Here is a 57212-nt window from a genome sequence, read left to right as displayed (position 1 = left end):
GGCGACAGCCCAGGATCAGGTGGTGGTACGCCTTGAAAGCCCGGGTGGCGTAGTGCATGGGTATGGACTGGCGGCTTCGCAGTTACAACGTCTGCGGGATAAACAGATCCCGCTCACCGTGGCGGTAGATAAGGTCGCGGCGAGTGGCGGCTATATGATGGCGTGCGTGGCGGATAAAATCGTCGCGGCACCGTTCTCCATTATCGGCTCGATTGGGGTAGTCGCGCAGATCCCTAACTTCAATCGTTTCCTGAAAAACAAAGAGATCGACATTGAACTGCATACGGCGGGCCAGTACAAACGTACGCTGACGCTGCTCGGCGAAAATACCGAAGAGGGACGGCAGAAGTTCCGGGAAGATCTGAACGAAACCCACCATCTGTTCAAAGATTTTGTGCACCGCATGCGCCCAACGCTGGACATTGAGCAGGTGGCTACGGGCGAACACTGGTACGGCACGCAGGCGCAGGAGAAAGGGCTGGTGGATGAAGTGGGTACCAGCGACGACCTCCTGCTCAACCTGATGGACGGCCGTGAGCTGGTGGGGGTGCGCTTCACCCGACGTAAGCGCCTGCTCGACCGTTTTACCAATAGCGCGGCAGAAAGCGCGGATCGCCTGCTGCTACGCTGGTTGCAGCGCGGACAAAAGCCGCTGCTGTAAAGAAAAACGCGAGGCAGATGCCTCGCGTTTTTAGTTTTAATCGACCAGGTGGTACTTCTCTGAGAGGGTATGCGCCAGGTATTTAAACATGTTAAATACGGCGGTGCTTTTTGGGGTGGGTAATCCTTGTTCATCAAGGAAGTATTCACCGCTGAACACCAGCACGCCATTACGTTGTTCCACGCCAGTCGCTTCAATCCCCGCCAGGGTGTCTTCATGGTCGCGAATGAGTTTGTTTGCTTCGATAAGCAGTGAAGCTCGGTCAATGGGTTGGGTCGTATTCTGCATATTCCACTCCTTAAACAGTGACAATAGTCTACGCCTGGGTCGCTTCGGGGGCAAATTTTCCCTGTTATCCGAGGGGATAAGGAACAGGGGCTGGCTGGCGGGATTTGCTTTTGCATGCTAATAAAGTTGCGTAACGAATTTTATCAGGTACAGTGTGCGCTTTCGTCATTCTGGCAACAGAATTGCTTGACATTCGACCGGGAATTCGTCACGAATGAACTTTGATGTGAGAAAAATACCCGAAAACTCAATGACCTGGATGTCGCCATTCTGACGTTCGGTAACACATAGGGGTTGATATCCCCTGACGACGTCGCAATATCAATGGCTCGTCGTCAGCGGAAGGGAAATCAACGTGCGGCGTATTCCTGGAAGAATTAAATTAGGTAAAGGTGAATATGGGTAAAGCTCTCGTCATCGTTGAGTCCCCGGCAAAAGCCAAAACGATCAATAAATATCTGGGCAATGACTACGTGGTTAAGTCCAGCGTTGGTCACATTCGCGACTTGCCGACCAGTGGCTCAGCCAGCAAAAAGAGCGCAGACTCTACCTCCACCAAAGGGGCTAAAAAGCCTAAAAAGGATGAACGTAGCGCGCTTGTCAACCGCATGGGTGTTAACCCATGGCACAACTGGGATGCACATTACGAAGTGCTGCCAGGCAAAGAAAAAGTCGTTAACGAGCTGAAACAGCTTGCTGAAAAAGCAGACCACATTTATCTCGCAACCGACCTTGACCGCGAAGGGGAGGCCATCGCATGGCACCTGCGGGAAGTGATCGGGGGTGATGACAAACGCTACAGCCGTGTAGTGTTCAACGAAATTACAAAGAATGCGATTCGTCAGGCGTTTGAAAAGCCGGGTGAACTGAATATCGACCGTGTTAACGCTCAGCAGGCGCGTCGCTTTATGGACCGCGTTGTAGGCTACATGGTCTCGCCGTTGCTGTGGAAAAAGGTCGCTCGCGGCCTGTCTGCGGGGCGTGTGCAGTCTGTTGCTGTTCGTCTTGTTGTTGAGCGTGAACGCGAGATCAAAGCGTTCGTCCCGGAAGAGTTCTGGGAAGTGGATGCGAATGTCACCACGCCGGGCGGCGATGCGCTGCCGTTGCAGGTGAGCCACCACAACGACAAACCGTTCCGTCCTGAAAATCGCGATCAGACCATGGCCGCCGTGGCGCTGCTGGAAAAAGCGCGTTATCAGGTTCTGGATCGTGAAGACAAACCGACCAGCAGCAAGCCTGGCGCACCGTTTATCACGTCAACGCTTCAGCAGGCGGCGAGTACGCGTCTGGGTTACGGCGTGAAGAAAACCATGATGATGGCCCAGCGTTTGTATGAAGCGGGTTACATCACCTACATGCGTACTGACTCCACCAACCTGAGCCAGGATGCTGTCAACATGGTGCGCGGCTATATCGAGGACAACTTCGGTAAGAAATACCTGCCGGACAGTCCTAATCAGTACGCCAGCAAAGAGAATTCTCAGGAAGCGCACGAAGCGATTCGACCTTCTGACGTTTCCGTTCTGGCAGAATCGCTGAAAGATATGGAAGCGGACGCCCAGAAGCTGTATCAGCTGATCTGGCGCCAGTTCGTAGCCTGCCAGATGACGCCAGCGAAATACGACTCCACCACGCTGACCGTCGGCGCGGGTGATTTCCGCCTGAAAGCGCGCGGCCGTATTCTGCGCTTCGACGGCTGGACAAAAGTGATGCCTGCGCTGCGTAAAGGTGATGAAGACAGAACGCTGCCTTCAGTCAACAAAGGTGACGAGCTGTCGCTGGTTGATCTGGTCCCGGCTCAGCACTTCACCAAGCCACCTGCGCGCTTTAGCGAAGCATCGCTGGTGAAAGAGCTGGAAAAACGCGGCATCGGTCGCCCGTCCACCTATGCGTCAATCATTTCGACCATTCAGGATCGTGGATACGTTCGCGTTGAGAACCGTCGTTTCTATGCTGAAAAAATGGGGGAGATTGTCACCGACCGTCTGGAAGCGAACTTCCGCGAGTTGATGAACTATGACTTCACCGCGCAGATGGAAGACAGCCTCGATGAGGTTGCCAGCCATAAGGCAGAGTGGAAGAAAGTTCTCGACAGCTTCTTCAGCGATTTTACCAATCAGCTTGAGAAAGCCGAGAAAGATCCTGAAGAAGGCGGCATGCTGCCTAACCAGATGGTACTGACGAGCATCGACTGCCCAACCTGTGGCCGTAAAATGGGGATCCGTACCGCGACCACGGGCGTGTTCCTCGGTTGCTCTGGTTATGCGCTGTCACCGAAAGAGCGTTGCAAAACCACCATCAACCTCGTGCCGGAGAACGAAGTTCTCAACGTGCTGGAAGGGGACGATGCGGAGACTAACGCACTGCGCGCCAAACGCCGCTGTAAGAAATGCGGCACAGCGATGGACAGCTACCTGATCGATCCAAAACGCAAACTGCACGTTTGTGGCAATAACCCGACCTGCGATGGTTATGAGATCGAAGAAGGTGAGTTCCGTATTAAGGGCTATGACGGTCCGATCGTTGAGTGTGAGAAATGTGGTTCCGAAATGCACCTTAAAATGGGACGCTTCGGTAAGTACATGGCATGCACCAACGACGACTGTAAAAACACGCGTAAGATCCTGCGTAACGGTGAAGTTGCGCCGCCGAAGGAAGATCCGGTTCCGCTTCCTGAGCTGCCGTGTGAGAAGTCAGACGCGTATTTCGTGCTACGTGACGGCGCTGCCGGGGTATTCCTGGCGGCCAACACCTTCCCGAAATCGCGCGAAACCCGTGCGCCGCTGGTAGAAGAGTTGTACCGCTTCCGTGACCGTCTGCCGGAAAAACTGCGTTACCTGGCCGATGCGCCACAGCAGGATCCGGAAGGCAACAAAACCGTGGTGCGCTTCAGCCGTAAAACGAAGCAGCAGTACGTGGCGGCAGAGAAAGAGGGCAAAGCGACCGGATGGTCAGCCTTCTTTGTCGACGGGAAATGGGTTGAAGGCAAGAAATAATCTTTCCTTACCGTAACTTACCTGTGAAAGGGCCGGACTTCCGGCCCTTTTTTATTACGTAGTTATTATTTTTTGTTCCGTACTATACAGCCTGGCTATAAATGATATAGTGGTTATAGTTAACCCGTTTCTTATTATCAAATCGTCTTAAGCGATTGACGCATGCGCTAAATCGGATGGTCTGGCATGAAATTACAGCAGCTTCGCTATATCGTTGAGGTCGTCAATCATAACCTCAATGTCTCTTCCACCGCAGAAGGTCTTTATACCTCTCAGCCCGGCATCAGCAAGCAGGTGCGTATGCTGGAGGATGAGTTAGGTATTCAGATATTTGCCCGCAGCGGTAAGCACCTGACGCAGGTCACGCCGGCTGGACAGGAAATCATACGCATCGCACGGGAAGTGCTCTCCAAAGTCGACGCCATTAAATCCGTCGCCGGGGAACATACCTGGCCCGATAAAGGTTCTCTGTATATTGCCACCACGCATACACAGGCGCGTTATGCGCTTCCCGGGGTGATCAAAGGTTTTATCGAACGCTATCCCCGCGTTTCCCTGCATATGCATCAGGGCTCACCGACGCAAATCGCAGAGGCCGTGTCTAAAGGCAATGCAGACTTCGCTATCGCGACGGAAGCGCTCCATCTGTACGATGATCTGGTCATGCTCCCGTGCTACCACTGGAACCGCTCTATTGTTGTGACCCCGGATCACCCGCTGGCGGGGAAGGGTGAAGTGACAATCGAAGAACTGGCGCAATACCCGCTGGTGACCTATACGTTCGGCTTTACGGGCCGGTCTGAACTGGACACCGCGTTTAACCGCGCCGGATTAACGCCACGGATTGTCTTTACGGCGACGGATGCGGACGTCATAAAAACGTATGTGCGTCTGGGCCTGGGCGTTGGGGTTATTGCCAGCATGGCGGTGGATCCTGTCTCAGACCCGGATCTGGTGCGTCTGGATGCGCATGATATTTTCAGCCACAGCACCACCAAGATAGGTTTTCGTCGCAGCACGTTCCTGCGCAGCTATATGTATGATTTTATTCAACGCTTCGCGCCACATTTAACGCGCGACGTGGTGGATACAGCTGTAGCGTTACGCTCCAATGAAGACATCGAAGAGATGTTTAAAGACATTAAACTTCCCGCCAAATAATCACACCCGGTATCTTTCTGGTACGGAAAGATACCGTCATTACCCTTTAAACCTTAATTAGAATTATCATCATCTACGTCCACTGTCATATATCGTCATAACCCATTAAATGACTATGGTTTTACTGTCGCAAATTTGCGACAAAAGTAGAAACTAATTTACAGGTGTGCAAATTATTCTTTTCAATTATTTATTTCGGGTCAAAAGATTGAATTTTCCCAGGCCCAGATACGTAAATTCACTGGCTTTTCGGCTAAAGTTTCTTTAGGATTTATCTCATCAGATGATTACTTGTGCCAATTGTTTGGTCTCTAAATGATAAGCGATGTCGATTGTATGAGGTTAGCAATGCCGTCAGGAAGTGAAGAACCGCAAAGGGATCCCGCGCTTAAGCGTAAAGCCTGGCTGGCGGTCTTTCTTGGCTCTGCCCTGTTCTGGGTGGTGGTTGCTCTTCTTGTCTGGAATTACTGGGGTTGATTATGGTCATGACGGTGCGTACAGAAGCGAGAAAAGAGATGTGTCAGCTTCGTGACAATGTTCACAAAGCCCGTAAGGCGCCAGCAACCAGCGTACCAGCTTCCTGGAAACTGACGCCACAACAGCAGGCCTTTATTGATGTGTTCGCGGAAGACGAACCCAAAAAACAATAATTTTGATTTTTGCGTAATGATGCAAATAGTCTGAATAAAGACTGTGCACTTTTGTACTCCTTAATAAATACACATCAGCAATATAGAACGAGGGCAGACCTCGCAACCTTAAATAATTAAAGTCTGGTGTCCCTATGATGAATAACATGACAACCGTAAAATACTGGTCATGGCTCGGCGTATTCTCAGCGTCGATCCTCTTCTGGTGTCAGCTCCTCTGGCTGGCCTTGCACTAAATCGTAAAACCTCGCCACGGCGGGGTTTTTTGTTTTATCCCTCGCGTTGGACCATTCCTAAATTTATCAATTTGGGTTGTTATCAAAACGTTACGACATCTTTGTGTTATCTTTAATTACAGCCCTGATGATTGTCAGGACATCCCTGTTTTTAAGGAGGAGCTTATGTCGTTAACCCTACGCGAAGCCAGTAAGGACACATTACAGGCGGAAAATAAAACCTGGCGCTACTACAGCTTACCGCTGGCTGCCAGAACGCTTGGGGACATTTCGCGGTTACCCAAGTCGTTGAAAGTCTTACTGGAAAACCTCTTGCGCTGGCAGGATGGCGACTCGGTTACCGAGGAGGACATCCAGGCTCTGGCAGGGTGGCTGAAAAATGCTCATGCAGACAGAGAAATTGCCTATCGCCCGGCCAGGGTGCTGATGCAGGATTTCACCGGCGTACCAGCGGTTGTGGATTTGGCTGCCATGCGTGAAGCCGTTAAGCGTCTCGGGGGCGATACTGCTAAGGTTAACCCCCTGTCCCCGGTAGACCTCGTCATTGACCACTCCGTCACCGTCGATCACTTTGGTGACGACGATGCTTTCGGCGAAAACGTCCGTCTGGAGATGGAACGTAACCATGAACGCTACGTATTTCTGAAATGGGGTCAGCAGGCGTTCAGCCGCTTCAGCGTTGTTCCACCGGGCACCGGCATTTGTCACCAGGTCAACCTGGAATATCTCGGCAAAGCCGTCTGGAGTGAATTGCAGGATAAAGAGTGGGTGGCTTACCCGGATACGCTGGTGGGCACCGATTCACACACAACCATGATTAACGGCCTTGGCGTTCTGGGTTGGGGCGTCGGTGGTATTGAAGCGGAAGCGGCCATGCTCGGCCAGCCGGTATCAATGCTCATTCCCGATGTGGTGGGCTTTAAGCTGACCGGTAAATTGTCCGAAGGCATCACCGCCACGGATCTGGTTCTGACGGTCACCCAGATGCTGCGTAAGCATGGTGTGGTGGGTAAATTCGTTGAATTTTATGGCGATGGTCTGGATTCCTTGCCGCTGGCGGACCGGGCCACCATCGCCAACATGGCGCCGGAATATGGCGCGACCTGCGGCTTTTTCCCGATTGATAGCGTTACGCTGGAGTATATGCGCCTCAGTGGTCGCAGCGAGGAGCAGGTGGCTCTCGTTGAGGCCTACACCAAAGCGCAGGGCATGTGGCGTAACCCGGGTGACGAGCCGGTATTTACCAGTACGCTGGAACTGGATATGGGCACCGTTGAGGCAAGCCTCGCAGGGCCAAAACGTCCGCAGGACCGCGTCGCCCTGAGCAACGTTCCCAAAGCCTTTGCCGCCAGCAATGAGCTGGAGGTTAACGCCGCGCAAAAAGATCACCGTCCGGTGGACTATGTTCTGAACGGGCATCAGTATCAGCTTCCTGACGGCGCCGTGGTGATCGCCGCTATCACTTCCTGTACCAACACGTCCAACCCGAGTGTGTTAATGGCTGCCGGGCTGTTGGCAAAAAAAGCGGTAGAACTGGGGCTCAAGCCACAGCCGTGGGTTAAAGCCTCTCTGGCGCCTGGTTCGAAAGTGGTTTCCGATTATCTGGCGCAGGCCAGACTCACGCCTTACCTCGACGAGCTGGGCTTCAACCTGGTGGGCTACGGCTGTACGACCTGTATCGGTAACTCTGGTCCACTGCCTGAGCCTATTGAAGTGGCGATCAGGCAGGGTGATTTGACCGTTGGCGCGGTACTTTCTGGTAACCGAAACTTTGAAGGGCGTATTCATCCGCTGGTGAAAACCAACTGGCTGGCCTCGCCGCCGCTGGTTGTAGCCTATGCGCTGGCCGGAAACATGAACATTAACCTGGCGACCGATCCGATTGGTCACGATCGCAAAAATGAACCGGTCTATCTGAAAGACATCTGGCCATCATCGCGTGAAATTGCGCGCGCGGTAGAGAAAGTTTCCACTGAGATGTTCCGCAAAGAGTATGCGGAAGTGTTCGAAGGCACAGCGGAATGGAAAGCGATCGACGTGGTGGGTTCCGATACCTATGACTGGCAGGATGATTCCACCTATATTCGCCTGTCGCCATTCTTCGACGAAATGCTGGCGGAGCCTGCACCGCTGAAAGATATTCACGGCGCGCGGATCCTGGCGATGCTGGGCGATTCCGTCACCACCGACCATATCTCTCCGGCGGGGAGCATCAAGGCGGACAGTCCGGCAGGTCGGTATCTGCAAAGCCGTGGCGTGGAACGTCGCGATTTCAACTCCTACGGTTCGCGCCGTGGTAACCACGAAGTGATGATGCGCGGGACCTTTGCCAACATCCGCATTCGCAATGAAATGGTTCCGGGCGTGGAAGGGGGCATGACGCGCCACCTGCCGGATACAGAGGTCATTTCAATTTATGACGCAGCCATGAAGTATCAGCAGGAGGGGACGCCGCTGGCCGTTATTGCCGGTAAAGAGTACGGCTCCGGTTCCAGTCGCGACTGGGCGGCAAAAGGTCCGCGTCTGCTCGGGGTTCGCGTGGTGATTGCCGAATCCTTTGAACGTATCCACCGCTCAAACCTGATCGGCATGGGGATCTTGCCGCTGGAGTTCCCGCAGGGCGTGACGCGTAAAACGCTGGGTCTGACCGGGGAAGAGCAGATTGATATCCGCGGTCTGCAAAATCTGCAACCGGGTAAAACCGTTCCGGTGAAATTAACGCGCGCAGATGGTACGACAGAAGTGCTGGATTGCCGGTGTCGTATTGATACGGCAACAGAGCTGACCTATTACCAGAACGACGGCATTTTACATTATGTAATTCGTAAGATGCTGGACTGATTAAATCGCCCGGCACATGTGCCGGGCGTTTTGCGTTTACTCGCTCAGCAGATGCCCCATTTTGGCGGCTTTAGTATCGAGGTAGTGCGCGTTTTTCGGGTTGCGGCCGACAATCAGCGGCACGCGTTCCACGATATTGATGCCCGCTTCAGTGAGGATTTCCACTTTCTTCGGGTTATTGGTCAACAGACGCACTTCGTCCACACCCAGCAGCTTGAACATATCTGCGCACAGGGTGAAATCGCGCTCGTCAGCAGCAAAGCCGAGCTGATGGTTCGCTTCGACGGTATCGTAGCCCTGATCCTGCAACGCGTAGGCGCGGATTTTATTCAGCAGGCCAATATTGCGTCCTTCCTGACGGTGATACAGCAGAACGCCACGTCCTTCCTCTGCGATATGAGAAAGGGCGGCTTCAAGCTGGAAACCGCAGTCGCACCGCAGGCTGAACAGCGCGTCACCGGTCAGACACTCTGAATGAACGCGGGACAGCACCGGCGTTTGCCCCGAAATGTCGCCGAATACCAGGGCGACGTGATCTTGCCCGGTTGCCAGTTCTTCAAAACCCACCATCAGGAAATCGCCCCATGGGGTTGGCAGTTTGGCTTCTGCCACACGTTTAAGCTGCATGTGATTCTCCAGACCAGGCTGACACGTTTCGTGCCTTTGCCCCATTATGCTTTCTGTATTGGACTATTTTGCCACAAGCCCGGCAACTTCACCTAATCACCACCACGCTTTACAAACGTTAAACGCACAATCCGACATATCCACCTGAATGAAGAAATTCAGTTATGATTGTGGTGCTTAGTGAAAAAGGAGAGGACATGCTTTCGATTGCCAGACGAACGGCCGCAGGTGCCGCCGTATTGCTCGTTATACCCCTGGTCGTTTGGTTCTCCGGCTGGATGTGGCAGCCCGGACAAAACGAGACGTGGCTGAAAGCCCTATACTGGATAACCGAGACGGTCACCCAGCCGTGGGGGATTATTACGCACGTGCTGCTCTGTGGCTGGTTCCTGTGGTGCCTGCGCTTTCGCCTTCGCGCGGCGCTGGTACTGTTTGCCATTCTCGGCGGGGCCATACTCATCGGGCAGGGGGTGAAGTCGTGGGTGAAAGATCGCGTGCAGGAACCCCGTCCTTTCGTCGTCTGGCTGGAAAAAACGCACCATGTTCCGGTGGATGAGTTCTACAATTTAAAGCGTAAAGATCGCGGTGCGCTGGTAAAGGAGCAACTTGCGGAACAGCAGGATATCCCGACCTTTTTACGCAAACACTGGCAAAAAGAGACCGGCTTTGCGTTTCCTTCCGGGCATACGATGTTTGCTGCCAGCTGGGCGCTACTTGGCGTAGGACTGCTGTGGCCGCGTCGGCGTACCCTCACGATTGCGATTTTGCTGGTCTGGGCGACAGGCGTAATGGGCAGCCGGATGCTGCTGGGGATGCACTGGCCGCGTGATTTGGTGGTGGCAACGCTGATCTCGTGGGTACTGGTGACGCTGGCGACCTGGCTTGCACAACGTTTTTGTGGACCCCTGACGCCGCCGCCGGAAGAGAAGGAAGAAATAGCCGAAAGGGAGTCTGGCGGAACCTGAAGGTTGATATTCCGCATTTTGACCATAAATCCATGTAGGGCGCATTACTTTTTCCATTTCGCGCCCGCCACTAAAATGGTAGCTTATAAGGCTGATTGCAGTGAGTTGAACACGCTTTATACGCTCGAACCACATAACGGGAAGTCATGTGAAATATTTACTCATTTTCTTACTGGTGTTGGCGATTTTTGTCATTTCAGTCACATTGGGCGCGCAAAACGATCAACAGGTAAGTTTCAACTATCTGCTGGCGCAGGGCGAGTACCGGGTGTCGAGCCTGCTGGCTGTGTTATTCGCGGCGGGGTTTGTCATCGGCTGGCTTGTATGCGGCCTGTTCTGGCTTAAGGTTCGTGTTTCTCTTGTTCGCGCTGAACGTAAAATTAAACGACTTGAACATCAACTTACGCCTGCGTCTGACATTCCGGCGAGCTCTGGTGTGCCGGTAGTCAAGGAATAATCGAATATGCTGGAGTTGTTGTTTCTGCTTTTGCCTGTCGCCGCAGCCTATGGCTGGTATATGGGCCGCAGAAGCGCGCAACAAACAAAACAGGATGAAGCAAACCGACTCTCCCGTGACTACGTAGCGGGGGTGAACTTCCTGCTGAGCAATCAGCAGGATAAAGCGGTGGATCTGTTCCTCGATATGCTTAAAGAGGATACCGGCACCGTTGAGGCGCATCTCACCCTGGGAAACCTGTTCCGCTCGCGCGGAGAGGTTGACCGTGCCATTCGTATCCACCAGACCTTGATGGAAAGCGCTTCGTTGACCTATGAGCAACGGTTGCTGGCCGTGCAGCAGCTTGGGCGGGATTACATGGCCGCGGGGCTTTACGATCGCGCCGAGGATATGTTCTCTCAGCTGGTGGATGAGACGGACTTCCGTATCGGTGCGCTTCAGCAGCTTCTGCAAATCTATCAGGCCACCAGCGACTGGCAAAAAGCGATTGATACCGCTGAACGGCTGGTCAAACTCGGCAAAGACAAACAGCGCGTCGAAATTGCTCACTTCTATTGCGAGCTGGCTCTCCAGCAGATGGGTAGCGATGACATGGATAAAGCCATGGCACTGTTAAAGAAAGGCGCAGCGGCCGATCGCAACAGCGCGCGCATCTCGATCATGATGGGGCGGGTCTTTATGGCTAACGGTGATTACGCCAAAGCCGTGGAGAGCCTGCTTCGCGTTATCGATCAGGACAAAGAGCTGGTCAGCGAAACGTTGGAAATGCTGCAAACCTGCTATCAGCAGCTCGGTAAGCAGGACGAGTGGGTTGCGTTTCTGCGTCGCTGTGTTGAAGAGAATACAGGTGCCACAGCCGAGCTGATGCTGTCAGATGTCGTCGAAGAGCATGAAGGGAGCGATACCGCCCAGGTATACATTACCCGTCAGTTGCAGCGTCATCCTACCATGCGTGTCTTCCATAAGCTGATGGATTACCACCTTAATGACGCAGAAGAAGGGCGCGCTAAAGAGAGCCTGATGGTGCTGCGAGACATGGTGGGTGAACAGGTGCGCAGCAAACCGCGCTATCGCTGCCAGAAATGCGGCTTCACCGCCTATTCGCTCTACTGGCATTGCCCTTCCTGCCGGGCGTGGTCCACCATTAAGCCAATCCGAGGTCTGGACGGGCAGTAATTTTTTAAAACGCTGCACTTTAGTTACAACATACTAGTGGTTACAGTAATTCCATCAGCACCGTGCGGTCTGGGGTTCAGCAGGAAAAGCATTCGATTCTGTTCATTTACCCCGAGGGCAGGTAGAATGCACGCCGTTTATCTGTTCCGCGCCGCTGCGCGCCCATAGACGAAAAGGGCTGGTCATGACGTCTGTTACATCCTCCACTTCCCGCGTAGTTACCGATTCTCCCGTAGTTGTTGCTCTGGATTACAATAACCGTGACGCCGCACTGGCCTTTGTTGATGGCATTGATCCCCGCGATTGCCGTCTGAAAGTAGGCAAAGAGATGTTTACGCTGTTCGGCCCACAAATCGTCCGCGATCTGCATCAACGTGGTTTCGACGTTTTCCTCGACCTGAAATTCCACGACATTCCAAATACCACTGCGCACGCCGTTGCTGCGGCAGCTGAACTCGGCGTGTGGATGGTTAACGTACATGCATCGGGCGGGGCACGCATGATGACGGCTGCGCGCGAAGCGCTGGTGCCGTTTGGTAATGACGCTCCGCTTCTGATCGCCGTCACCGTGCTGACCAGTATGGATGAATCCGACCTGCGCGACCTGGGTGTGACGTTGTCACCTGCCGAACATGCAGAGCGTCTGGCGCGCCTCACGCAACAGTGTGGTCTCGATGGCGTGGTCTGTTCGGCTCAGGAGGCGGTTCGCTTCAAATCTGAGTTGGGCCGCGATTTTAAACTGGTGACGCCAGGTATTCGTCCAGCAGGCAGCGAGTCAGGGGATCAGCGACGTATCATGACGCCTGAGCAGGCGCTGAGCGCGGGTGTAGACTATATGGTGATTGGTCGCCCGGTGACGCAATCCGCTCATCCGGCAGAGACCCTGAAAGCGATTAATGCATCACTGAAAAAGGGGGCATAATGCGTGACGCCAACAGTCGTCTGGTCTATTCAACGGATACCGGGCGCATTGAAGAGCCAAAAGAGAAAGCTGAACGTCCAAAAGGCGATGGTATCGTGCGAATTCAGCGCCAGACCAGCGGCAGAAAAGGGAAAGGCGTTTGCCTTGTCACCGGCATTGACCTGGATGATGCAGACCTGGTAAAGCTCGCCGCTGAGCTTAAAAAGAAGTGCGGATGCGGTGGGGCAGTAAAAGACGGCATTATTGAGATTCAGGGCGATAAACGAGATTTAATTAAAACGCTGCTGGAAGCCAAAGGAATGAAAGTCAAACTGGCGGGCGGCTAAAATAAATGAGCCACGGACATTGCCGTGGCTCTTTTTTTTACGTGCGTAAGTCAGACCTGAAAATACTTAATATATTATTATGCCGGTGAGAGCCGTTATGGTGATTATTTGCCCACCTGGTGACCGATAATACCACCTACGGCAGCACCACCTAATGTACCCAGCGTACTACCATCCGTTAAGACTGCACCACCAAGCGCACCAGCACCGGCACCAATCGCGGTGTTACGGTCACGTTTAGACCAGTTAGAGCAAGCGCTCAGGGACATTGCTACAGTGATTGCCAGAACAGCGGCGGCTAATTTTTTGCTGGTAAAGGTCATAATACTTTCTCCTGAATTATCGATTCACGGAAAGGAATGCACTTTAAGTATAGACAATATCCATACTTAAATTCTGTTCCCGTGAAAGCTGGTCGCGCAGGCGTTTCATCATCACGCAGGTGATAGTCACTTCCTGTTATATCGCTAATACTAATTTTACGTGTTTAGAACGGTTTCAACAGGTAAAAACTCTTAAAGGAAGGGTCGGAATACTCTCAGAGAAAGGTTTAAGTGCGCCCATTATTTGGGCGCAGCAGGATAATCAGGCCGTTTTTTTTACAATATCGACAGTCAGACCGTCTTGTTCTAATTGCTGGCGATATTCATCACGCAAACGCTCATCCGTGATTACACGGCTGAAGCGCGAGGCCGGCCCCATCGTATAAGGGTGTACGGCGCCAAACTTAGAGCTGTCGGTCAGCACAATCGCTTCACACTCTTTGGCGAGTACGGCGTTAACCACGTCTGAACGCATCATGTCGCGGCCGGTAAAGCCGGTGTCGGGCTGCCAGCCATCAATACCTATGAATGCCTTACTGAAGTGAACCTGCTGAACATATTGGCGCGTTAATGGCCCCACCATGCTTTCGCTTTTCTTCTGGTAAATGCCGCCCAGCAGAATCACCTCGCAGCGAGTTTCCTTCAACAGATGGGCAATATAGCTGCTTACGGTGATGATGGTAACGTCTTTTTGATCGGCAAGCGTGCGCGCCAGAAGGGCGTTACTGCTGCCATTTTCAATAAAGACGGTCTCACCGTTATTCACCAGGGATGCAGCAAACTCCGCCAGCTCCCGCTTGAGCGCATAATTGTTCATCATGCGGGTTTCAACGTCGTCGCTGTCCAGTGGAACGGCATATCCGTGCGCACGCCGCAGGTAGCTCTGTTTTTCCAGAAGATTCAGATCCTGACGAATGGTGACTTCAGAAACGCCGGTGGCTTTAGCGAGATCGACCACGCTTACGCGTCCCTGATCGATCACCATCTGCAAAATGATTTGTTGTCGGGAGTTCATAGCATCCATTTAAAAGGCAAGGTCGGAAACGACGTTGTTACACTTCCCACGGGGCTTTAGGTTGAGTGGATTCTGGAGCGTTATCAGCGCCGTTCTCAGCCAGCAGTTCAGACTTGAGGATCTCAAGATTACGGATAGCAGAGTGATAATCGCCTGCGACAAGAATATCCAGCACAGTATCAATACGCTGCGCCACGGCTGTTGCATCAATGTTAGACATAAGCTCACCCTGAAGCGAAAAGTTAATATTATCAATGATGCAGAAAATTGATTCAAAAGAGAAGGTAAAAAATGCAATAACCAAAGTCCATAAATGAAAGTGATAAATTTAACCCCCGTCTGCTGCGGGTTGTAGGGGTGGATTAGTCTAAAACTGCGCGCAACGCGCTTTTTTATAAGAGGAATTCGACTATGACAGTTATCAACCAGACAACCTGCACATTGTTTACTGATGCTGAACGATTCACTCAACTGGCGGCTTATTATGAGGCCGAACGGCGTACGGTGTGGATGATGTTACGCGCCACGCCACGGCCTTGCTTCAACCATGCGCTGATCGAGGAGATCATGAATCTCTCCTGGCTGGTTCGACAGTCCGGATTTGTCGTTGATTTTTGGGTCACCGGATCGCTGGTCCCCGACATCTACAATACCGGCGGTGATTTACAGTTCTTCGTTGAGTGCATCAAAAACAACCGACGCGAAGCGTTACGCGCCTATGCCCGGGCCTGTGTGGACTGCGTTCATGCCGCCTCGCGAGGGTTTGATACCGGCGCTGTCACGCTGGCTATGGTGGAAGGAAGCGCTTTAGGGGGCGGGTTTGAAGCCGCGCTGGCGCATCATTTCATTCTGGCCCAGCGCGATGCCCGATTAGGCTTTCCGGAAATCGCGTTCAATCTGTTCCCGGGCATGGGCGGCTATTCACTGGTGGCGCGTCGTGCCGGCATGAAAATGGCGGAGGCGCTGATCTACAAAGGTGAGACGCATACGGCGGAATGGTATGAGCAGCATGGTCTTGTGGATCTCTTATTTGAGCCGTTACAGAGCTATGTTTCGGTGCGGACGTTTATCGACACGCTACAGCCGAAGCTGAACGGCGTAAGGGCCATGCTGCGTGCACGTACGCGCGTGCTGCCACTTCCGCGAAGCGAGTTGATGGACATTACTGAGGATTGGGTTGATGCCGCCTTCTGCCTTGAACCGAAGGATATCGCCTACATGGAGCGGCTGGTTATGCTGCAAAATCGCCATCAGGCGACGGGCTTACGCAAAGCCAGCTAACGGACATTCCTGGCCTGATAACGTTTTAGCCATCGCTCGAATGCGGCAGCGGGCATGGGCTTAGCAAAAAGATAACCCTGCCGTTCGTTGACGCCATTCTTCGTCAGAAAGGCGTCTTCTTTTGCACTTTCCACCCCTTCAGCAATGACCTGCAAATTTAACGCCTGGGCCACGGCGACTATCGCACGCACCAGCGACTGTGAAATGGACTGCTTATGGATATCCCGCACGAAAGACTGGTCAAGCTTAATGGCATCGATAGGGAAGCGCGCCAGTTGCGACAGGGAAGAGTACCCCGTACCAAAGTCATCCAGATGAATTTGCGCTCCCAGGCGGCTAAATTGCTGGATCACTGACAGGGCCAGTTCTTCATTTTCAATGAGACAGCTTTCGGTTAATTCCACGTCAATCGGGCAGTATTCAAAATTCAGGTCTTTCAGCGCCTGCTTCAGGTCACTGAAGATGGTCTGGTCCGCCAGCTGACGGGCGGAGACGTTGACCGCGACGCGCATGTTGATCCCCTTGTCGCGCCATTTTGCTACCTGGCGCACCACATCAAGCATAACCCAGCGGCCCAGAGGCACAATCAGCCCTGATTCCTCTGCATAGGAGATAAACTCCATCGGCGGGATCAGGCCACGCTCTGGCGACTGCCAGCGCACCAGCGCCTCCAGACTTCTGACTTCGCCGCGCCAGGTCATTTTGGGCTGGTAGTGGATTAACAGCTGATCGTTATCCAGCGCTTTACGCAGGTTGGTATCCAGCCACAGGTATTCAAATACGCGCTGGTTCATCTCTGGCGAGAAGACGCAGAATTTGCCCCGGCCATTTTCTTTGGCGGTGTACATGGCGGTGTCGGCATTGCGAATGACGCTTTCGCGATCGTTACCGTGCTGGGGCGCAAGCGCGATGCCCAGCGAGCAGCCGGTGTAAACCTCAATCAGCCCGATGCGGAAAGGTTGACGCAGTCGGGTCAGTATTCGCGACGCCATCGCTTCCAGCGCGCCCTGCGAGGTATCGGTGGCCATCACGATAAACTCATCCCCACCCAGGCGCGCCAGGGTTTGTCCTTCGTCCAGGCAGCTCAGGATCGCCAGCGCAACGGCCTGTAGCAGCTGGTCGCCAAACATATGCCCATAGGCATCGTTCACTTTTTTAAAATTATCCAGATCGAGGTAAACTACGCCAACCTGCGTGTCACCCCGAGCGGTGATGGCATCAGAGATCAGCTCATGGATGGCATTTCGGTTAGGCAAACCGGTAATCGTATCCGTATTGGCGAGAACGCGCAGGCGCTCCTGGGCCCGACGCTCCTCGGTTATGTCGGTACCTGAACAGATGAGGAAAATTTCATTTTTTCCGCTGCCGCTGTGAACAAATTTATTTCTGAAGAGAAACAGGCGCTGCCCCTTGCGGGTCTTGATCCAGCGTTCAACTTCGTAGGAGCTGCCGTTACGAAAAAAACCGGTGATGTTGCGTTTGGAGGCCGCGGCTTCGCTGCGGCTCATAAACAGTTTGAACACGTTTTGCCCGATAACTTCCTGTTCCTTCAGGCCCGTATATTCTTCACTTAAACGGTTGAAGCGCTGAATATTCCCGTTCTGGTCGAGGATCACAATCACGGAGTTAGCCTCGGAAACTACCTGTTCGGCGAAGGAGAGCCCCTGCGCCAGGTCGCGCGCAACGGAAGGGGTATCGTTCCAGGCTGATGCCGTTCCTGCCCACTCATTTTTGTTAATTTTACGGCCGACAAGATGAACGGGAACGTCCACACCGTACAAAGGCAGGGTCATGGCAATGCTGGAGGTGATTACGGTGAGCTGGCGGATCAGCGCGGCCTGTTCATCATCCAGCGCAACCACCTGAATGATGTCAGCGCTTTCACTGGCAGCAAGATGCAGAGCATTGCTGTCTGCTGTCAGTCGCCACCAGGGGCTATGCGTACCCATGTAACGAAACAGCAAATTCTGCTCCAGATCGTCCATCACGTTTTCTCCCGCGGCTGCTGAGTAGCGCACAAATTATTCATTTGCAGTCGACAATGACGGCTCTCTTTTACTGTAGATAATTCTGGAGAAATGTGGCGTTGGGAAACAGAAAAGTGTGAGAAAAAACGATGATTTTGCGGGAGATAATTCAGGAGAGAACTCCCGGCCACCCCTTAACGGAACGGCCGGAAGTTTACGCGGTTATCAGGCGACAGGGCGCACGATAATACTGCGGGTTTCCATGCGCACTTCAGCGATGGTGACATCAATCACGTCAGTGACCTTGTAAACCGTTTCGCCTTTAATTTGCACGGTCCCGTTTTCCTGGCTACAAACCAGTTCGTCGCGGACGGCATGCAGGAACGGGGCAGGAATAAAGGCAACGGCGCCATTATCCACCAGGCGAACGCGCATACCGCCGCGGCTGATGTCAATGATTTCAGCCGGGAAACGGGTATCAGTCCCTGCCTTATCATTCAGGAAGCGCGCGTACAACCAGTCGCCGACATCACGCTCCGCCATACGGTTGAGACGGCGACGTTCTGCCATCTGCAATGTCGTACCATCCTGTGGGCGGGCAACAGATTCCCCTTTGATGATCGCTTTCAGCAGACGATGGTTAACCATGTCGCCGTACTTACGGATCGGGGAGGTCCAGGTCGCGTAAGCCTCAAGGCCAAGGCCGAAGTGCGGGCCAGGCTCGGTGCTGATTTCCGCAAAGGACTGGAAGCGGCGAATACGGCTGTCGAGGAACCCTGACGGCTGTGCGTCCAGCTCGCGGCGCAGTTTGCAGAAACCTTGCAGGGTCAGCACTTCCTCAGGATCGACGTGTACGTCATGGGTTTTCAGCAGGGCAGCCAGCGCTTCGGTGTTCGCCGGATCAAACCCGGTGTGCACGTTGTAAATGCCAAAGCCTAATTTGTCGCGCAGCACGCGTGCAGCACAAATGTTGGCGGAAATCATCGCTTCTTCAACGATGCGGTTGGCAATACGGCGCGGCTCAGCGACGATATTCAGCACTTCACCTTTTTCACCCAGCACAAAACGGTAGTCCGGACGATCTTTGAAGACCAGCGCGTGAGTTTGACGCCATTCGCTGCGGCTCAGGCAGACGCGGTGCAACAGACGAATTTGTGCGGCAATGTTGTCCGACTCGGGTTTCCAGTTGCCCGTGTTCTCCAGCCAGTCGGACACGTCGTCATAGGCCAGCTTGGCTTTGGATTCGATGGTGGCGGCGAAGAATTCAATATCTTCTTCAATGGTACCGTCAGCCGCAATGGTCATCCGACATGCCAGCACCGGACGTACTTCATGCGCACGCAGCGAACAAAGATCGTCGGAAAGTTCACGCGGCAACATCGGAATGTTAAAGCCCGGCAGGTAGTTGGTGAACGAGCGCACTTTGGCCATCTCGTCCAGCTTGCTGCCTTCGACAATCCATGCGGTAGGGTCGGCGATGGCGACGGTCAGATGCAGTTTGCCATCGACTGTCTCTTCGGCATACAGCGCATCGTCCATATCCTCGGTGCTGGCGCTGTCAATGGTGACAAAGTCCAGCGCCGTCAGATCGCGACGTTCCAGACCTTCGTCCTGCATTTCAGTCGCCACGCCATCAGGCGCTTCTTTTTCGAGATTGTGGCGCGCCAGCGTCACCCACCATGGGACGAAATGGTCGTCGCCGAAGGTAATGTATTGGGTAAGCTCGGCGTAGAAACCGCGATCGCCTTTTAAAGGATGACGGCGCATCTCTGCAACCGCCCAGTCACCCTCAACAAAATCATGCTCAACGCCACGCGCGGCGCGGCACGGAATAGCATCTTTCAGGAGAGGATGGTCCGGCACGACGGAAAGACGATCGTCTTTTTTATGCACTTTCCCGACAAAGCGGGTCAGGAAAGGTTCGATCAGTGCTTCCGGCTCGGCAGACTCTCGTTCCTTTTCGGTATGAATAACGGCCGAAATGCGGTCGCCATGCATCACTCTCTTCATCTGAGGAGGCGGAATGAAGTAGCTCTTCTGCCCGTCAACTTCAAGAAAGCCAAAGCCCTTTTCCGTGGCTTTTACGACCCCTTCTGCACGCGGCGTCTGGGAATGCAGTTGCTGTTTAAGCTGCGCTAGCAGCGGGTTGTCCTGAAACATAATGTTCTATTTTCGTAGCCATTGAGCGGCTGACAGTTTTACGCGAATCTCACTGCTACAGCAAGCGCTCTTTAGGTAAAGAGTATGGTTATTCCTCTTTGCCGAGCGCCACGCGCAGACGGTTCAGCCAGCCATAAAATGCATCTCGGGTTAGCAGATTGATGGCCTTCTCTGGCGAGAGACCCGACCCGGTCAGGGGCGTTAACTGAGCGGCGCTAAAGCGATCCGGAGAGGCGACGAGCAGCGCACGAGCGGCTGAGATCATCGAAGACGCGGGACCTTCACTTAGCGGATGGTTAAGCAGAATTTCGCCCGTCAGATTAAGCAGCATCGGCTCATGACACAGCACAGGGGTGAGCGCTTCAAGCGCCGGTTCCGCCTGCCAGCGTGAGAGTGCCTCAAGCTGAAGCGCACTGGCATATTTTAGCTCTACCGCGGGTAGCGTGGCGGTCCATCTGCTGAAGCTGACCGGCAGCGTATGGGGCTGAATGTGGTGCCCGGGCAACCAGCGTACCGGATGGCCAAGCAATGCCTGAAATACCGCGACCACTCGCGCCTGAAAACCGACAAAGCCGATGATCTGGTTGATAAGCACAATGTCATACGTTGTGAGTCCAACCTCATCAAGCTGGTTTTGGGCTTTGTCATCGATCACATCGGGTGAGCTGGCTAACTGGCGGGCATACTGGGTAATTTCTGCAAGGCGTCGATTGCTTTCCCGGGAGGAGTCCGGCCCCGGAAGAGGGGCGAGCAGGGCAGCGTAGTGGTTACAGAGCCGCTGAACACCACACGCCTGGGCAACCGTTAATGCCGTGCTCAGCCTGTCGTAGGCGCTGAGCGTATGCAGACGGCTCACGGGAGTATCAAGCGGGAACAAAAGATGACACAGGGTTCGGGCAGGCGCAAGCCAACCAGCACAGCTTGCGAGAATGTCATCGGGCAGGGCTAAATCGAGCAAAAAACGGTCGTCGACGTTAGCGGCTTCGGGCACCAGCGGCAGAACGTCCGTCTGCGAATGATTCGACTGGGTTTCATGATACCAGTGGCCTTTGCCGGAAAAACGGCGTTGTTCCATGGGCGTTCCTTGATCTCAAAATGGCGATCAATATCCTGGCGTAAGGCGGATGAGGGGAAAAATATTGTTAGGTGATAACAAATAGCAGAACGGAATAACGAGGAGCGGGGCGGGGAGAAACTCTCTTCCCTGGCGGGAAGAGAGTGACAAGCTTATTTGATTTCCAGCTCGTTCATTGCAGCGATGTTGAAGCCGCCGTCAACGTGAACCACTTCGCCGGAGATACCTGCGGAAAGGTCAGAGCACAGGAATGCCGCAGAGTTACCCACATCTTCGATGGTAACGGTACGACGAATCGGGGTAACCGCTTCGCAGTGTGCCAGCATTTTACGGAAATCTTTGATACCGGAAGCGGCCAGGGTACGGATTGGACCCGCAGAAATAGCGTTAACACGCACGCCTTCAGGACCCATTGCGTTCGCCATGTAGCGCACGTTGGCTTCCAGAGACGCTTTCGCCAGACCCATAACGTTGTAGTTAGGGATAGCACGTTCTGCGCCGAGGTAGGACAGGGTCAGCAGGGCTGCGCCCGGGTTCAGCATCGCGCGGCAGGATTTTGCCATTGCAACGAAGCTGTAGGAGCTGATGTCGTGGGCGATTTTGAAGCCATCACGGGTAACCGCGTTCACGTAGTCGCCGTCCAGCTGGTCGCCAGGAGCGAAGCCGATGGAGTGAACAAAACCGTCGAATTTCGGCCATGCTTTTGCCAGTTCAGCAAACATGCCATCAATGCTTTCGTCTTGTGCAACGTCACATTCCAGAACAATGCTGGAACCCAGCTGCGCGGCAAATTCTTCAACACGGCCTTTCAGCTTGTCGTTCTGGTAGGTGAACGCCAGCTCAGCGCCTTCGCGATGCATTGCCTGTGCGATGCCGTATGCGATGGACAGTTTGCTGGCAACGCCAGTCACCAGAATGCGCTTACCGGAAAGAAAACCCATAGCTTTAATCCTTATATTCATTGCTTATTTTGCCTTGTAATTCATAGCGTTACAGGCAGTATTTCAAAATCATTCGAAATTAGCTCGAAATTATAGCCCACTCACAGCCCCATGTGTCACGATATTTCTCGCTCCTGCGCCGTGAATGGGCTCACGGAAGAGGTTGAACTGACTCTTCATCAGGCCGTTTCGTGTGTATCCCAGCAGTATATCACCGCACGCGGGGTTCGCCTCATCCAACCAGCGGGCACCGTGACGCCGCCCTCATGCTGATGTGTCCAGCGCCTTTTGCGCAAAATGATCCGTTTAGCCCTTTAAACGCTTTAAAATTGCGCGAGGGTCGATAACGGCTATGCCATTTTGAGTCTTTATCTGTGTGCGGTAAGAAGGAAGATGAAAAATATAACGTTGGCCGAAAAACTGATCATGCTGTCAGGTGCGGCGCTTTTTGCGCTTATGATCGCGGTGAACTCCTTTTGCGTGAATGATAATCCTGGTTTCAGGGTGCCTATGACCACCTATTTGATCGTCATGATTGCGCTGTTCTTTCTGGATACCATTATCTTTATTTTTATCCAGATGCTGTATGCCTCCGACCGATCGCGTTTTTCCTTATTCATCCTGAGCCTGGCATTTCTTAGTGGGCTGGTTTATTTCATTGAGACGATCATTGTCATTCAGCTTCCGGAGCATGCTGGTTTTACCCAGGCGGCAAAAACCAACGATACGGCGGTATTCTATTTTTTTCGGCAGCTGAGCTTTATCGTATTACTGGCGCTGGCGGTCCGTGTGGAAAAAATCACGATACGATCCACGCTCAGATTCCGAAATAAGATCAGCATGACGTTAGCATTAATGATGACACTGGTTATGTTTCCGATGCTGGCCCATTATCTCAGCAGCTACCATCCGGCCTGGACATTAACGATTGCAGCATACGAAGATGAACATCATTATCCTGTCTGGGATATCAGGTACGTAAACGTTCTGATCCTGCTCTGGTCGGCTTTACTTTGTTATATGATCTCTGTGACACGCCTGGCGTCCGGGATCTGGAACAGTATTATTGTGGTTTGCCTTTCCGCCATCGTTTACAATTTTTTCCTCTTACTGCTTGATACCTACAATCTGTCGCTCTGGTATATCAGCCGGGCAGTAGAGGTCCTCAGCAAATTATTTGTGATTTGTACCTTAATGTTCCATGTCTTTAACCTGTTGAAAATTTTCGGCGATCGGGTTGATCGCGATCCGCTTACTCAGATCTACAACCGTAAATATTTTTATGAGGCACTTCCGCGGGTCCGCTCCCTCAGGACAGAAAAGGGGACCAGCATTATGATGCTGGACATCGACAACTTTAAGTCGATTAACGATAACTGGGGGCATCTTGTGGGGGATCGCGTGATTCTGGCGGTCGTGGATATTATCAAAGACAGCATTCGCGATAACGACATCTTTGCCCGACTGGGAGGCGAGGAATTTGGTCTGCTGCTGCCGGATACCGACGGTAAGCAGGCTATGGCCGTCGCGGAGCGTATTCGCCAGAACGTTCAACAGCGCACCGGGCCGGGCTATCATTATGCTCTCCCTGTAAAGGTCACATTAAGTATCGGCGTGTGCTCAGCCATTCAGAATAACGTCAACGGCAATGATATTATGCGTGACGTGGACGAGGCGTTGTATGAGGCTAAGCACAACGGTAAAAACAGAATTGTTACCAGACAGGCTGAATGAAGCTGAGGTTACAGGATGGGGATGAAAACATCAAAATCGACACACTCATCGCTGTACCCATTAATTTTCATCAGGTAAATACCGTCGCGCAACGTCAGGCGTTGATTTACCATCGCCTTAACGAAGGCAATCTTGTTAAACGCGCTGTAGATTTCCCAGCTACCGCTAAAGGGCATTCTTGCGTATCTCCCACGCACAATGCAGGATTTTTTATTTGTCACCGTGTCGCTTTGTAACGCGTACGATATTAATACCTCGACCAGATACGATCGGCTTTTGCCTAACTCGGGGCGGCGGGGCATCAGAATAATTTTATCGATATCATGGCGGTTTTCTGTCAGGAGCTTTTTGATTTTTTTAGTAATATTATGCACTGAGGTATCAAAAAGATGATCGTGTTCGATAATTTCATGCGTATAGATAAACGTTTCATCCAGATAGCAGACCTCGAGCTCAGGCGTTTCATGTTCGCTTAATAAAAAAGAGGGCTGTAAGATGTCAAAATTCCACCCTCTGGCACATCTGTACTCAGAGGGTGTCAGCCCCATCATTTTTTTAAAGGCTCTGGAAAATCCTTGACTGCTCTGGTAATGGAATAAATACGCAATATCCGTCACCGGAATCGACGTCATTCTCAGCATAATGGCTGCACGGCTTAACCTCCGTCGGAGAATATATTCACCTAAAGAGAGCCGATACTTCTCTTTAAACCATGTTTCGATGGTTCTTCTGCTGTATCCAATATCTGCAACCAAATCACCAATGTGTAAAATAGTAAAGTTATTTTCTTCTACCCAGGAGAGAATATAGTTGCTGATGCTGTCTTTCATTTGTGCGTCAGTGATAGCTTAACGGTAAATCAGTTTGCTGCCAGATGTTAATTCGCGGGCGTAGGGATCCTGGCGATAACCTTAATTTCGAAATCAAAACCCGCAAGCCAGTTAACGCCTATTGCTGTCCAGTTTGGGTAAGGGGGGTGCGGAAACGCCAGTTTTTTTGCCTCCATGATGGCGGGGAACTGGTTTTCAGGATCGGTATGAAATGTCGTGACATCAATCAGATCGTCAAAAGTACACCCTGCGGCTGCCAGAGTCGCCCGTAAATTATCGAACGCCAGCTGCACCTGAGCGGGGAAGTCGGGTTCAGGTGTGCCATCGCTGCGGCTGCCAACCTGACCGGAAACAAATAACAGATCGCCAGAGCGGATTGCTGCTGAATAGCCATGCTCTTCATAGAGGGCATGTCGATTAGCCGGAAAGACGGGGTCACGTGGATGCATGGCTTTTCCTTTTCTGTCAGAGGTATTGTTGTGCTTACGCAGTAGAAGTAACATACGCGATGTATGTCAAAAATGTAATCCACATACGCCGCGTATGTCAAATTATAATTACCGCTTAATGAAGGAAGTCCCATGGCTACAAAACGTCGTGCTGAAACGGCCCAGGAAAATCGCGAGAAAATGATTCAGGCGGCGCGGAAGGCATTTGCTGAAAAAGGCTATGCCGCAGCGTCAATGGATGAACTCACGGCAAGCGTGGGGTTAACACGCGGCGCGCTATATCATAATTTCAACGACAAGAAGGGATTACTGGCGGCGGTGGTCGCGCAGATAGACAGCGAAATGGCAGCAAACGCGAAAGCGATTGCCGCCGCCGCCGATGATGACTGGGAGCGACTGCTGGCGGAGGGCATCGCCTATATCAAAATGGCGCTCGTTCCGGAAGTTCAGCGTATCGTCCTTCTTGACGGCCCGGCTGTTCTGGGTGACCCGGCGCAATGGCCCAGCCAGAACAACTGCCTTGAGTCGACCCGTCAGACCATCGAAAAAATGATGGAGTGCAACGTAATCAAAAAGATGGATGCCAGAGTCGCAGCCCATCTGCTGAACGGCGCTGCGCTGAATGCGGCTCTGCTGATTGCCGCGAGTGATGAACCGCAGAAGACCCTTCCGCATGCTATAGAGGTGTTTACTCTGCTGGCAAGCGGGTTACGCAACGGCTAACGATCTTTACGCCACGCGTCCGCCGTCAATGCTTCACCAAAGTGTCCGGCAATCAGGCGTTTTGTCAGGTCATGGAGCGGGGAGGCCAGTACGTCAGCGGTACTGCCGCGCTCGACCACTTCTCCCTGGTGCATCACCAGCACCTGGTCGCTGATGTGTTTCATCATGCCCAGGTGCTGAGTCACGTAAATATACGAGATCCCCTGCTTTTCCTGTAACTCCAGCATCAGGTTAATGAGCTGCGAACGCATCGACATATCCAGCGACGCCAGCGCTTCGTCGGCGATAATAACTTTCGGGCGCAGGATCAGCGCGCGGGCCAGACCGAGACGCTGTTTTTGGCCCGGGGCCAGCATGTGCGGGTAATAACTGACATGGTCGGGCAGGAGGCCTACCAGACGCAGGGTTTCGACAATCCGTTTGCGACGCGCTTCCGGCTCCAGGTCGGTATTCAACCGCAGCGGGAAATCCAGGATCTGGGAAATACGCTGGCGCGGGTTCAGGGACGTCGACGGATCCTGAAAAATCATCCGGATGCGCTGACTGCGAAAAGAGTAGTCCCCAAATTCCAGAGGATGATCGTCAATCAGTATTTCACCGCCGCTTGGCTCGACCATGCCCGCGAGCATTTTTGCCAGGGTCGATTTGCCCGAGCCGTTTTCACCGATAATCGCCAGCGTCTGCTTTTCGCGCAGCGTAAAGCTCAGCGGTTTAACCGCCTCGACGGTCTGACGGTGAAACAGGCCGGTGCGATAGCGAAAGGTCTTACTCAGGTTACGTACTTCCAGTAAGGTTTCGACCATTTCACTCTCTCTCCATGTTCAGCGGGAAATGACAGGCAAACAGATGGTTTTTCGGCCCTGTCAGGCGCGGTGTTTCAATGCATTTACGCTGAGCATACGGGCAACGTGGTCCCAGACGGCAGCCAATGGGCAGCGATTCCAGCAGCGGTATCGCGCCAGGCAGCGTATTCAGACGGCTTTTGTGCGGCATCGCGCTGCCAAAGTCCGGGATCGCCCTGATCAGCGCCTGCGTGTAGGGATGATGTGGCGTCGTCACCAGGTCTTCACTTGGCGCGGTTTCTACCGTCTGGCCGCAATACATTACATCAATTTTATCCGCCCACTTGCTCAGCATTTGCAGGTCGTGACTGATCAGCAAAATGGTGGTGTTGTTATTCTGGTTCAGACGCGTGAGCAGGCGGAAAATCTGGGCCTGGGTGGTTGGCTCCATCGCGTTCGTTGGTTCGTCCGCAATCAGCAGACGCGGCTGATTCGCCAGGGCGATGGCAATCATCACTTTCTGGCATTCACCGTCGGTCAGTTCGTAGGGGAAACTGCGCATCGCGTCTTTATGGTCTTTGATCCCGACACGGTGCAACAGCTCAATGGCACGGCGTTTGCGCCAGCCGAAACGCTGCCACCAGCGGCCTTTATAGGTCCAGCCGGGGATGTTCTGCATCAGCTGTTTCCCGACGCGCTCGGACGGATCGAGACAGGATTGCGGCTCCTGGAAAATCATCGAGACGTTATGGCCCACCAGTTTACGGCGTTCGCGCGGGGAGAGACGCAACAGATCGATGTCGTCGAAGCGCATACGATCGGCGGTCACCCGCCAGTTGTCTTTCGCCACGCCGCAAATGGCCTTGGCGATCAGACTTTTCCCCGAACCCGATTCGCCCACCAGCCCGCGGATTTCGCCCTCTGCGAGCGTAATGCTGATGCGATCCACGGCCTTGACCCAGCCTTCGCCCGTTTTAATTTCTATCGTGAGGTTGCGGATATCGAGTAACGGCATTATTGCACCCCCGCATTGATTGCGCGGCGGATCCCGTCGCCCAGCAGGTTAACGAGCAGCACGCTCACCATGATGGCCGCGCCCGGCAGCATGACCGTCCACGGCGCAACGTAAATCAGCTCCAGCGCATCGCCGAGCATGGCGCCCCATTCCGGGGAGGGAAGCTGCGCGCCAAGGTCCAGGAAGCCCAGCGCTGCGATATCCAGAATCGCCATCGAAAGGGCGCGGGTGATCTCCGTCACCAGCCCGGCGGCAATGTTAGGCAGCACGGCAAACCACAAAATATTAAACGTGGTGGCGCCATCCAGACGGGCGGCGACGACATACTCTTTTTCCAGCTCGTCGTGAACCAGGCTGTAAACCGAACGCACCATGCGCGGCAGAATGGCCAGCCAGACGGCGAACATCGCATGGGTGAGGTGCGGCCCCGCGAAGGCCACGACGATAATCGCCAGCAGTAGCGAAGGAATAGAGAGCAGGGTATCAAGAATATGGTTAAGCACGGCCGACCGCAGCCCGTGGGTTGAGCCGGCAAAAATGCCCAGCGCCAGGCCGCAGATCGCGGCAGCCAGGGTGACCACGAACGCGCCGCCTACCGTAGGTGCGGCGCCGCTCAGTAAACGACTTAGCACGTCGCGTCCGAGATCGTCAGTCCCCAGGAAGAACGAAACCTCCCCGTAACGCGACCACGACGGCGGTAAAAGCTGATAACCAAGGAACTGCTGATCGATGCCATACGGTGCAAACCACGAACCCAAAACGCACAGCAACACGAGGCCAATGCAGCCGTAAAAGCCGATCATCGCCGTGGTGTCGCCGTAAAAATTACGCCACACGGTACGTAGCGCACCGGGCGTGCGCTTTTCGCTGTAGACGTTATCGTAAGGCATACCATTCCTTATGCTTCAATGGGTTGGCCATGGCACCCAAAATATCGGAAACAACGTTAACAATAATGACCAGGGAGCCAATCACCATCACGCCGGCAGAGATCGCCGCGTAATCCTGCTGGCGAATGGCGTTGATCATCCAGCGTCCAAGGCCCGGCCAGCTGAAAACCATCTCGGTGATCATCGCCAGCGTCAGCATGGTTGAAAATTGCAGCCCAAGACGTGGGATTACGGGTGGCAGCGCATTGTGCAGCACATGGCGACGGAGAATCGTCAGGCGAGACAGTCCGCGCGTGGCGGCGGCCTTCACATAGTTTTGATCGAAGACGTCGATAGTGCTGATACGCATCAGGCGAATTACTTCGGTCGTCGGCGCGACGGCCAGCGTGAGCACCGGCAGCACCATGTGGCGCAGCGCGCTCACGATCATTTCGTCGCGCCAGACTGAATCAGAAAGCCAGGCGTCAACGATGGCGAAGCCGCTCACCGTTTGCACGTTATACAGCAGATCAAAACGGCCAGATACCGGCAGCCAGCCTAACGTCAGTGAGAAGAAGAGGGTAAGCAGCAGCGCCAGCCAGAAAACAGGGATGGAAAAGCCAATTAAGGCAAGCGCGCTGATGAATTTATCCTGCCACTTATTACGATAAATGCCCGCCAGCATCCCCACCGGGATCCCCACCATGAGGGCAAAGCCAAAGGCGAGTACACACAGCTCCATGGTGGCCGGGAAAACCACTTTCAGCTGCTCGGAGATGAGCTGTCCGTTAATGCTGGACACGCCAAAATCCCAGTGTAGCAGGCCATTAAACCAGAACAGCCAGGCGTCCCAGAGGGATGAGCCCTGAAGCGGGGCGTGCGGCGTAAAGTAGCTCAGGCTAAAGCCGACAAAGGTCAGGAAGAACAGGGTGACCAGCAGTAACAGCAGCCGACGCAAGGTAAATATAATCATGGTTTCTTCACCTCTTGTTCTTTCTCACGGGTGACGCCCGCGAAGGAGGCGTTACCAAACGGGCTGAGTACCAGCCCTTTAATATCGTAACGGTAGGCCTGGAGGCGCAGGGAAGAGGCAAGCGGCAACACGGGAAGTTCTCTGGCCAGAATATTTTGCGCTTCATCATAGGCCTCAATGCGTGAGGCAAGCTGTTGAGACGCCAACGCTTTTTGCAGCACGGCATCAAATTCCCGGTTACACCAGTGGGCGTAGTTGGTCTGGGAGTTGATTGCCGCACAGCTCAGCAGAGGACGGAAGAAGCTGTCCGGGTCGTTACTGTCGGTGGACCAGCCAGCCAGCGTTAAGTCGTGATTCATGTCCATCAGACGCGCCTCCTGGAAACGGCCTTCGACAGGCACGATGATCACCTTAACGCCCACCTGCGCCATATCAGCCTGCAACAGCTCAGCCGTTTTCAGCGGGCTGGGGTTCCACGCCTGAGAGCTGGTGGGCACCCACAGCTGTAGCGTCAGGTTTTCTGCCCCCAGCGCTTTAAGCTGTTCGCGCGCTTTCGCCGGATTATATTCGGTAATCTTCGCCTCGCCGTCATAGGCCCAGGAGGCGCGCGGAAGAATAGAGGCGGCGGTTTCCGCGGTCCCGTAGTAAATCGACTGCATCAGACGCTGATTGTTGATCGCTAACGCCAGCGCATGGCGCACGGCCGGATTATTCAGCGGCGGCTTATCGGTGTTAAACGCCAGATAAGCGATGTTCATTCCCGGGCGCAGGGTCAGGCGCAGGCGTGGGTCGTCGCGCAAAATGGTCAACTGGCTGGCCGCAGGCCAGGCAAGCACGTCGCACTCGCCGGTCAGCAGTTTGGAGAGTCGGCCTGTTCCACCTGAACCCAGATCGACAATTACCTGCGGCATCAGCGGTTTGCCGCGCCAGAAACGATCGTGGCGTTGCAGGCGAATGTATTGTCCGGCGCGGTACTCTGCTAACTGGAACGGACCTGTGCCCACAGGCTCACGATCGAGACGTTCCTGACGATCCTTTTTCGTCAGCTGATCCGCGTATTCGGCTGACATGACCGAGGCGTAGTGCGTCGCCAGATGCCAGAGGAAGGAGGCATCCGGGCGCGTCAGGCGAAACTCAACCGTGCGGTTATCCAGTTTGCGAACGCTTTTGACCGAGTCCGCGAATTGCAGACTGTCGAAATAGGGGAAGTTCCCGCCATTAACGTTATGCCACGGATGATTGCGGTTGAATATGCGCTGGAAGGTGAAAACCACGTCATCCGCGTTGAGTTTACGGGTTGGCGTAAACCACGGAGTGTGCTGAAAGGCGACATCATCGCGTAGACGAAAGCGGTATGTGGCGCCGTTATCAAGCACTTCCCAACTTTCAGCAAGCTCCGGAACCAGCCGATAGGTATAAGGATCGACGTCGAGCAGGCGATCGTAGAGCTGTGCGGCCAGCGTATCAACAATCAGGCCGCTCCCCGCTTTTTGTGGGTTAAAGGTATCAACTTGCCCGCTGACGCAATAGACGAAACCACTCTCTCGGATATCAGGGGGCACAGCGCGATCGGGCGCAGCAAAGGCCAGATTGCTGAACAGACCGAGTGCAAACAGGGACGATAAAACCAGGCGCATAGTTTTTAAGGTTTTTAGATTCGATCTGCAAAGTGTATCGCACTTACGCCTGCTTCGTAAAATGTCTGGGGGTAAGTGCTGATAATGTCAGCGCATTTGATGTTTTTTGAGCAATGCCCTTAACTGATGGTAGGTCAGGCCCAGCAGTTCAGCCGCCCGTTTCTGATTATATTTCGCCTCTTTCAGGCTCTGCTCGAGCAAGTTTTTTTCCTGCTGATGCTGGAACTGGCGTAAATCGAGCGGCAACGCCGGATCCTGCTGGCGCGTCGCCGGAGCCGGGGGCTGTTTATCCTCGCGACGAAACGGATCGAGAATAATGTTGTCCAGTTCGGTCTCGCTGCTGCCATGCCGGTAAACGGACCGTTCCACCACGTTTTTCAGTTCACGAATATTGCCCGGCCAGTGGTAACCGAGCATGGTCCCGGTGGCCCGTTCGCTGAAGCCCGGAAAGAGCGGCAGACCCAGTTCCCGGCACATCTGAATGGCAAATTGATCGGCTAGCAGCATGATATCGCTGCGCCGCTCCCGCAGCGGCGGCAGCTGAACGACATCGAAAGCCAGCCTGTCCAGCAGGTCGGCGCGGAATTTGTCTTCTGCCACCATCGCGGGCAGGTCGGCGTTAGTAGCGCACACTAGGCGAACGTTAACCTGGAGCGGCTGACTGCCGCCAACGCGTTCCAGTTCGCCATACTCAATGACGCGCAGCAGCTTTTCCTGCACCAGCATCGGCGCGGTCGCCAGCTCGTCGAGAAAGAGCGTTCCGCCATCGGCGCGCTCAAAGCGTCCGGGATGGCGTTTTTGTGCGCCGGTAAAGGCGCCAGCTTCATGACCAAACAGCTCGGTGTCGAGCAGATTTTCATTCAACGCCGCGCAGTTAAGGGAAATAAAAGGGCCGTCCCAGCGGCCAGACAGAAAGTGCAGGCGGTTAGCGATAAGTTCTTTACCCGTTCCGCGCTCACCGATAATCAGCACCGGTTTATTCAGCGGCGCGAGGCGCGAAACCTGTTCAAGCACTTCCAGGAAGCTGTTGGCTTCGCCAAGCAAATTATCTTTATATTCAGCCATGATGAAATTAACCACTCCTTAGTGATATTCACCAGGTGAGAATAGCCGCTGGATGGATAAATATCAATCACATTGAGTAAAATCAATAAGATAAAAAGTTGGCATGGGATTTGTATTATCTGTTCAGCAGGGCATCGCCCGATAACAGAACTATGAGGATTGAATTATGGGTATTTTTTCTCGTTTTGCCGACATCGTGAACGCCAACATCAACTCGCTGCTGGAGAAAGCGGAAGATCCGCAGAAGCTGGTGCGCCTGATGATTCAGGAGATGGAAGACACGCTGGTTGAAGTACGCTCCACCTCCGCCCGCGCGCTGGCAGAGAAAAAGCAGTTAACACGTCGTATCGAGCAGGCGACTGCCCAGCTTAACGAGTGGCAGGAAAAAGCGGAACTGGCGCTGCGTAAAGATAAAGAAGATCTGGCCCGCGCTGCGCTGATTGAGAAGCAGAAGCTGACCGACATGGTTGCCACGCTGGAACATGAAGTGACGCTGGTGGATGATACTCTGACGCGTATGAAGAAAGAGATTGGTGAGCTTGAAAACAAACTCAGCGAAACCCGTGCACGTCAACAGGCGCTGGCGCTGCGCCACCAGGCTGCAAGCTCGTCCCGCGACGTGCGTCGCCAGCTGGACAGCGGCAAACTGGATGAAGCAATGGCGCGTTTCGAATCGTTTGAACGTCGTATCGACCACATGGAAGCGGAAGCCGAAAGCCACAGCATCGGTAAGCAGAAAACCCTGGATCAGCAGTTTGCTGACCTGAAGGCCGATGATGAAATTAGCGAGCAACTGGCTGCGCTGAAAGCCAAAATGAAACAAGACAACCAATAATAATTCCTGCGGCACCTGAGCGTGCCGCATCGTTAGACAAGGAGTACACATGAGCGCGCTTTTTCTGGCTATACCCCTGACCATTTTCGTGCTGTTTGTTCTGCCCATATGGTTATGGCTGCACTACAGCAACCGCTCTTCACGCGGTGAGCTGTCGCAGAGTGAACAACAGCGGCTGGCGCAGCTCTCTGCCGAGGCAAATAAAATGCGCGAACGTATTCAGGCGCTGGAAGCCATCCTGGACGCGGAACACCCAAACTGGAGGGAACGGTAATGGCTGGACTGAATCTGAATAAAAAACTGTGGCGGATCCCACAGCAGGGCATGGTTCGGGGCGTTTGCGCCGGGCTGGCGCACTATCTGGATGTCCCGGTAAAACTGGTGCGTGTGGTCACCGTATTGTCGATTTTCTTCGGTCTGGCCTTTATTACACTGGTGGCATACATCATTCTGTCGTTTGTACTCGATCCTATGCCGGAAGGTGAGCTGAATGCTGAGAACACGCCAACCAGCAGCGATATCCTGAACGCGGTGGATGAACAGCTGAGCGCAGGGGAGAAGCGATTGCGCGAGATGGAACGTTATGTCACCTCCGATACCTTTACGCTGAGAAGTCGTTTTCGTCAGCTTTAAGAGAGAACTTACATGAAACAAAACTGGCAACAGGCCGGTCAGAAGGTAAAACCCGGCCTGAAAATCGCAGGTAAACTGGTTCTGATGACGGCGTTACGTTATGGCCCGGCCGGTGTGGCGGGTTGGGCGATCAAGTCTGTTGCCCGCAAGCCGGTCAGAATGATGCTGGCGGTCGCTCTGGAGCCGCTGTTACAGAAACTGGCAAAACGCGTTTCCCGGCGCTACTTGTCACGCTAGATCCTCCCGCATAAGCCCTTTCTCCCCCAGAGAAGGGGCATGACTTTCCTTTCTGCGTTTCTTCTGCTTTTCTGCTTTCTTTGCGGCAGCTCACAATAATGCGTTGCGCTGCGCTGAGAATGCTGCTTTCTGCCCCCGGGTCCGTTGACAGTTATTTTTCATGGGAGTAGATTGCCACTCCGTGGGACCGCTACCATGGAAAATAATGTGAACACAAAAATTAAAAAACTCATCAATCATATCTACGGTGAATCATTTTCAGATGCACACCTTAACGTGTTATTAACTAAGCTTGAAAAAGCGGCGACTAATATTACGGAAAAGCGTAAGTCAGGCTGGGATGAAAAAGACGTTGTGCTGATTACCTATGCCGATCAGTTCTCCACAAAAGGGGAGCAAGCGTTGCCGGTATTTACCCGGTTCTATAATGAATGGCTTTCTCGTACGTTTTCCCATGTCCATCTGTTACCTTTTTATCCGTGGTCTTCGGATGATGGATTTTCCGTTATTGATTATCACGAGGTTGCTCCTGAAACAGGAACCTGGCGAGATGTCGCGGAATTAAAACATTCAGCCAGCTTAATGTTTGACTTCGTTTGCAATCATATGTCAGCGAAAAGCGAATGGTTTGCTAATTATCTTACGCAGAAGCCGGGCTACGAAGATTTCTTTATTTCTGTCGACCCCGAAACCGATTTATCCGCGGTGACGCGTCCACGCGCATTACCGCTGCTGACGCCGTTCACGCTTCATGATGGCAGCGTTCGTCATCTGTGGACCACATTCAGCGATGACCAGATCGATCTCAATTTCGCCTCGCCGCAGGTGCTGATTGCCATGGTTGACGTTCTGCTCCATTACCTCATGGAAGGGGCGCGTTATATCCGTCTGGATGCGGTCGGGTTTATGTGGAAGATCCCGGGAACCACCTGTATCCATCTGGAACAAACCCATTGCCTTATCCAGCTGTTCCGCGCCATTACGGACGCTGTGGCGCCTGGAACGGTGATCATCACTGAGACAAATGTTCCCCACAAAGACAATGTCTCTTACTTCGGTGATGGTGAAAATGAAGCCCAGATGGTCTATCAGTTTTCCTTACCTCCGCTGGTGCTGCATGCTGTTCATCGTCAGGATGTTAAAGCCCTATGCCAGTGGGCGGGGTCACTGGCGCTGCCTTCAACTCATACCACCTGGTTTAATTTCCTGGCCTCGCATGATGGTATCGGTTTGAACCCGTTACGCGGCATCCTTCCGGAATCAGAGATCCTCTCGCTGGTTGAAAAGCTTCAGCAGGAAGGCGCGCTGGTCAACTGGAAAAATAATCCTGACGGTACGCGAAGCCCCTATGAAATTAATGTCACCTATCTTGATGCGTTGAGTTTGCGAGACAGCTCAGATGATGAGCGCATTGCGCGGTTCATCCTGGCGCATGCTGTGTTGTTAAGTTTTCCTGGCGTACCGGCTGTATATATTCAAAGCATTCTCGGTTCGCGTAACGATTATGAAGGTGTCGAACGTCTTGGATATAACCGCGCAATAAACAGGAAGAAATACACCGCAGGTCAGGTTGATCTGGAACTCAATAATAAGAAGAGTATTCGTTATCAAATTTATTCTCGTTTGAGTGAGCTTATTGCTATTCGTCGCGGCGAGAGTGCGTTCCATCCGGATAGCCAGGCTATTTTTGACGCAATCGGCGAACATATTCTTAAAATTGTTCGTGTTGCTGAAAATGGCGAGCGAATGACAGCATTATTTAATTTTAGCAATAAAATGCAGACCATTTATGGACAAACGCTCTTTGGTAGGGAATTACTATCAGGACACGATATTAGCGGTACGGAACTGAACCTCAATCCATGGCAGGTAATGTGGATTAAAGAAAACTAAAAAGGACCCTAAAATGAAAATGCCCAAAATTGTGCTGTTATCAGCACTGGTTTCGTGCGCCCTGTTATCAGGCTGTAAGGACGATAAAGCATCTCAGGTCACAATTGAGTTTATGCACTCGTCGGTAGAACAGGAGCGTCAGGCAGTTATTACGAAACTGATCGAAAAATTCGAGAAAGAGAACCCGACTATTACGGTGAAACAGGTACCCGTTGAGGAAGATGCCTATAACACCAAGGTCATTACGTTGGCCCGTACCGGCGCGCTGCCGGAAGTGATTGAAGTCAGCCATGACTACGCCAAAGTCATGGATAAAGAGCAACTGCTGGACCGTGACGCGATCGGCAACGCGATTAAAGCCGTCGGTGAAGATACCTTTTATGACGGCATTTTACGCGTTGTTCGCACTGAAGACGGCAAGGCATGGACGGGGGTGCCGGTTAGCGCCTGGCTGTCCGGCGTCTGGTATCACAAAGATGCGCTCGCGGCAGCAGGAATCGAAGAACCGCACAACTGGGAGCAACTGCTGAAGGCCAGTCAGTCGCTCAACGATCCGGCGAAAAAACATTACGGTATCGCGCTGCCAACCGCAGAAAGCGTTATGACCGAGCAGGCTTTCTCGCAGTTTGCGTTGTCAGGCGGAGCCAACGTTTTTGATGCAAACGGCAACGTGAAAATCGATACCCCTGAAATGTCGAAAGCGCTGGCGTTTTATCGGGCACTGGCCGCGAACACCATGCCGGGCTCGAATGATGTTATGGAGATCAAAGACGCCTTCATGAACGGCTCTGCGCCGATGGCCGTTTATTCCACCTATATCCTGCCCGCGGTCTACAAAGATGGCAATCCGGCCAACCTGGGGTTCGTGGTCCCGACGGAAAAATCATCAGCCGTGTACGGCATGATCACCTCGTTGACTATCACGACCGGCCAGACCGAAGAGGAAACGCAGGCGGCAGAAAAATTTGTGACCTGGATGGAGCAGGCTCAAAACGCGTCTGACTGGGTGATGATGTCCCCTGGTGCGGCGCTGCCGGTGAACAAACTCGTGGTGGGCACTGAGAGCTGGAAAAACAACGACGTGATCAAAGCCTTTGGTCAACTGCCTTACGAGCTGATTGCGCAGTTCCCGAACGTCCAGGTATTTGGCGCCGTAGGCGACAAAAACTTTACCCGCATGGGAGATGTTACCGGGTCCGGCATTATCAGTTCCATGGTGCATAACGTAACGGTGGGACAAAAAGATCTCAATGCGACGTTAAGCAACAGCCAGAAGAAACTGACTGACCTGATCTCACAACGATAGGAGCGCTTTGCGAAGGGAATTATGAAGACGTTGTTTTCTGGTCGTTCAGATATGCCTTTCGCCATGCTGCTGTTGGCCCCCAGCCTGATTTTGCTGGGGGGCCTGGTGGCCTGGCCAATGATTTCCAACATTGAAATCAGTTTTTTACGTTTACCGCTGAACCCGCGTATTGATGCGGTGTTCGTCGGCCTGGATAACTACATTCGCATTCTGGGCGATGCTGCGTTCTGGCACTCCCTGTGGATGACGTTCTGGTATACGGCCCTGGTCGTGCTCGGCAGCACCGGGTTGGGACTGGCCGTAGCGATCTTCTTTAACCGTGAATTCCGCATGCGGAAAACGGCACGTTCACTGGTGATTCTGTCCTACGTGACGCCGTCTATTTCACTGGTATTTGCCTGGAAATACATGTTCAACAACGGCTACGGGATTGTGAACTACCTGGGCGTTGATCTGCTGCATCTCTACGATCAGGCGCCGCTGTGGTTCGATAATCCTGGCAGCAGTTTTGTCCTGGTTGTGCTGTTCGCCATCTGGCGTTACTTCCCGTACGCCTTTATCTCGTTCCTCGCAATTTTGCAGACCATTGATAAATCATTGTACGAAGCGGCAGAGATGGACGGGGCGAATGCCTGGCAGCGTTTTCGTATCGTGACGTTGCCCGCCATCATGCCGGTGCTGGCCACGGTGGTCACGCTGCGAACCATCTGGATGTTCTACATGTTTGCGGATGTGTATCTGCTCACCACCAAGGTCGACATTCTGGGCGTATATCTCTACAAAACCGCCTTTGCGTTCAATGACCTGGGTAAAGCAGCCGCCATTTCCGTTGTGCTGTTTGTGATCATCTTCGCGGTCATTCTGCTGACCAGAAAAAGGGTAAACCTCAATGGCAACAAATAAACGCGTTCTGGGCCGTATCGGTTTTTATCTGGGACTGGCGGTATTCCTGATTATCACGCTGTTTCCGTTTTTTGTAATGTTGATGACGTCATTCAAAAGCGCGAAAGAGGCGATCTCGCTGCACCCGACCATTCTGCCGCAGGAGTGGACGCTACAGCACTACATCGACATCTTTAACCCGCTGATTTTCCCGTTTGTGGATTACTTCCGTAACAGCATGGTGGTGTCGCTGACCTCCTCGGTCATTGCGGTGTTTCTCGGCACGCTGGGCGCATATGCGTTATCCAAACTGCGCTTTAAAGGGCGTACGACGATCAATGCGAGCTTCTACACCGTCTATATGTTCTCCGGGATCCTGCTGGTGGTGCCGCTGTTCAAAATCATCACCGCGCTCGGCATTTATGACACCGAACTGGCGCTGATCATCACCATGGTGACGCAGACGTTGCCTACCGCGGTCTTTATGCTGCGCAGCTATTTCGACACCATCCCGGACGAAATCGAAGAAGCCGCGATGATGGACGGCCTGAACCGCCTGCAAATCATCTTCCGCATCACCGTGCCGCTGGCGATCTCGGGTCTGGTGTCGGTCTTTGTCTACTGCTTCATGGTGGCGTGGAATGACTATCTGTTCGCCTCCATTTTCCTGTCCAGCGCCAGCAACTTCACGTTGCCGGTGGGGCTGAACACGCTCTTCAGTACGCCAGATTACATCTGGGGTCGCATGATGGCGGCATCGCTGGTAACGGCACTTCCGGTCGTCATTATGTATGCCCTGTCTGAACGTTTCATTAAAAGTGGTTTGACCGCCGGCGGCGTGAAGGGCTGAGGCGGCCGATATTAACAAGGAGTCAGTCATGAAAAAATTAGTTGCGACAGCGCCTCGTGTAGCGGCGCTGGTGGAATACGAAGATCGTCCTGTTGCAGCACATGAGGTGAAGATTCGTGCCCGTTATGGCGCCCCGAAACACGGCACCGAAGTCGTGGATTTCCGCGCGGCAAGCCCGTTCATCGATGAAGAGTTCAACGCGGAGTGGCAGATGTTTACCCCGCGTGAAGAAGGTGCAGCGCGCGGCATCGAATTTGGTAAATTCCAGCTGGGGAACATGATCGTCGGCGACATCATCGAATGTGGTGCGGACGTGACCGAATACCAGATCGGCGACAGCGTCTGCTGCTACGGCCCGTTGCAGGAAACGGTCATCGTTAACGCGGTGAACAACTATAAGCTGCGCAAAATGCCGCAGGGCGCATCCTGGAAAAATGCCGTTTGTTACGATCCGGCGCAGTTCGCCATGAGCGGCGTGCGTGATGCTAACGTCCGCGTAGGGGATTTCGTCGTGGTTGTGGGGCTGGGCGCGATTGGCCAGATTGCGGTTCAGCTGGCGAAAAAAGCCGGCGCGTCAGTGGTTATTGGTGTCGATCCTATCGAACATCGCTGTGAGATCGCCCGCCGTCACGGTGCAGACCACTGCCTGAACCCAATCGGTACCGATGTTGGTCTGGAAATTAAGAAACTGACCGGCAAGCAGGGCGCGGATGTGATCATCGAAACCAGCGGATTTGCAGATGCGCTGCAATCTGCGCTGCGCGGTCTCGCCTACGGTGGAACGATCTCCTACGTGGCTTTCGCCAAGCCGTTTGCGGCAGGCTTCAACCTTGGTCGCGAAGCACACTTCAATAACGCCAAAATTGTCTTCTCCCGCGCATGCAGTGAACCCAACCCGGATTATCCGCGCTGGAGCCGCAAGCGTATTGAAGAGACCTGCTGGGAATTGCTGATGAACGGTTATCTCAATTGCGAAGATCTGATCGACCCGGTCGTCACCTTCACCACCAGCCCGGAAAGCTATATGAAGTATGTCGATCAGCACCCGGAACTCAGTATCAAAATGGGCGTCACTTTTTAAGCTAAGGACAGCAATCATGAAAATCGCAACACAAAACCAGGCCTTTTTCCCGACCGCTATCATGGAAAAATTCGAATACATCAAAGCGATGGGATTTGATGGCTACGAAATTGATGGCCGACTGCTGGTGGAAAACCTCGACGAAGTAAAAGCGGCTATCAAAGCCACCGGCCTGCCGGTCACGACGGCCTGTGGCGGATACGATGGCTGGATCGGGGATTTCATTGAAGAACGCCGCCTGAACGGTCTACAGCAGATTGAACGCATTCTGGAAGCGCTGGCAGAAGTGGGCGGAAAGGGGATTATCGTTCCGGCTGCCTGGGGGATGTTTACCTTCCGTCTGCCGCCAATGACTTCGCCACGTAGTCTGGACGGCGATCGCAAAGCGGTCAGCGCTTCCCTGCGCTGGCTGGATGAGGTGGCAGCGCGCACCGGTACTACCGTCTACCTGGAGCCGCTAAACCGCTATCAGGATCATATGATCAACACTCTGGCCGACGCGCGTCGTTATATCGAAGAGAACGGCCTGAAGCACGTGCAGATCATCGGTGATTTCTACCACATGAATATTGAAGAAGACTCCCTGACGGAAGCGCTGCATCAGAACCGCGACCTGCTGGGTCATGTGCACATTGCTGATAACCACCGCTATCAGCCGGGCAGCGGCAGCCTCGATTTCGCCAGCCTGTTCGATCAGCTGCGTGCCGATAATTATCAGGGTTACGTCGTGTACGAGTGCCGGGTGCGTGCCGACGATCCGGCTCAGGCCTATAAGGACTCTCTCACTTACTTGCGTGAATGCTAAGGATGACGAGCGTGATGAGTGCTTCTACACCTTTGCCTCTGCGCGTCGCCATCATTGGCGCCGGGCAGGTTGCAGACAAAGTGCATGCCTCGTATTACGCCACGCGCAGTGATGTTCAAATGGTGGCTGTCATGGACAGCCGCCTTGAGCAGGCACAGGCGTTCGCGGAACGTTATGCTATTCCATCGGCATGGCAGGACGCTCACGAGATGTTGCAGGAAGTAAAACCGGATGTGGTGAGCGTCTGTTCGCCTAACCGGTTCCATTTTGAACATGTGATGGCGGCTCTCGAAGCAGGTTGTCATGTGATGTGTGAAAAGCCGCCGGCGATGACGCCGCACCAGGCGGATGAGATGCGTCTCGCGGCGCGCAAGGCCGGAAAAGTCCTCGCGTACGATTTTCACCATCGCTTTGCGCTGGATACCCAGCTCTTGCGCGATGCGGTAATGAACGGAACGCTCGGTGAAATTTACTTCACCTCCGCGCAGGCGCTGCGTCGTTGCGGTGTGCCGGGGTGGGGCGTTTTCACCAATAAATCGCTCCAGGGCGGCGGGCCGCTGATCGATATCGGCATTCATATGCTGGACGCCGCGATGTACGTGCTGGGTTTCCCGCCCGTGAAGCGGGTAACCGCGCACAGCTTCCAGAGACTGGGGAACCGGAAACACACCGGCCAGTTTGGCGAATGGGATCCTGCGCAGTTTACCGTGGAAGATGCCCTGTTTGGCACGATTGAGTTCTGCAACGGTGGCATTCTGCGTCTGGACACCTCTTTTGCGCTTAATATCCGCGAACAGTCGATCATGAACGTCTCTTTCTGCGGTGAGAAGGCGGGTGCAACGCTGTTCCCGGCACACATTTATAACGACGAAGCCGGTGTTTTACAGACGCTGACCCAGCGGGAAGAAGCTGACGATCGCCGACATCTGCGCAGTATGGACGCGTTTGTTCGCCACGTATTGGGCGAGCCGGTCATGATTGCCGATGCGGAGCAGGGGCTGGTGATCCAGCAATTAGTCGCAGCGTTATATGAAGCCGCGGAAACAGGGGAAAGCGTGACGTTATGCTGAACCAGTCTGTATTAACCGATCCGAGCTTTTGCCCGCATAGCCTGAATAAGTACGCGTCCATTATGGCCTGCGGCAATGGCTACATGGGCATTCGCGCCACGCATGAAGAAGATTACACCCAGCAGACCAGAGGCATGTATCTCGCGGGGCTGTATCATCGCGCGGGACGCAACGAAACCACAGAGCTGATCAATCTGCCGGATGTCACCGGGGTTGAAGTTGAGCTGGACGGCGTCAATTTCACGCTCCTTTCAGGCGAAATTCTTGAGTGGCAACGCGAGCTGGCCTTTGCTAACGGCGAACTGCATCGTAACGTTGTCTGGCGTTCGCCGGACGGAAAACGCTATCGCCTCGAGAGCCGTCGTTTTGTTTCGCTGGACCAGTTGCCCTTAGTGGCAATGCGGCTCTCGATTACACCGCTTGATGGCGCCGCTCAGGCCGTGCTGAAAACCGGCATAGATGCGACACAGACGAACAGCGGCAGGCAGCATCTGGATGAAATCTCGGTCAGGGTTTTTGACCAGCACTACATGCAGGGTGTGTATGAAACGCAGGACCGGGCGTCTGAAGTTGTTGTTTCGGCGTTTTGTCAGCTCTCCGCTCAGAGCGACAGCTGTTTCACCGCCAAAAATCGTCGCCTCAGCGTTCATCATTCTCTGACTATCTCGCAAGGTGACACCGTCACGCTTGAGAAGATCGTCTGGCTGACCCATCGCAGCGATAAAGCGCTCTCACAGGAGTCTTTCGCCCGCAACGCGCTGGCCGATCTCAAAGTCTGCGCGGCAAGAGGCTACGATGCGTTGCTTGAAAGCTCAGCGTACGCCTGGGAAGCGGTCTGGCGTGACGCTCGGGTGGAAGTGACTTGTGCAGAACAGCAGGATCAGCTTGCACTGGATTATGCCGTCTGGCACCTGACGACAATGACGCCAGCCCATAGCGAAAGAAGCAGCATTGCCGCGAAAGGGCTGACGGGGGAAGGGTACAAAGGGCACGTCTTCTGGGATACCGAAATTTTCCTGTTGCCGTTCCATCTGTTTACCCGTCCACAGATTGCCCGCAGCCTGCTGCGCTATCGCTGGCTGAATCTTTCTGGCGCGCGTGAAAAAGCACGCCGTAACGGTTGGCCGGGCGCGTTGTTCCCGTGGGAAAGCGCCGCCAGCGGAGAGGAAGAGACGCCAGAATTCGCAGCCATTAACATCCGCACCGGGGTTCGCCAGAAGGTCGCCTCCGCACTCGCTGAACACCACATCGTGGCTGATATTGCCTGGGCCGTTGTCGCTTACTGGCAGGCAACACACGACGATGCCTTTATGCGCAATGAGGGTCTGACGCTGCTGATGGAAACCGCTTCGTTCTGGATGGGACGCGCGACGGAAATTAATGGTCGTCTTGAGATCCATGACGTGATCGGACCGGATGAATACACCGAGCATGTCAACAACAACGCTTACACCAACTATCTGGCCTGGCACAACGTGGCCTGCGCGCGTCAGTTTATGGCGAAATTTGGGCGTGAAGATGCGCGTTTTACGGAGAATGCCGGTAAGTTCCTGGCGCGCCTGTGGCTGCCAGAGGCCGACGCAGAGGGGGTGATCCCGCAGGATGATACCTTCATGGCAAAACCTGCCATCGATCTGAGCCGCTATAAAGCCAAAGCGGGTAAGCAAACCATTCTGCTTGATTACTCTCGCGCGGAAGTGAACGAGATGCAGATCCTGAAGCAGGCCGACGTGGTGATGCTTAACTACCTGCTGCCGGAACGGTTTACGCCGCAGCAATGTGCCGCCAATCTGGCGTTCTACGAGCCACGCACGATCCATGATTCATCCCTGAGTAAAGCCATTCACGGCATTGTGCTCGCACGCTGCGGTGACACCGAGGGGGCGTATGCCTTCTGGCGCGATGGGATTGCCATCGACCTGGGGGACGACCCGCACAGCAGTGATGACGGTATTCATGCCGCCGCCACCGGTGCGATCTGGTTGGGCGCCATTCAGGGATTTGCTGGCCTGCACATTAGCGAAGGGGAGCTGCATCTTGCGCCGAAGCTGCCTGCTCACTGGCAGATACTCGCCTTCCCGCTGCGGTGGCGGGGCGCAACAATGCACATTACCTGTGAAGATGACCAGTTAACCATTGAAACCACCGCACCTGTCACGTTGACGCTGTGGGGTAAAACGCTGCATGTATCAGGGCGAAAGGTCTGTGAGCGTAAGGACTTTCTTGTACCTGTTAATGGGACCGCTACCACGGAGGGGCGCCATGACGCTTAACGCTGTTGTATTCGATCTGGACGGGGTGATCACCGATACCGCGCATCTTCACTTTCTGGCCTGGCGCGCCGTGGCGGAGGAGATTGGTATCACCTTCGACGAAGTATTTAACGAACAGCTGAAGGGAATAAGCCGTATGGACTCCCTCCAGCGCATTCTGATACATGGCGGGAAAGAGGGGATGTTCAGTGACGAGCAGCGCCTGGCGCTGGCGACGAAAAAAAACGCGCTTTACGTCCAGTCGCTGGCATCACTGACACAGGATTCGCTGCTGCCGGGTATTCGCGACGTGCTGGCGGATATTCGCGCCGCGAAGGTCAAAATTGGCCTGGCATCCGTATCGCTTAATGCTCCTGGGATTTTGCACGCGTTGGGTATTCATCAGGCTTTCGATTTTTGCGCCGATGCTTCGCGTATTAGCCGCTCAAAGCCGGACCCGGAAATCTTCCTTGCGGCCTGTAAAGGACTGAACGTGCGTCCTGAAGAGGCCATTGGTATCGAAGATGCCGCCGCAGGGGTAGATGCGATCAACGCCGCAGGAATGCTGTCGGTCGGGATTGGGCCTGGCCTGAACCATGCGGGATTACAACTTCATTCAACGCAGGAACTGACCTGGGAACGCCTGACGGCGTTCTGGGCATCCCGGGCGTATTGATAAGGAATTAATAATGGCTCAACTGTCTCTGAAACACATTCAGAAAATTTATGATAACCAGGTCCACGTGGTGAAGGATTTCAACCTCGAAATTGAAGACAAAGAATTTATCGTCTTCGTCGGTCCATCGGGTTGTGGGAAATCCACGACGCTGCGAATGATTGCCGGCCTCGAGGAGATCAGCGCGGGTGAACTGATTATTGACGGGGTTTGCATGAATGATGTTCCCGCAAAGTCCCGTGATATCGCGATGGTCTTCCAGAACTATGCGCTCTATCCGCATATGACGGTCTACGACAACATGGCGTTTGGCCTGAAAATGCAAAAAATTGCGCCCTCCGTCATTGAAGAACGCGTTACCTGGGCGGCACAGATCCTGGGCTTGCGCGATTATCTCCAGCGTAAACCTGGCGCGTTGTCCGGCGGTCAGCGTCAGCGCGTGGCGTTAGGCAGGGCGATAGTGCGCGAAGCGGGGGTGTTCCTGATGGATGAGCCCTTATCCAACCTCGATGCCAAACTTCGTGTGCAGATGCGCGCTGAAATCAGCAAGCTGCATCAGAAGCTTAATACCACCATGATTTACGTGACGCACGATCAGACGGAAGCCATGACGATGGCGACCCGCATCGTGATTTTAAAGGACGGCATCATTCAGCAGGTGGGCGCGCCGAAGCAGGTCTACAACGAGCCGGCGAATATGTTCGTTGCAGGATTTATTGGCTCACCGGCGATGAACTTCATTCGTGGCGCAATCGACGACCGCTATTTTGTGACGGAAACGCTGCGTCTGGAGATCCCGGAGGACAAGCTGGCCGTACTGAATGCGCAAGGTTACCAGCGTAAAGCGGTTGTCTTTGGGATCCGTCCGGAAGATATTCTCACCGTACAGCGAAGCGGCGAAAACATCACGGCGAAGATCAGCGTTGCTGAGCTGACCGGGGCTGAATTTATGCTTTATGCCACCGTGGGTGGGCATGAACTGGTTGTCCGTGCGGGAGCGGCGGATGATTACGTTGCCGGAGATAATATCGGCATCCAGTTCGACATGAATAAGTGCCATTTCTTCGATGCTGATACTGAAACAGCTATTAGATAAGAAAGGTGTTCGCCGGAAATGAAAGTTTCCGGTTTTTTGTATGTTAATTATAAAGGAATATTTTAATGAGTACTCTACTAAGAAGTGCTGCGCTCGTCCTGTGCGCAGGGGTGAGCTGCGCGCAAGCAACTGAATCAGCCAAACAGTGGGAATTTAATATTGGCGCCATGTATGAAATTGAAAACGTCGAAGGTCAGGCAGACGATAAAGATGGATTATATGAACCCTCCGTGTGGTTTAATGCCACTTGGGATGCATGGACCATTTCGCTGGCTATGTATCAGGAAGGGCCGGTTGATTACAGTAGCATGACGCGCGGCACCTATTTCGATCGTCCCGAAGTAGAATTACGCTATCGTATTATTGGTACCGATGATTTCACGCTGGGACTGACGGGTGGTTTCCGTAATTACAGCTATCATTTCAAAGATGAGGATGGCGCGAAAGCGGGCAGCGCAAATATGCAGCGCTATAAAATTCAACCGGACTGGGATGTAAAATTAACCGATGACTGGCGTTTTGGCGGATGGTTTGCCATGTACCAGTTTGCGAATGACCTGGCAAAAACCGGTTATTCTGACAGCCGTGTTGAAACGGAAACCGGTTTTACCTGGACAATTAACGAAACCGTCTCTGCAAAAGTTAATTACTATTTAGAGCGGGGTTTCAATATGGACAGTTCACGTAATAACGGTGAATTCTCCACTCAGGAAATTCGCGCCTATCTGCCGATTTCATTGGGTCAGACGACGCTAACGCCTTATACCCGTCTGGGACTCGATCGCTGGTCAAACTGGGACTGGCAAGACGATCCTGAGCGTGAAGGACATGATTTCAACCGTTTGGGTATGCTGTACGCCTATGATTTTAACAATGGTTTATCCATGACGCTGGAATATGCCTACGAATGGGAAAACCATGACGAAGGGGAAAGTGACCGCTTCCACTATGCCGGTATCGGCGTGAATTACGCGTTTTGATAACACTTCACCAGGGGCGTTTGCCCCTGGTTTTTAGCGTAATGAAGCCGCATCTGAAAAATGCGTTTCAACCAATACCTTATGCGGGGCAGGTTTACCCGCAATGCACCTGAACAACAAATCGCAGCTCTCTTCGCCCAGCTTTCTCGTGGGGATATCAAAACCGCCTGGTGCAGGGGTTAAAATGAGAGATAGCATCGGGTCGCTGTATCCTGCCATTGCGACCTGTTCCGGGATCGTCAGATTTAGCTCATCCGCGGCACGATAAAGACTTAGCAATTTCATGCTGTCCGTCGCAAAAACTGCATCAGGCGGGTTGTCTGATGAGAGTAGCTGACAGGCCGCCTGAAGCGCGCTTTCATGGGTATATCCGCCATCAATAACCCAGTCCGGATTAATCGCAATACCGTGCTTCTCAAGGCTCGATTTATAGCCCGCCTGGCGATCGATAGAAACGTGATAATCGAGCGGGGCATGCAGGCAGGCAATTTTAGTGCGACCATGTTTGATAAATGAGTCGGTTAATATGGCGCTGTCGTGGAAATTATCCGTGTCGACAGAATAGATATTCTGGTAATTGCCTTCCACTTTACCAATAACGACCACGGGCACACCGTATTCGTCCAGCGTCGCGAAAAAAGACTCGTTTGCCGGCGAGCTTAGCATGATGATCCCTTTGATCATCTTCTGCTTTATTTTACCCACGCATTTTTGCAGATCATCTTCGCTGCTTTTGGACGTTTGTAAAATAACATCAAAACCTTCTTCTTCTGCTTTTGCCGTTATGGCATGCAGTACATCAGAGAAAAACGGATTCCCTGCGGTGGTTTTGGTTGAACGGGTCGAAATAACCATAATGGCGTCGAAGCCAGAAGAGGTGAGTGCGCGGGCAAGTTTATTCGGTTGATAATTTAATTCTTCTATCGCCTTCAACACCTTTTCGCGCGCTTCAGGAGAAATATTCGTTTGTTTATTCAGAACGCGCGACACGGTTGATTTCGAAACGCCAGCAACGCGGGCAATATCATAGATGGTGGGTGACATACACCTTACTCACTCCAGACGGACAGCAATTGCGCCCATCTTACTGGAGAGAAAACGGCAATAGCAATAATTAAGAATTGATAATCAACGATCTGCCCCAATTTACTGTATTCTGAAGTGACTTTTTTCAGGGTTCCAGGCAATGAAGGACGGCGATGAAGCGACTTAAAAACGAATTCAATTCTCTGGTGAACCGTGGCGTTGATCGCCATCTGCGTCTTGCCGTGACGGGGCTGAGCCGCAGCGGTAAGACAGCATTCATTACGGCGATGGTCAATCAGCTGTTGAACCTGCATGCAGGGGCGCGCCTGCCACTGCTTAGCGCAGTGCGCGAGGAGCGGTTGCTGGGGGTGAAACGCGTACCGCAACGTGATTTTGGCATCCCCCGTTTCACCTATGATGAAGGTCTGGCGCAGTTATACGGGGAACCTCCCGCCTGGCCCACCCCGACGCGTGGCGTGAGCGAAATCCGGCTTGCGCTGCGTTTCCGCTCGAATGAATCCCTGATGCGTCACTTCAAAGAAACGTCCACGCTCTATCTCGAAATTGTGGATTATCCGGGAGAATGGCTGCTCGATTTACCGATGCTGGCGCAGGATTACCTGAACTGGTCCCGACAGATGACCGGTTTGTTGCAGGGGCAGCGGGCAGAGTGGTCGACCCAATGGCGCCAGCTTTGCGAAGGGCTGGACCCGCTGGCGCCGGCGGATGAAAACCGTCTGGCCGTCATAGCCGAAGCCTGGACGGATTACCTGCATCAGTGCAAGCAGGAGGGGTTGCATTTCATTCAGCCGGGCCGCTTCGTTCTGCCGGGTGATTTAGCCGGTGCTCCCGCGCTACAGTTTTTCCCGTGGCCGGACGTTGACAGCATCGGCGAATCGAAACTGGCGCAGGCGGACAAGACCACTAACGCCGGTATGCTCCGCGAGCGATACAATTATTACTGTGAGAAGGTGGTTAAGGGCTTTTATAAAAATCACTTTTTACGCTTTGACCGCCAGATCGTGCTGGTGGACTGCCTGCAACCGCTCAACAGCGGGCCGCAGGCGTTCAATGATATGCGGCTGGCGCTGACGCAGCTGATGCAAAGCTTTCATTATGGCCAGCGTACGCTGTTTCGCCGTTTGTTCTCGCCGGTCATCGACAAGCTGCTGTTTGTCGCCACAAAAGCTGACCATGTGACGGTCGATCAGCACGCCAACATGGTATCCCTGCTGCAACAGCTGGTGCAGGATGCCTGGCAGAATGCGGCCTTCGAAGGGATCAGCATGGACTGTCTGGGGCTGGCGTCCGTACAGGCTACGCAGAGTGGGTTGATTGACCTGAATGGCGAGAAAATTCCGGCCCTGCGGGGCAACCGTCTCAGCGACGGTGAGCCGCTCACGGTCTATCCGGGGGAAGTTCCGGCGCGTCTGCCGGGCCAGGCTTTCTGGCAAAGCCAGGGTTTTCAGTTCGAAGCCTTCCGTCCGCAGAGCATGAACGTTGATCAGCCATTGCCGCATATCCGTCTGGATGCTGCGCTGGAGTTTTTAATTGGAGATAAATTGCGATGACGGAACCGTTAAAACCTCGCATTGATTTTACCGGCCAGCTTGAGCAGACGCCCCATGAGGCGTTTAAAACGGCGCAAACCTTCAGCGGCCCGCAGGCTGACAACTTTGCTCCCGTGCTGGCAGACGAGCCGATGGTTGAAGAGGGGCAGGCGGAAGCGGTGGTTGATGCGGCACTGCGCCCGAAACGCAGCCTGTGGCGTAAGATGGTGACCGCCGGGTTAGCCCTTTTTGGTGTGAGCGTAATCGGCCAGGGCGTGCAGTGGGGCGTCAATGCCTGGCAAACGCAGGACTGGGTGGCGCTGGGGGGATGCGCCGCCGGGGCGTTGATTGTTGGTGCGGGCGTTGGCTCAGTCGTCAGCGAGTGGCGTCGCCTCTGGCGTTTGCGTCAGCGTGCCCACGAACGCGATGAAGCGCGGGATCTGCTGCACAGTCACGGCACAGGAAAAGGGCGTGCTTTTTGTGAAAAGCTTGCGGCTCAGGCCGGGATAGATCACTCTCACCCGGCGCTTCAGCGCTGGTATGCGGCGATCCACGAAACCCAGAATGACCAGGAAGTGGTCACGCTCTATGCGCACATTGTTCAGCCGGTACTGGATGCGCAGGCTCGTGGTGAGATCAGCCGTTCGGCGGCGGAATCTACCCTGATGATCGCCGTCAGTCCGCTGGCAATGGTGGACATGGCCTTTATCGCCTGGCGCAACCTGCGTCTGATCAACCGCATCGCCAGGCTGTACGGCATTGAGCTTGGCTATTACAGCCGACTGCGCCTGTTCAAACTGGTGTTGCTGAATATCGCCTTCGCCGGGGCAAGCGAACTGGTACGGGAGGTCGGGATGGACTGGATGTCGCAGGATCTTGCGGCGCGTCTCTCTGCCCGGGCGGCGCAGGGGATTGGTGCCGGTCTGCTGACGGCACGCCTGGGTATCAAAGCGATGGAGGTTTGTCGTCCACTCCCCTGGATCGATGGCGATAAGCCGCGGCTGGGGGATTTCCGTCGCGAATTGATTGGCCAGCTTAAAGAGACGCTCAATAAAAAACCTGCTCAGTGAGGTTTTGTTTACTAATCGTGCGGGCTGTCAATATTTGTTGACAGCCACCTTCCCGAACACCGTGATCTGACATATCATTTTACTGTTATTGGCTTAAACGGTGAATTTCCCATGCGTCTGGAAGTCTTTTGTGAGGACCGTCTCGGTCTGACCCGCGAGTTACTCGATCTTCTTGTTTTACGTAGCATTGATTTACGTGGCATAGAGATCGACCCTGTCGGGCGAATTTACCTCAATTTTGCCGAAATTGAATTTAATACCTTCAGTAGCCTGATGGCGGAAATCCGCCGTATCGCTGGCGTTACGGATGTACGTACCATCCCCTGGATGCCGTCCGAGCGGGAACATCTTGCGCTGAGCGCGCTGCTGGAAGCAATGCCGGAGCCGTTTCTCTCTCTCGATCTGAAAAATAAAGTCGAGCGCGTTAACCAGGCCAGCTGCCAGCTGTTTGCGCAGATTCAGGAAAAACTTATCGGGCACCACGCCACGCAACTGATCACCGGTTTTAATTTCCAGCGCTGGCTGGACAGCAACCCGCAAAATACCCATAGCGAGCATGTCGTCATCAACGGACAGAATTTCCTGATGGAGATCACGCCGGTCTACCTGAAAGGGGAAAATGCCGCGCGGGTGCTGACCGGCGCAGTGATCATGCTGCGCTCCACGGTGCGAATGGGGCGTCAGTTACAGAACCTTTCCAGCCAGGACGTCGGCGCATTCAGCCAGATTATTGCGGTGAGCCCTAAGATGCGTCATGTGATCGACCAGGCGCGCAAGCTGGCAAATCTTACGGCGCCGCTGCTGATTACCGGGGATACCGGTACGGGGAAAGATCTGCTGGCGCATGCTGTGCACATGGCCAGCCCGCGTGCGGCAAAACCATATCTGGCGCTGAACTGCGCCTCTATTCCTGAAGATGCCGTTGAAAGTGAGCTGTTCGGGCATGCACCGGAAGGTAAAAAAGGCTTCTTTGAACAGGCGAATGGCGGCTCGGTGCTGCTGGACGAGATTGGCGAAATGTCGCCACGCATGCAGGCGAAACTGCTGCGTTTCCTCAATGACGGCACGTTCCGCCGCGTGGGGGAAGATCATGAAGTTCACGTGGACGTGCGCGTCATCTGCGCCACCCAGAAAAACCTGGTGGAGCTGGTGCAGAAAGGGGTATTCCGCGAAGATCTCTACTATCGTCTCAACGTTCTGACGCTCAATATTCCGCCGCTGCGCGATTGCCCACAGGACATCATGCCGTTGACAGAACTGTTCGTGGCCCGTTTTGCCGATGAGCAGGGCGTGCCGCGTCCGAAGCTCTCTGCCGACCTGGGCACCGTGCTGACGCGTTACGGCTGGCCGGGCAATATTCGTCAGCTTAAAAATGCGGTCTATCGCGCATTAACTCAGCTTGAAGGGTATGAACTGCGCCCTCAGGATATTCTGTTGCCGGATTACGATGCCGGGACGGTCTCGGTAGGCGAAGAGGCAATGGAAGGCTCGCTGGATGACATCACCAGCCGTTTCGAGCGTTCGGTGTTAACGCAGCTATATCGCAGCTATCCGAGCACGCGCAAGCTGGCTAAACGTCTTGGGGTGTCACATACCGCGATTGCGAATAAGTTGCGCGAGTATGGGTTAAATCAGAAGAAGGGTGACGAATAAATAAAAAAGCCTCTTTGCAGAGGCTTTTTTACGTTTAGGCTTTAAGCGCCTCAAGTGCAGCGGTGTAATCCGGTTCGGTAGTGATTTCGTTAACCAGCTCACTGAAAACAACGTTGTCGTTTTCGTCGATCACCAGCACCGCTCGAGCAGCCAGACCCTTCAGCGCGCCTTCGGAAATGGCAACACCGTATTTCTCCAGGAAATCCGGGCTGCGCAGAGTGGAAAGGGTGATGACGTTGCTCAGGCCTTCAGCGCCGCAGAAGCGGGACTGGGCAAACGGCAGATCAGCAGAAATGCACAGCACTACGGTGTTGTCCATTTCGGTCGCCAGCTGGTTGAATTTACGCACTGATGCAGCGCAAACGCCAGTATCGATGCTTGGGAAAATGTTCAGGACTTTACGTTTGCCAGCAAACTGGCTCAGCGTGACGTCAGACAGATCTTTAGCCACCAGAGTAAAAGGCTGTGCTTTGCTGCCAGACTGTGGGATGGAACCTGCAACAGCAACCGGGTTGCCCTGGAAATGAACGAGTTGTGACATAGGTATCTTCCTGTTTACAAATAGTTAACGTCGTGGCTAGTGTATGTCATCCGCAGTTAGCACGGCAAACCAATTTTCTGCCTTTCCGGCCTGCAAGGAGTCAGTGATGAGAAGCGTTAAGGTCTATGAAGAAGCCTGGCCATTGCACACCCCGTTTGTGATCTCGCGCGGCAGCCGTAATGAGGCCTGCGTGGTCGTGGTTGAATGTGAAGAGAACGGCGTAAAAGGCGTCGGAGAATGCACCCCTTATCCACGTTACGGAGAAAGCCTGGCGTCAGTCATGGCGCAAATTATGACGGTAGTGCCCGAGTTGCAGGCGGGTCTGACGCGTGAGGCTCTTCAGTTTCGGTTGCCGGCCGGCGCGGCACGCAACGCGATTGACTGCGCACTCTGGAGTCTGGAAGCGGCGAAACAACAAAAACCGCTGCCTGCGCTGCTGGACGTTACGCTGCCGCAATCGATCGTCACCGCGCAAACGGTGGTCATCGGTGAACCAGAGCAAATGGCCGCCAGCGCTCAGGCGTTGTATGCCACCGGTGCAACCTTATTAAAGGTGAAGCTCGACGATCGTCTGATTAGCGAACGCATGGTCGCCATTCGTGCGGCGGTGCCTGATGCCACTCTTATCGTCGATGCGAACGAATCATGGCACAGCGAAGGGCTGGCAGCCCGTTGTCAGCTGCTTGCCGATCTGGGCGTCGCCATGCTGGAGCAACCCCTCCCGGCAGGAGACGATGCCGCGCTGGCGAATTTTATTCATCCGCTTCCCGTCTGTGCAGATGAAAGCTGTCATACCCGTGCGAGCCTGTCAGCTCTCAAGGGACGCTACGAAATGGTGAACATTAAGCTGGATAAAACAGGTGGATTAACCGAGGCCCTGGCACTGGCACAAGATGCGCAGGCGCAAGGCTTTGCTCTGATGCTGGGCTGTATGTTGTGCACGTCCAGAGCGATCGGCGCTGCGCTCCCGCTGGTGAACAGCGTGCGTTTTGCCGATCTTGACGGCCCAACCTGGCTGGCGGTTGACGTCTCACCCGCGCTGAATTTTACTTCCGGCGTGCTTCATCTTTGAGGCTGCCAGCGCAGGAGATCTGTCATCGCCCGCAGGTATTTTTCGCTCGCTTCATCCGAGGAGATGGGCGGAAACTCTGCGGTGATACAGTGAAGGCTGAGATCTGCGCACCAGCTGCCAAACGACCCGGGTGTTTCATAGCCAACGCTGCTCACCAGAGGTAGAGCAAACGCATCCGCCAGCCACTGCCCGAGCGCCGTATGACGAGGATCTTCAATACAGGCGAGGGGATCGTGGAAAGAGACAACCCAGGCCGGGTGGATCTTATGAATAAGCTGGCATAGCGCCTGAGTCTCCGGTTCGGAACCGGGTTTGTCTCCCGTGAGCAGGACCACATCTCGCTCCTGCGCCGAACTGTTCCAGCGATACACCGTTTCACCGGCGCGCCAGTTTGCCGCCGGGAAGTTCCTGTTCAGGTCAACGCCTCGTGCATTCGCCCGCAATCCAAGCTGACAACCGTCCGGGTTGACGGTCAAAATCACATGATGACGTCGTAAATCGGGGGCCAGCGTACGTAGCGCGCACGAGAGTGTCACGACAGACGAGTTTTCATCGCCATGCGTGCCTGCAATGATTAAGCCGCTATTGCGATCGGCCTCGGGGGCCGGAAACCAGATCAGCGGCGCGCCTAAAAATGAGCGTCCATAATGTTCAGTTCCGGGCGGGAAGGCGCCGCGTTCCGTTCTTGGTCGGGTAGTTGCCATAGTAAACCCTGATGATAAAGTCACTTCTGGCAGTGTTGTGCAAAAGCCGCGCTTAATCAAATAGTTTCCGTGTGTGTGGAAAATTGCCTGACATCAACTTTCCAGAGGAAGCATTTGCATTTCTCCGTTTCGAAACAAATAATTACGCATCTGCCTGTTACCTGACATCATTAAGGGGATCGTATGAAGCATCCTGTTTCGCTTCTTTGTACTGCGCTGTGGCTGTGCGGGCTTTCTTCACTTTCATATGCCGCGGAGGTTCCCGAAGGAACGGTTCTGGCGCAAAAGCAGGAGCTGGTTCGACATATCAAAGATGAGCCCGCTTCGCTCGATCCGGCAAAAGCGGTGGGATTGCCCGAGATACAGGTGATTCGCGACCTCTATGAAGGGCTGGTAAATCAGAACGAAAAAGGGGAGTTAGTTCCCGGCGTGGCGACGCGCTGGCAGAGCAATGACAACCGCGTCTGGACGTTCACGCTGCGGGATAACGCTAAGTGGTCTGACGGTACCCCAGTGACGGCACAAGATTTTGTCTATAGCTGGCGTCGTCTGGTTGATCCTAAAACAACGTCACCTTTCGCCTGGTTTGCGGCGCTGGCGGGCATTAACAATGCCCAGTCCATCATCGACGGCAAAGCTGCTCCGGATACGCTCGGCGTGACGGCGGTCGATGCTAAAACTCTGCGCGTGCAGCTGGACAAACCGCTACCCTGGTTCAGTAATCTGACGGCTAACTTCGCGTTTTATCCTGTTCAAAAGGCCAATGTGGAGAGCGGTAAGGAATGGACGCGCCCTGGCGCGCTCATTGGCAACGGTGCTTATGTGCTGAAAGATCGCGTGGTGAATGAAAAACTGGTGGTTGAGCCGAATTCACATTACTGGGATAACGCCAGGACGGTGCTTAAAAAAGTCACCTTTGTGCCAATCAACCAGGAGTCCTCAGCGACCAAACGCTATCTGGCGGGCGATATCGATATTACAGAATCGTTTCCGAAAAACATGTACCAGAAGCTGCTTAAAGATATTCCGGGACAGGTATATACACCGCCACAGCTTGGGACCTATTACTACGCGTTTAATACGCAAAAAGGCCCAACCGCGGATGCACGCGTACGTCTCGCGCTCAGCATGACTATCGACAGACGTATTATGGCGGAAAAAGTCCTGGGGACCGGCGAGAAACCGGCCTGGCATTTTACTCCCGATGTCACTGCGGGTTTTACGCCGGAAACCTCGCCATTTGAGCAGATGTCACAGCAGGAGCTGAATGCGCAAGCGAAAACGTTGTTGCAGGCGGCAGGCTATGGCCCCCAGCGTCCGCTAAAATTAACGCTGCTGTATAACACGTCTGAAAACCACCAGAAAATCGCGATTGCCGTTGCATCCATGTGGAAGAAAAATCTGGGTGTTGACGTTAAGTTGCAGAATCAGGAGTGGAAAGCCTACATCGACAGCCGCAATACCGGGAATTTTGACGTCATCCGTGCATCGTGGGTAGGGGACTACAATGAGCCGTCTACATTCCTGTCGCTGCTGACCTCCTCCCACAGCGGGAATATCTCACGATTCAACGATCCTGCTTACGATAAGATTATTCATCAGGCGACGCTCGAAACTACTGAAAAAGCGCGTAATGCCGACTACAACATGGCCGAGAAGATCCTCACCGAGAAAGCACCAATTGCCCCTATTTATCAGTACACCAATGGCCGTCTCATCAAGCCATGGGTTAAAGGTTATCCGATAAATAACCCAGAGGATGTTGCGTACAGCCGTACAATGTATATTGAAAAGCATTAAAAAGAGCTCAGGGCGCTACGTGATTATGGTTAACATCCATTAACCGCATAAGCGCCCGCTCTCAGGGTTGATAGTTTTACAGCCTGGTTATTTCCGAATATCCCCTTCATATCAGCCCATCACTCATTGTCATGATGAATATCTTCAGAGAGATTCTTTCTCCCGTTTATCGAAAAACGCGTAGTCATTTATTCGCCATTCCTGTAGCAGTATAGTCATTACTGTTTTAAAGATTGAATTTGTCCGATACAGGATTTTTTCATATTCAGGCCATTTATTGAATTAAAGCCATATTTCTCTGCGCTGTTACGGGGTGTGTTAATAAATGCATTGATGTAAATCAATTATTCAACCTCATGGGACAATAAGTTCAATATTTCCAATTAAAGCAGTCATTTCTGCCAAATTAATGTGAATAAATAGTTAATTTTTACTGTGTATCATGTATCTATGGCATTTATGAGTACACTGATTTAGTGGAATATTCTTAAGAAAGGTCTAATTGTAGATCTTTGATCTGGAAAGTTGATTTTAAATGGGGTTTTGCTCTAATATGGCTTTGTAAAGAAACGTCACTCACTTAACATTTATTTCTTTTAAAGAAAGGGATTGCTATGGCCGATTCATTCCAGAATGAGGTGCCCAAGGCACGCATAAACTTAAAGCTGGCTCTGCATACAGGTGGCGCGCAAAAGAAAATCGAACTGCCACTTAAACTCCTCACCGTCGGTGATTTCAGTAATGGAAAAGAGAATCGCCCATTATCGGAAAGGGAGAAAATCAACGTCAATAAAAATAACTTCAACAGCGTACTTTCGGAATTTAACCCGGAAGTGATTCTGACGGTTCCTAACACAATGGCCGGGGATGGCTCGGAAGAAAGCATAAAACTGAATTTCTCCGATATTAAGGATTTCGAACCTGAACAGGTTGCCCGCCAGATCCCCCAGCTCCGCGCCATGCTGGCCATGCGTAATTTATTACGCGACCTCAAATCCAATCTTCTTGATAACGCCACTTTCAGAAAAGAACTCGAGAAAATTCTCAAAGACCCG

General features: G+C 53.5%; 56 protein-coding genes (1 of these 56 running past the window's edge). 36 read left to right on the top strand and 20 right to left on the bottom strand.

Annotated elements, in window-relative coordinates; translation table 11 throughout:
* On the top strand, positions 1-661 hold the 3' portion of the coding sequence (gene sohB / locus ACOTX1_RS12300) for a protease SohB (protein WP_022651351.1). 386 nt of this gene lie to the left of the window's left edge; the window shows 661 of its 1047 coding nt (coding positions 387-1047); the start codon falls outside the window, past its left edge; the stop codon is at positions 659-661.
* A gap of 36 nt (positions 662-697) precedes the next feature.
* Here sohB and ACOTX1_RS12295 read toward each other — a convergent pair whose 3' ends face one another.
* Positions 698-949, bottom strand: coding sequence for a YciN family protein (locus ACOTX1_RS12295; RefSeq protein ID WP_003856804.1), 252 nt, complete (start codon positions 947-949; stop codon positions 698-700).
* A 398-nt stretch (positions 950-1347) separates the two neighbouring features.
* On the opposite strand from ACOTX1_RS12295, the gene topA reads away from it, so the two are divergent.
* From topA to acnA, 6 genes are all read left to right on the top strand, one after another.
* Positions 1348-3945: a type I DNA topoisomerase gene (gene topA / locus ACOTX1_RS12290; RefSeq protein ID WP_003856806.1), complete on the top strand. Its 2598-nt coding sequence runs from the start codon at positions 1348-1350 to the stop codon at positions 3943-3945.
* A 186-nt stretch (positions 3946-4131) separates the two neighbouring features.
* A complete protein-coding gene (gene cysB / locus ACOTX1_RS12285) occupies positions 4132-5106 on the top strand; it encodes an HTH-type transcriptional regulator CysB (RefSeq protein WP_006810844.1) in 975 nt (324 codons plus the stop codon).
* 336 nt (positions 5107-5442) lie between these two features.
* Complete coding sequence (locus ACOTX1_RS12280) at positions 5443-5583, top strand: YmiA family putative membrane protein (RefSeq protein WP_213083754.1); 141 nt, start codon at positions 5443-5445, stop codon at positions 5581-5583.
* A gap of 2 nt (positions 5584-5585) precedes the next feature.
* Complete coding sequence (locus tag ACOTX1_RS12275) at positions 5586-5756, top strand: hypothetical protein (RefSeq protein ID WP_032634178.1); 171 nt, start codon at positions 5586-5588, stop codon at positions 5754-5756.
* A gap of 137 nt (positions 5757-5893) precedes the next feature.
* Complete coding sequence (gene ymiC / locus ACOTX1_RS12270; RefSeq protein ID WP_032103392.1) at positions 5894-5992, top strand: small membrane protein YmiC; 99 nt, start codon at positions 5894-5896, stop codon at positions 5990-5992.
* A gap of 165 nt (positions 5993-6157) precedes the next feature.
* Positions 6158-8833 carry an aconitate hydratase AcnA gene (acnA, locus tag ACOTX1_RS12265; RefSeq protein ID WP_023314249.1) on the top strand — a complete coding sequence of 892 codons (2676 nt, stop codon included), beginning with the start codon at positions 6158-6160 and terminating at the stop codon, positions 8831-8833.
* Positions 8834-8869: 36 nt separating this feature from the next.
* Here the strand turns inward: acnA and ribA are convergent, their stop codons facing one another.
* Positions 8870-9460: a GTP cyclohydrolase II gene (gene ribA / locus ACOTX1_RS12260; protein ID WP_003856813.1), complete on the bottom strand. Its 591-nt coding sequence runs from the start codon at positions 9458-9460 to the stop codon at positions 8870-8872.
* 197 nt (positions 9461-9657) lie between these two features.
* Between ribA and pgpB the strand changes: the two genes are divergently transcribed.
* The 5 genes from pgpB to yciH all read left to right on the top strand — a co-directional run bounded on the left by pgpB (position 9658) and on the right by yciH (position 13306).
* Entirely contained in the window at positions 9658-10425 is a 768-nt protein-coding gene (gene pgpB, locus ACOTX1_RS12255; protein ID WP_003856815.1) for a phosphatidylglycerophosphatase B, read from the top strand.
* 148 nt (positions 10426-10573) lie between these two features.
* Positions 10574-10882 (top strand): LapA family protein, encoded by a 309-nt coding sequence (locus ACOTX1_RS12250; protein ID WP_003856817.1) that lies wholly within the window; start codon positions 10574-10576, stop codon positions 10880-10882.
* A gap of 6 nt (positions 10883-10888) precedes the next feature.
* Positions 10889-12058, top strand: coding sequence for a lipopolysaccharide assembly protein LapB (gene lapB / locus ACOTX1_RS12245; protein WP_003856819.1), 1170 nt, complete (start codon positions 10889-10891; stop codon positions 12056-12058).
* Positions 12059-12242: 184 nt separating this feature from the next.
* Positions 12243-12980 carry an orotidine-5'-phosphate decarboxylase gene (gene pyrF, locus ACOTX1_RS12240; RefSeq protein ID WP_003856820.1) on the top strand — a complete coding sequence of 246 codons (738 nt, stop codon included), beginning with the start codon at positions 12243-12245 and terminating at the stop codon, positions 12978-12980.
* Entirely contained in the window at positions 12980-13306 is a 327-nt protein-coding gene (gene yciH / locus ACOTX1_RS12235) for a stress response translation initiation inhibitor YciH (protein WP_003856822.1), read from the top strand. Before pyrF ends, yciH begins: the two co-directional genes overlap by 1 nt.
* A gap of 104 nt (positions 13307-13410) precedes the next feature.
* On the opposite strand, the gene osmB is transcribed toward yciH, so the two are convergent.
* The 3 genes from osmB to ACOTX1_RS12220 all read right to left on the bottom strand — a co-directional run bounded on the left by osmB (position 13411) and on the right by ACOTX1_RS12220 (position 14864).
* The gene (gene osmB / locus ACOTX1_RS12230; protein WP_003856823.1) at positions 13411-13629 is read right to left on the bottom strand and encodes an osmotically-inducible lipoprotein OsmB; all 219 of its coding nucleotides are present in this window, start codon (positions 13627-13629) and stop codon (positions 13411-13413) included.
* 262 nt (positions 13630-13891) lie between these two features.
* Positions 13892-14644 carry a DNA-binding transcriptional regulator YciT gene (locus ACOTX1_RS12225; RefSeq protein WP_003856824.1) on the bottom strand — a complete coding sequence of 251 codons (753 nt, stop codon included), beginning with the start codon at positions 14642-14644 and terminating at the stop codon, positions 13892-13894.
* 37 nt (positions 14645-14681) lie between these two features.
* Positions 14682-14864 (bottom strand): hypothetical protein, encoded by a 183-nt coding sequence (locus ACOTX1_RS12220; RefSeq protein WP_003856825.1) that lies wholly within the window; start codon positions 14862-14864, stop codon positions 14682-14684.
* A 191-nt stretch (positions 14865-15055) separates the two neighbouring features.
* On the opposite strand from ACOTX1_RS12220, the gene ACOTX1_RS12215 reads away from it, so the two are divergent.
* The gene (locus tag ACOTX1_RS12215; protein ID WP_003856826.1) at positions 15056-15925 is read left to right on the top strand and encodes a crotonase/enoyl-CoA hydratase family protein; all 870 of its coding nucleotides are present in this window, start codon (positions 15056-15058) and stop codon (positions 15923-15925) included.
* Here the strand turns inward: ACOTX1_RS12215 and pdeR are convergent.
* The 4 genes from pdeR to fabI all read right to left on the bottom strand — a co-directional run bounded on the left by pdeR (position 15922) and on the right by fabI (position 22068).
* Positions 15922-17913, bottom strand: coding sequence for a cyclic di-GMP phosphodiesterase (pdeR, locus tag ACOTX1_RS12210; RefSeq protein WP_003856827.1), 1992 nt, complete (start codon positions 17911-17913; stop codon positions 15922-15924). The genes ACOTX1_RS12215 and pdeR overlap by 4 nt on opposite strands.
* Before the next feature lie 204 nt (positions 17914-18117).
* Positions 18118-20052, bottom strand: coding sequence for an exoribonuclease II (locus ACOTX1_RS12205; RefSeq protein WP_263521611.1), 1935 nt, complete (start codon positions 20050-20052; stop codon positions 18118-18120).
* A gap of 88 nt (positions 20053-20140) precedes the next feature.
* Positions 20141-21127 carry a CMD domain-containing protein gene (locus ACOTX1_RS12200; RefSeq protein WP_003856829.1) on the bottom strand — a complete coding sequence of 329 codons (987 nt, stop codon included), beginning with the start codon at positions 21125-21127 and terminating at the stop codon, positions 20141-20143.
* Positions 21128-21279: 152 nt separating this feature from the next.
* On the bottom strand, positions 21280-22068 hold the full coding sequence (gene fabI / locus ACOTX1_RS12195) for an enoyl-ACP reductase FabI (RefSeq protein ID WP_003856831.1): 789 nt from the start codon (positions 22066-22068) through the stop codon (positions 21280-21282).
* A 360-nt stretch (positions 22069-22428) separates the two neighbouring features.
* Between fabI and ACOTX1_RS12190 the strand changes: the two genes are divergently transcribed.
* The gene (locus tag ACOTX1_RS12190) at positions 22429-23802 is read left to right on the top strand and encodes a sensor domain-containing diguanylate cyclase (RefSeq protein WP_230246317.1); all 1374 of its coding nucleotides are present in this window, start codon (positions 22429-22431) and stop codon (positions 23800-23802) included.
* Positions 23803-23810: 8 nt separating this feature from the next.
* Here the strand turns inward: ACOTX1_RS12190 and ACOTX1_RS12185 are convergent, their stop codons facing one another.
* Complete coding sequence (locus ACOTX1_RS12185; protein ID WP_421766826.1) at positions 23811-24632, bottom strand: helix-turn-helix transcriptional regulator; 822 nt, start codon at positions 24630-24632, stop codon at positions 23811-23813.
* Between the two features lie 47 nt (positions 24633-24679).
* A complete protein-coding gene (locus tag ACOTX1_RS12180; RefSeq protein WP_003856835.1) occupies positions 24680-25081 on the bottom strand; it encodes a RidA family protein in 402 nt (133 codons plus the stop codon).
* Between the two features lie 132 nt (positions 25082-25213).
* Between ACOTX1_RS12180 and ACOTX1_RS12175 the strand changes: the two genes are divergently transcribed.
* The gene (locus ACOTX1_RS12175; protein WP_003856836.1) at positions 25214-25804 is read left to right on the top strand and encodes a TetR/AcrR family transcriptional regulator; all 591 of its coding nucleotides are present in this window, start codon (positions 25214-25216) and stop codon (positions 25802-25804) included.
* Here the strand turns inward: ACOTX1_RS12175 and sapF are convergent.
* The 6 genes from sapF to pspF all read right to left on the bottom strand — a co-directional run bounded on the left by sapF (position 25801) and on the right by pspF (position 32160).
* The gene (sapF, locus tag ACOTX1_RS12170; RefSeq protein ID WP_003856838.1) at positions 25801-26607 is read right to left on the bottom strand and encodes a putrescine export ABC transporter ATP-binding protein SapF; all 807 of its coding nucleotides are present in this window, start codon (positions 26605-26607) and stop codon (positions 25801-25803) included. The two genes, ACOTX1_RS12175 and sapF, sit on opposite strands and share 4 nt — an antisense overlap.
* 1 nt (position 26608) lies before the next feature.
* Positions 26609-27601, bottom strand: a complete 993-nt coding sequence (gene sapD / locus ACOTX1_RS12165; RefSeq protein WP_003856840.1) for a putrescine export ABC transporter ATP-binding protein SapD — start codon at positions 27599-27601, stop codon at positions 26609-26611.
* Complete coding sequence (gene sapC / locus ACOTX1_RS12160; RefSeq protein ID WP_003856843.1) at positions 27601-28491, bottom strand: putrescine export ABC transporter permease SapC; 891 nt, start codon at positions 28489-28491, stop codon at positions 27601-27603. The genes sapD and sapC overlap by 1 nt, the downstream gene beginning before the upstream one ends.
* Positions 28478-29443 carry a putrescine export ABC transporter permease SapB gene (gene sapB, locus ACOTX1_RS12155; protein WP_003856845.1) on the bottom strand — a complete coding sequence of 322 codons (966 nt, stop codon included), beginning with the start codon at positions 29441-29443 and terminating at the stop codon, positions 28478-28480. The genes sapC and sapB overlap by 14 nt, the downstream gene beginning before the upstream one ends.
* Positions 29440-31080: an ABC transporter substrate-binding protein SapA gene (gene sapA / locus ACOTX1_RS12150; protein WP_003856847.1), complete on the bottom strand. Its 1641-nt coding sequence runs from the start codon at positions 31078-31080 to the stop codon at positions 29440-29442. The genes sapB and sapA overlap by 4 nt, the downstream gene beginning before the upstream one ends.
* Before the next feature lie 87 nt (positions 31081-31167).
* Positions 31168-32160: a phage shock protein operon transcriptional activator gene (gene pspF, locus ACOTX1_RS12145; RefSeq protein ID WP_162184033.1), complete on the bottom strand. Its 993-nt coding sequence runs from the start codon at positions 32158-32160 to the stop codon at positions 31168-31170.
* A gap of 151 nt (positions 32161-32311) precedes the next feature.
* On the opposite strand from pspF, the gene pspA reads away from it, so the two are divergent.
* From pspA to ACOTX1_RS12070, 15 genes are all read left to right on the top strand, one after another.
* Positions 32312-32980, top strand: a complete 669-nt coding sequence (pspA, locus tag ACOTX1_RS12140; RefSeq protein WP_022651342.1) for a phage shock protein PspA — start codon at positions 32312-32314, stop codon at positions 32978-32980.
* A 49-nt stretch (positions 32981-33029) separates the two neighbouring features.
* On the top strand, positions 33030-33254 hold the full coding sequence (gene pspB / locus ACOTX1_RS12135; protein WP_003856853.1) for an envelope stress response membrane protein PspB: 225 nt from the start codon (positions 33030-33032) through the stop codon (positions 33252-33254).
* Positions 33254-33613, top strand: coding sequence for an envelope stress response membrane protein PspC (gene pspC, locus ACOTX1_RS12130; RefSeq protein WP_263521618.1), 360 nt, complete (start codon positions 33254-33256; stop codon positions 33611-33613). Before pspB ends, pspC begins: the two co-directional genes overlap by 1 nt.
* A gap of 12 nt (positions 33614-33625) precedes the next feature.
* Positions 33626-33850: a phage shock protein PspD gene (gene pspD / locus ACOTX1_RS12125; protein ID WP_003856857.1), complete on the top strand. Its 225-nt coding sequence runs from the start codon at positions 33626-33628 to the stop codon at positions 33848-33850.
* 195 nt (positions 33851-34045) lie between these two features.
* A complete protein-coding gene (locus tag ACOTX1_RS12120; protein WP_023314245.1) occupies positions 34046-35743 on the top strand; it encodes a sugar phosphorylase in 1698 nt (565 codons plus the stop codon).
* Positions 35744-35756: 13 nt separating this feature from the next.
* Positions 35757-37049: an ABC transporter substrate-binding protein gene (locus ACOTX1_RS12115; protein ID WP_003856860.1), complete on the top strand. Its 1293-nt coding sequence runs from the start codon at positions 35757-35759 to the stop codon at positions 37047-37049.
* A 21-nt stretch (positions 37050-37070) separates the two neighbouring features.
* Positions 37071-37952 (top strand): carbohydrate ABC transporter permease, encoded by an 882-nt coding sequence (locus tag ACOTX1_RS12110; protein WP_003856862.1) that lies wholly within the window; start codon positions 37071-37073, stop codon positions 37950-37952.
* Complete coding sequence (locus ACOTX1_RS12105) at positions 37939-38781, top strand: carbohydrate ABC transporter permease (protein ID WP_003856865.1); 843 nt, start codon at positions 37939-37941, stop codon at positions 38779-38781. The genes ACOTX1_RS12110 and ACOTX1_RS12105 overlap by 14 nt, the downstream gene beginning before the upstream one ends.
* 28 nt (positions 38782-38809) lie before the next feature.
* Positions 38810-39862, top strand: coding sequence for a zinc-dependent alcohol dehydrogenase (locus tag ACOTX1_RS12100; protein WP_023314244.1), 1053 nt, complete (start codon positions 38810-38812; stop codon positions 39860-39862).
* A 16-nt stretch (positions 39863-39878) separates the two neighbouring features.
* Positions 39879-40667: a sugar phosphate isomerase/epimerase family protein gene (locus ACOTX1_RS12095; RefSeq protein WP_003856868.1), complete on the top strand. Its 789-nt coding sequence runs from the start codon at positions 39879-39881 to the stop codon at positions 40665-40667.
* An 11-nt stretch (positions 40668-40678) separates the two neighbouring features.
* Positions 40679-41737, top strand: a complete 1059-nt coding sequence (locus ACOTX1_RS12090; RefSeq protein ID WP_086581367.1) for a Gfo/Idh/MocA family protein — start codon at positions 40679-40681, stop codon at positions 41735-41737.
* On the top strand, positions 41731-44010 hold the full coding sequence (locus ACOTX1_RS12085) for a glycoside hydrolase family 65 protein (protein WP_023314242.1): 2280 nt from the start codon (positions 41731-41733) through the stop codon (positions 44008-44010). The genes ACOTX1_RS12090 and ACOTX1_RS12085 overlap by 7 nt, the downstream gene beginning before the upstream one ends.
* Positions 44000-44665 carry a beta-phosphoglucomutase gene (gene pgmB / locus ACOTX1_RS12080; protein WP_023314241.1) on the top strand — a complete coding sequence of 222 codons (666 nt, stop codon included), beginning with the start codon at positions 44000-44002 and terminating at the stop codon, positions 44663-44665. Before ACOTX1_RS12085 ends, pgmB begins: the two co-directional genes overlap by 11 nt.
* A 13-nt stretch (positions 44666-44678) precedes the next feature.
* On the top strand, positions 44679-45761 hold the full coding sequence (locus ACOTX1_RS12075) for an ABC transporter ATP-binding protein (protein ID WP_003856876.1): 1083 nt from the start codon (positions 44679-44681) through the stop codon (positions 45759-45761).
* Between the two features lie 65 nt (positions 45762-45826).
* On the top strand, positions 45827-46741 hold the full coding sequence (locus ACOTX1_RS12070) for an OmpG family monomeric porin (protein ID WP_023314240.1): 915 nt from the start codon (positions 45827-45829) through the stop codon (positions 46739-46741).
* Positions 46742-46774: 33 nt separating this feature from the next.
* Here ACOTX1_RS12070 and ACOTX1_RS12065 read toward each other — a convergent pair whose 3' ends face one another.
* A complete protein-coding gene (locus ACOTX1_RS12065; protein WP_023314239.1) occupies positions 46775-47785 on the bottom strand; it encodes a LacI family DNA-binding transcriptional regulator in 1011 nt (336 codons plus the stop codon).
* A gap of 155 nt (positions 47786-47940) precedes the next feature.
* On the opposite strand from ACOTX1_RS12065, the gene ACOTX1_RS12060 reads away from it, so the two are divergent.
* The 3 genes from ACOTX1_RS12060 (at position 47941) to tyrR (ending at position 52040) form a co-directional block, all read left to right on the top strand.
* Positions 47941-49338: a YcjX family protein gene (locus ACOTX1_RS12060; RefSeq protein ID WP_023314238.1), complete on the top strand. Its 1398-nt coding sequence runs from the start codon at positions 47941-47943 to the stop codon at positions 49336-49338.
* The gene (locus ACOTX1_RS12055) at positions 49335-50387 is read left to right on the top strand and encodes a YcjF family protein (protein ID WP_022651340.1); all 1053 of its coding nucleotides are present in this window, start codon (positions 49335-49337) and stop codon (positions 50385-50387) included. The genes ACOTX1_RS12060 and ACOTX1_RS12055 overlap by 4 nt, the downstream gene beginning before the upstream one ends.
* A gap of 111 nt (positions 50388-50498) precedes the next feature.
* The gene (tyrR, locus tag ACOTX1_RS12050) at positions 50499-52040 is read left to right on the top strand and encodes a transcriptional regulator TyrR (protein WP_023314237.1); all 1542 of its coding nucleotides are present in this window, start codon (positions 50499-50501) and stop codon (positions 52038-52040) included.
* A 34-nt stretch (positions 52041-52074) separates the two neighbouring features.
* On the opposite strand, the gene tpx is transcribed toward tyrR, so the two are convergent.
* Entirely contained in the window at positions 52075-52581 is a 507-nt protein-coding gene (gene tpx / locus ACOTX1_RS12045) for a thiol peroxidase (RefSeq protein ID WP_003856889.1), read from the bottom strand.
* Between the two features lie 106 nt (positions 52582-52687).
* On the opposite strand from tpx, the gene ycjG reads away from it, so the two are divergent.
* Positions 52688-53653 carry an L-Ala-D/L-Glu epimerase gene (ycjG, locus tag ACOTX1_RS12040; RefSeq protein WP_023314236.1) on the top strand — a complete coding sequence of 322 codons (966 nt, stop codon included), beginning with the start codon at positions 52688-52690 and terminating at the stop codon, positions 53651-53653.
* On the opposite strand, the gene mpaA is transcribed toward ycjG, so the two are convergent.
* Positions 53644-54357, bottom strand: a complete 714-nt coding sequence (gene mpaA / locus ACOTX1_RS12035) for a murein tripeptide amidase MpaA (protein ID WP_023314235.1) — start codon at positions 54355-54357, stop codon at positions 53644-53646. The genes ycjG and mpaA overlap by 10 nt on opposite strands.
* 183 nt (positions 54358-54540) lie before the next feature.
* Between mpaA and ACOTX1_RS12030 the strand changes: the two genes are divergently transcribed.
* Both ACOTX1_RS12030 and tssB read left to right on the top strand, forming a co-directional pair.
* Positions 54541-56157 (top strand): peptide ABC transporter substrate-binding protein, encoded by a 1617-nt coding sequence (locus ACOTX1_RS12030; RefSeq protein ID WP_032672295.1) that lies wholly within the window; start codon positions 54541-54543, stop codon positions 56155-56157.
* A 614-nt stretch (positions 56158-56771) separates the two neighbouring features.
* Positions 56772-57212 (top strand): type VI secretion system contractile sheath small subunit (gene tssB, locus ACOTX1_RS12025; protein ID WP_421766825.1); only part of this gene is annotated, 441 nt, incomplete at its 3' end.

It is taken from the genome of Enterobacter cloacae complex sp. IR5401, from assembly GCF_049238425.1.
Classification (GTDB): domain Bacteria; phylum Pseudomonadota; class Gammaproteobacteria; order Enterobacterales; family Enterobacteriaceae; genus Enterobacter; species Enterobacter hormaechei_C.
This window is presented reverse-complemented; position numbering and strand designations above follow the sequence as displayed.

Bases quoted from the DNA above. Each gene is read 5' to 3' on its own strand.
- ribA (WP_003856813.1), bottom strand. From the start codon at position 9,460: ATGCAGCTTAAACGTGTGGCAGAAGCCAAACTGCCAACCCCATGGGGC.
- pspC (WP_263521618.1), top strand. From the start codon at position 33,254: ATGGCTGGACTGAATCTGAATAAAAAACTGTGGCGGATCCCACAGCAG.
- ACOTX1_RS12275 (WP_032634178.1), top strand. From the start codon at position 5,586: ATGGTCATGACGGTGCGTACAGAAGCGAGAAAAGAGATGTGTCAGCTT.
- ACOTX1_RS12030 (WP_032672295.1), top strand. From the start codon at position 54,541: ATGAAGCATCCTGTTTCGCTTCTTTGTACTGCGCTGTGGCTGTGCGGG.
- ymiC (WP_032103392.1), top strand. From the start codon at position 5,894: ATGAATAACATGACAACCGTAAAATACTGGTCATGGCTCGGCGTATTC.
- ACOTX1_RS12060 (WP_023314238.1), top strand. From the start codon at position 47,941: ATGAAGCGACTTAAAAACGAATTCAATTCTCTGGTGAACCGTGGCGTT.
- ACOTX1_RS12180 (WP_003856835.1), bottom strand. From the start codon at position 25,081: ATGCATCCACGTGACCCCGTCTTTCCGGCTAATCGACATGCCCTCTAT.
- lapB (WP_003856819.1), top strand. From the start codon at position 10,889: ATGCTGGAGTTGTTGTTTCTGCTTTTGCCTGTCGCCGCAGCCTATGGC.
- ACOTX1_RS12280 (WP_213083754.1), top strand. From the start codon at position 5,443: ATGAGGTTAGCAATGCCGTCAGGAAGTGAAGAACCGCAAAGGGATCCC.
- pspD (WP_003856857.1), top strand. From the start codon at position 33,626: ATGAAACAAAACTGGCAACAGGCCGGTCAGAAGGTAAAACCCGGCCTG.
- ACOTX1_RS12215 (WP_003856826.1), top strand. From the start codon at position 15,056: ATGACAGTTATCAACCAGACAACCTGCACATTGTTTACTGATGCTGAA.
- ACOTX1_RS12205 (WP_263521611.1), bottom strand. From the start codon at position 20,052: ATGTTTCAGGACAACCCGCTGCTAGCGCAGCTTAAACAGCAACTGCAT.
- ycjG (WP_023314236.1), top strand. From the start codon at position 52,688: ATGAGAAGCGTTAAGGTCTATGAAGAAGCCTGGCCATTGCACACCCCG.
- cysB (WP_006810844.1), top strand. From the start codon at position 4,132: ATGAAATTACAGCAGCTTCGCTATATCGTTGAGGTCGTCAATCATAAC.
- yciH (WP_003856822.1), top strand. From the start codon at position 12,980: ATGCGTGACGCCAACAGTCGTCTGGTCTATTCAACGGATACCGGGCGC.
- ACOTX1_RS12105 (WP_003856865.1), top strand. From the start codon at position 37,939: ATGGCAACAAATAAACGCGTTCTGGGCCGTATCGGTTTTTATCTGGGA.
- ACOTX1_RS12120 (WP_023314245.1), top strand. From the start codon at position 34,046: ATGGAAAATAATGTGAACACAAAAATTAAAAAACTCATCAATCATATC.
- pspA (WP_022651342.1), top strand. From the start codon at position 32,312: ATGGGTATTTTTTCTCGTTTTGCCGACATCGTGAACGCCAACATCAAC.
- ACOTX1_RS12070 (WP_023314240.1), top strand. From the start codon at position 45,827: ATGAGTACTCTACTAAGAAGTGCTGCGCTCGTCCTGTGCGCAGGGGTG.
- pyrF (WP_003856820.1), top strand. From the start codon at position 12,243: ATGACGTCTGTTACATCCTCCACTTCCCGCGTAGTTACCGATTCTCCC.
- pspB (WP_003856853.1), top strand. From the start codon at position 33,030: ATGAGCGCGCTTTTTCTGGCTATACCCCTGACCATTTTCGTGCTGTTT.
- pgmB (WP_023314241.1), top strand. From the start codon at position 44,000: ATGACGCTTAACGCTGTTGTATTCGATCTGGACGGGGTGATCACCGAT.
- tpx (WP_003856889.1), bottom strand. From the start codon at position 52,581: ATGTCACAACTCGTTCATTTCCAGGGCAACCCGGTTGCTGTTGCAGGT.
- ACOTX1_RS12295 (WP_003856804.1), bottom strand. From the start codon at position 949: ATGCAGAATACGACCCAACCCATTGACCGAGCTTCACTGCTTATCGAA.
- sapB (WP_003856845.1), bottom strand. From the start codon at position 29,443: ATGATTATATTTACCTTGCGTCGGCTGCTGTTACTGCTGGTCACCCTG.
- sapC (WP_003856843.1), bottom strand. From the start codon at position 28,491: ATGCCTTACGATAACGTCTACAGCGAAAAGCGCACGCCCGGTGCGCTA.
- ACOTX1_RS12095 (WP_003856868.1), top strand. From the start codon at position 39,879: ATGAAAATCGCAACACAAAACCAGGCCTTTTTCCCGACCGCTATCATG.
- ACOTX1_RS12225 (WP_003856824.1), bottom strand. From the start codon at position 14,644: ATGAACTCCCGACAACAAATCATTTTGCAGATGGTGATCGATCAGGGA.
- fabI (WP_003856831.1), bottom strand. From the start codon at position 22,068: ATGGGTTTTCTTTCCGGTAAGCGCATTCTGGTGACTGGCGTTGCCAGC.
- osmB (WP_003856823.1), bottom strand. From the start codon at position 13,629: ATGACCTTTACCAGCAAAAAATTAGCCGCCGCTGTTCTGGCAATCACT.
- ACOTX1_RS12085 (WP_023314242.1), top strand. From the start codon at position 41,731: ATGCTGAACCAGTCTGTATTAACCGATCCGAGCTTTTGCCCGCATAGC.
- ACOTX1_RS12185 (WP_421766826.1), bottom strand. From the start codon at position 24,632: ATGAAAGACAGCATCAGCAACTATATTCTCTCCTGGGTAGAAGAAAAT.
- ACOTX1_RS12200 (WP_003856829.1), bottom strand. From the start codon at position 21,127: ATGGAACAACGCCGTTTTTCCGGCAAAGGCCACTGGTATCATGAAACC.
- ACOTX1_RS12115 (WP_003856860.1), top strand. From the start codon at position 35,757: ATGAAAATGCCCAAAATTGTGCTGTTATCAGCACTGGTTTCGTGCGCC.
- ACOTX1_RS12065 (WP_023314239.1), bottom strand. From the start codon at position 47,785: ATGTCACCCACCATCTATGATATTGCCCGCGTTGCTGGCGTTTCGAAA.
- sapF (WP_003856838.1), bottom strand. From the start codon at position 26,607: ATGGTCGAAACCTTACTGGAAGTACGTAACCTGAGTAAGACCTTTCGC.
- pgpB (WP_003856815.1), top strand. From the start codon at position 9,658: ATGCTTTCGATTGCCAGACGAACGGCCGCAGGTGCCGCCGTATTGCTC.
- ACOTX1_RS12100 (WP_023314244.1), top strand. From the start codon at position 38,810: ATGAAAAAATTAGTTGCGACAGCGCCTCGTGTAGCGGCGCTGGTGGAA.
- sapA (WP_003856847.1), bottom strand. From the start codon at position 31,080: ATGCGCCTGGTTTTATCGTCCCTGTTTGCACTCGGTCTGTTCAGCAAT.
- acnA (WP_023314249.1), top strand. From the start codon at position 6,158: ATGTCGTTAACCCTACGCGAAGCCAGTAAGGACACATTACAGGCGGAA.
- sapD (WP_003856840.1), bottom strand. From the start codon at position 27,601: ATGCCGTTACTCGATATCCGCAACCTCACGATAGAAATTAAAACGGGC.
- ACOTX1_RS12055 (WP_022651340.1), top strand. From the start codon at position 49,335: ATGACGGAACCGTTAAAACCTCGCATTGATTTTACCGGCCAGCTTGAG.
- ACOTX1_RS12175 (WP_003856836.1), top strand. From the start codon at position 25,214: ATGGCTACAAAACGTCGTGCTGAAACGGCCCAGGAAAATCGCGAGAAA.
- ACOTX1_RS12220 (WP_003856825.1), bottom strand. From the start codon at position 14,864: ATGTCTAACATTGATGCAACAGCCGTGGCGCAGCGTATTGATACTGTG.
- ACOTX1_RS12110 (WP_003856862.1), top strand. From the start codon at position 37,071: ATGAAGACGTTGTTTTCTGGTCGTTCAGATATGCCTTTCGCCATGCTG.
- topA (WP_003856806.1), top strand. From the start codon at position 1,348: ATGGGTAAAGCTCTCGTCATCGTTGAGTCCCCGGCAAAAGCCAAAACG.
- mpaA (WP_023314235.1), bottom strand. From the start codon at position 54,357: ATGGCAACTACCCGACCAAGAACGGAACGCGGCGCCTTCCCGCCCGGA.
- tyrR (WP_023314237.1), top strand. From the start codon at position 50,499: ATGCGTCTGGAAGTCTTTTGTGAGGACCGTCTCGGTCTGACCCGCGAG.
- ACOTX1_RS12075 (WP_003856876.1), top strand. From the start codon at position 44,679: ATGGCTCAACTGTCTCTGAAACACATTCAGAAAATTTATGATAACCAG.